Raw genomic sequence first — 57671 nt, forward strand, 5'->3', positions numbered from 1 at the left:
TTTGAACATTGGGGGCGCGATTTGAACGGGGCGTTCCGTCACTATAAAGAACAAGGTTATCTGGAATTGATGACATGTACCGCAACACACGGATTCAGTCCGCACATGTTGTCGGAACAAGCAGCTCGGTCTGAGATCCAAACCGGATTAAACTGTTTCGAACGTCATTACGGATATCGTCCGACAGGTCTTTGGATGCCGGAATGTGCGTATACACCAGGACTTGATAAAATCATGTACGAAGAAGGGATCCGGTATACGTTTGTCGATGAACACTCGATTCTCAATGCCGATCCTGCCCCTAAACATGGAATCGGCGCACCGGTCTATTCACCACACGGCGTCGCTCTATTCCCGCGTGATCAGATCATCTCGGGTCGCATCTGGAGTTCTGTCATCGGGTATCCCGGGCATCCGGACTACCGTGAATTTTATCGGGATCTCGCTTACGATCGGGAATGGGATCAAATTGCTGAATTCATGCATCCGGAAGGACTTCGGTATGATACCGGCTTAAAACTGCACCGGGTTACAGGAGAGTCAGATCAAAAAGAATATTATGTCCGTGACTGGGCCTGGAAACGAACAGATGTCCATGCGACTGATTTTGCAGAAGCACTTGCGAATCATTTGGATGAGCAGAGTGGACAAGATTTCCCACCTTTTATCGTCACAGCACCGTTTGATGCGGAATTGTTCGGACATTGGTGGTTTGAAGGTCCTGACTTCCTCGGTAAAACGATGGAGCGGTTCGAAGACTACGGGATTGAATCGATTTCACCCACAACCTTCCTCGAACGCCATTTCCAAGATATCGAGACGGTTCATGTCGCGATGGGAACATGGGGACGAAAAGGATACGCAGATGTCTGGATCAACGAACGAAATGATTGGATGATTCGTCATTTACATCAACTTGAAAAACGGTTAGCGGGAGTTGTTTCACGTAATCGTCATCAAGATGAGTTGACCGTCAAAGCGAAACGTCAATTGATTCGCGAATATCTTCTTGCCGTCTCAAGTGACTGGCCATTTATTTTAGATGGACAGACAACTGCTCAATATGCAGCCAATCGGTTCCGTGAACATATCAAGCGGTTTGAAGAAACAGAACGTCGTCTGGATGCAAATGACTTGACGTTAGAATGGTTGGAAGCCCGTTATGCGGACTATCCATTCCTCGCAGATACGGATATCGACCCGGATGTCTTCTTGACACCACATGATTATTACGTCGCTGTACAACGGGATGCATCTTGGAACACGAATGCGATTCTGCTTTTGACGACTCAGTATGACGATCCAAATCGTCCGGTTGCTCAGTTCGCAAAACGATTAGCCGCTGCGGGAGAAAATGTCTATGTCATCACGTCAGGCACTCCGGATTACCAGCTTCAAGACGGCGTACATGTCTATCATGTCGAAGTCAACGGATTGCCGCTCATCCAAACGTACAATCAATTGGCGGGATTAAACCTGGCTGTCTTGCGACAGGCACAAGCGCTCAATAAAATCGTCGAATTCCGTTTGGTGCATAACTTCAATATGGAGACAGCTTCAGCTGCTCAATCGTTTGCTGAAATGAATGGGTTACCGCTTGTCAGTAACGTCTACAATCTCGAAAGTGAACGTTCACAGTCTGGAACCGGTGGTTTGGTCGTTGCGATCAAACGCCTCGAAGGAGAAGCGTTACGTCATTCAGAAGTCATCTATCTGGAGCGGGAAGAAGCACGAAACGGGATTGAACACGATTATCATGTAGCAAAAGAACTCCGTAATTTCCAAGTGGACCTTGAAAATCCATACCAGCATGTAACGATTCCGAAAAAGAACGGATGAACAGTTGCAATTCACTTCCTTTCTTGGTACGATACTTGAGTATGCTTAACCTTATGTAAAGCAAAAACACTTGATACACTGAGAGCTAGATAGGAGGGAATCCCATGCGCGTTAAAATTACTTTGGCTTGCACTGAAACTGGTGACCGTACTTATATCACTAAGAAGAACAAGCGTAACAACCCAGAGCGTCTTGAGTTGAAGAAATACAACCCACGTCTCCGTAAGCACACACTTCACCGTGAAGTAAAATAATTGAGATGGAAGCCATCACCTTGTGTGATGGCTTTTTTGTTGAATGAGGGGGAACAGAACAGATGGATAAACAGGAGTTACGCCAATTCATTGCCCATCAACTGGATACGTTAGAGAATCGAAAACAACGGGAACAACAGATTTACGACCAATTGTTTGGAATGCCAGAGTGGCATGCCGCACAATCGGTGGCAATCACATTATCTTTTCGAAATGAGTGTGCGACAGAGGAAATCATCTTAAAAGCATGGGAGCATGGAAAACACGTTGTCATTCCGAAAGTCGTCGAACGACAAATGCGATTTTTTGACTACACGCGAGCTAGTCGTTTAGTCGAAAATAAGATGGGAATCCGTGAACCGGACGAAACGGCTGTCGAACGGACGTTGGATACGATAGATCTCTGTATCGTCCCAGGGCGCGTCTTCATGAGAAACGGATTTCGAATCGGATGGGGCGGTGGATTTTATGACCGGGCCTTAGCGAGTTATCCAGGACACACCCTATCGGTTGCATTTGAGAAACAACTTGTTCCGATCTTTGATATCGAACCATTTGATCAACCGGTCAATCAAATCGTTACGGAATCTGAGGTCATCCGATGCCGTTGATCTATGGAATCTTATTTTGTTTGATACTCGGTTATCTCGGTTACCGGCTACATTTATTGACGATCACCGGTGCCATCTGGACAATTGTTGTCGGTACGGTCGTCATTTACGGATTGGGCTATAGCGGATTAATCGTACTAATGCTGTTTTTTGGAAGTTCTAGCCTCTTATCGAAACTCGGAAAACGAAGAAAACGTTCTGTCAATCAGATTGTTGAAAAAGATGGGGCGCGTGATGGTTGGCAAGTATTAGCAAATGGCGGGGTGGCGTCACTTGCTGCCGTCGGTATTATTTTTACCGATCATCCTAGTTTTTTATTGTTATTCCTGATTGTATTAGCAGCTTCGAATGCGGATACGTGGGCGTCTGAAATCGGACCATTGTCACAAAAAGAACCTTTTTTATTCAGTGGACGGCGCGTCCCTGCTGGAACAAGTGGGGCGATTTCAGTGCTTGGAACGTCAGCGACTGTGATTGGCGCCTTGTTCATCGCGACGGCGGGCGATTTATTGTTTGATTTGACGACGGCAGAATGGTTGCTAGTGACAGTTGGTGGTGTCTTAGGCAGTCTTTTCGATACGCTTTTCGGTGGGACGATCCAGCGGAAGTTCCGGTGCGCAGTGTGCGGTAAAGAAACTGAAAAGAGGATCCATCATGAAAAGCCGACGTTGTATGTCACGGGATGGAAGTGGCTTGGGAACGACGGTGTGAATTTTTTATCAAGCGGAATCGCTGGATTGATTGGTTTTATTGTCTACCGAATGTGGTAAGTGGAAGTTGTAGATGTAATTTTTCCTTATGTTAGGATATTATTGACACAAATTAGACAAGATGTGACCGTTTTCACAAGAAACAAACCTTTGTGAAAGATGTTACAATCTATTTGTGAGATAGTTAACAAACTTTTGAATTACCTTAGAAGGGTGGACATATAGAATGGAATTACATGCGAAAGTTACACGCGTTGCCTTGATTGGTGCGGGAGCTGTAGGGTCAAGTTTTGCGTATCAGATGTCAACTGCCGGATTATGCGAAGAATTAGTCATCATCGATGTCAATAAAGCGAAAGCAGAAGGGGAAGCGATGGATTTAAATCATGGAACGCCATTTAGTTCTTCTCCGATGCGCATCTGGGCTGGAGATTATTCTGATTGTAAAGATTCTGAAGTGATTGTCATCACGGCTGGAGCGCCACAAAAACCGGGTGAAACCCGGTTGGACCTCGTCGCTAAAAATGCTTTAATCATGAAAGAGATGATGCGTCAGATTATGGAGTCGGGTTTTGATGGGATTATCGTCGTCGCCTCGAACCCTGTAGACATCATGGCCCACTTAGCCTGGAAATATTCTGGTCTTCCTAAGTCACGTGTCTTTGGTTCTGGAACAGTTCTCGATACAGCACGGTTACGCCAAATGTTAGGGGAATACTTCCATATCGATTCTCGGAATGCACATGCCTATATTTTAGGGGAACACGGTGATACAGAGTTTGCAGCTTGGAGTAATTCTCGTATTTACGGCAAGACGATTGACGAGTTACTGGCAGAAGACGATCGTTATTCTCAGGCCGATCTAGATCAGATTTATATCAATGTCCGCGACGCTGCTTACCATATCATTGAACGCAAAGGGGCGACGTATTACGCGATTGGTCTTGGACTTGTTCGGATCGTCCGGGCAATCCTTGGGAATGAGAACTGTTTGTTGACGGTCGGGGCACACGTCGACGGACAGTATGGGATTTCCGGAATTCATATCGGTGTACCCGCTGTCATCAATCGTCAAGGAGTCCGCGAGATCATTGAAGTTTCGTTGACAGAAGAAGAACTCAAAAAATTCCATCATTCAGCCGAAGTCTTGCGGCAAACAATGGAACCCGTTCTTCGGTAAGCGTTACGAGATTTCTATAGAGTAAGCCGTTCCTTTCTATCAACTTAGAAGGAAACGGCTTTTTTTGCTTCACAGATTGTCGATCAAACGAGGTTTTATTTTACTAGAAAAAGGTTATGTAAGGGATAGAAGAGTTTTTCGTGCCATCGTGCTTGAGAAGAAAACGTATAAAGGGGAGAACGACAGTCATGTATACATTTCGAAAGTTAACGAAAGAAGATGCAGAACAGTATTGGAGTCTTCGACTCGAAGGGTTAAAAAATCATCCGGACGCATTTGGTCATTCGTTCGATGACGAACAACAAACACCGATTAAGGATGTCCAGGAAGGTCTTGAAGGTGATCCGGAATCGGATGAGATTTGGCTTGGAATGTTTGATGGTGAAAGATTGTTTGGATTCGGTCAAGTCAAACCGTATGAATTGTCACGCGAGTCGCACAAGGCGATGATATCCGGTGTTTATGTCTCACCTGATTATCGTGGCGGGACAGGACGTGCCTTGATGGAAGCCTTGATTGAAGAAGCCAAACAGATTCCGGACGTCGAACAAGTCATCTTAGCTGTTTTATCTGGAAACGAGGCAGCACAAAGTTTATATGAATCGCTTGGTTTTGAAGTATATGGCGAAGATCCGGATTCCGTTAAATTAGAAGATGGCACGTACCGTGATGATATCTGGATGAAAAAATACGTCTAAAGTTGTTTTGAATCCAGTCGTGAAGAAGTCCAAGTTCGATTCATGAAAAGTCGTAGTGTCGATGTGAGTTGACACTACGACTTTTCATGGTGGAGGAGTCATTGACGAATCCGTCGAATGTGTACCCGCTTGTTCCAACTTTTGTTATCATGGAGAAGGAGAAAACATTCGACATCAAGAGGAGTGAAGTATATGCAGGAAGTTGTTCAAACGATTCGCGACTTAGTGGAGATTCCGAGTCCGACTGGTTTTACGGTCCAAGCACTTACATATGTAGAAAATCGATTTAAAGAAGAAGAAATTTCCTATACAAAACTCGAAAAAGGTGCGTTGCTTGGCATGTTACCTGGCAAGTCACCCCGTATTCGTCTACTGACAGCCCATGTGGACACGTTAGGTGCGATGGTGAAGGAAATCCTGCCAACGGGACGTCTTAGCTTGTCGCAACTCGGAGGGTACGCTTGGACGGCGATTGAAGGCGAAAACTGCTTAGTCCACAAGATGGATGGTCAAACGATTTCTGGAACGATTTTATTCCACCATTCGAGTGTGCATACGTCTCGTGTCACGAACACAGAAGAACGGAGCGCAGCAAATATCGAAGTCCGACTTGATATTCGATCGACGACGGCTGAAGAAACACGGGTTGCTGGGATTGAGGTTGGTGATATCGTGACCTTTGATCCACGCTTCGTCCACACGGAAACGGGATTCGTAAAATCACGTCACCTTGATGATAAGGCGTCGGTTGCGTTACTACTGGAGCTCGTCAAGAAATGGAAAACCATCGACCTACCGCATCCTGTCCATATTTTAATCTCGAACTACGAAGAGGTTGGTTTTGGAGGAAACGCCGGTTTTTCGAAGGATGTCGCAGAATATATCGCTGTCGATATGGGGGCACTCGGGGAAGGGCAACATTCGGATGAATATACGGTCTCGATCTGTGCGAAGGATGGTTCAGGTCCATACGATCTAGCGTTACGTCACCAGTTTACGCGTCTCGCACAACAACAGGCGATTCCGTATAAAGTCGATATCTATCCGTATTATAGTTCAGATGCGTCGGCTGCCGTCCATGCCGGTCATGATGTTCGTCACGGACTACTTGGTCCCGGTATTGAATCAAGTCATTCGTACGAGCGGACACATGAAACATCGCTTCAAGCCACATATGATTTACTTGATGCATTCGTGAAGGAGCCGATGAACGATGAAAACACTTTATGATGTCCAACAGTTACTCAAATCCTATGGGACGATTGTGTATCTCGGGGACCGAGAATCGGATATCGCGATGATGATGCTGGAACTCGATGAACTCGATCAAGCAGGTGTGCTCGAGAAAAAACAGTATGATTCAGCAAAAATTATTTTGGCATATGAATTACAGCAATCAAGAAAAGGTTGAAAAGCTTGTGCAACCCTTTGCACTAGCTGACGAATCAGCTAAAATAAGGGGAGCGAAATTTTTTATCATAAGGGAGCAATGACGATGAAGTGGTTACTCGGTGTAGATATTGGTGGTACGACAGTCAAAATGGCGATTTTGGATCTGCAAGGCATCATTGTAGAGAAGTGGGAAATCGAGACGGTCATCTTGAATGATGGAGAACAAATTCCGAAAGACATCGCACGTTCGTTTTTTGAGAAGTGTCAACAAAGTAAGAAACGAGTCGAAGACTTTGTCGGAGCGGGAATCGGGGCACCGGGATTCATCGATTTCAATACGGGTGTCGTCGAAAAAGCGGTCAATATCGGCTGGAACAACTTCGAACTGGTTGGCGAATTCGAACGATTGACGGGCTTGCCGGCCGTCATCGAGAATGATGCCAACGCGGCAGCAATCGGCGAGATGTGGAAAGGTGCGGGCAGTGGTGCGACGGAACTACTTGCAGTGACACTTGGTACGGGCGTCGGGGGTGGATTGATCACCAATGGTCAAATCGTTCATGGGACGGTCGGTATGGCAGGGGAAATCGGACATATCACGATGTTGCCTGAAGGTGGCGTCATGTGCGGATGTGGGCGTAAAGGCTGTCTCGAGACGATCGCTTCTGCCACCGGTGTAGCACGGTTAGGTCTTGAGAAACGAAAAGGGCAAGTCACGCTTTTAAATGAAATTCAAGCGGTGACGGCAAAGGATGTTTTTGATGCCTATTCAAAAGGAGATGCCATTGCGACGGAAGTCGTCGAAGAGGTGGCCTTCCACCTTGGACTCGCGATTTCGAATTTGGCAAACAGTCTTAATCCTGAAATCATCGTCATTGGCGGTGGGGTCTCAAAAGCCGGTGATGCTTTGATGACGCCGTTAAAAGAAACATTTAAACGATTTGCCTTGCCGCGTGTCTTTGCATCAACGACATTTAAAATCGCTGAACTGGGCAATGATGCGGGTGTCATTGGTTGTGCATGGCTCGCAAAACAGATGTTCCTAAAAAAATAATTACACGAAGTTTTAAAAAAAGATTCGATATTTCGAATCTTTTTTTTATTTACAAACGTAATAAAAGTATGTGATTGTTAAGTATCGACCGGATTCCGGTTGCATTTTTGTAAAAGTAGGCGTAAAATTTTCACGTGATACGGGTATAAATAGATAAGGCATGTAAGTCGTGTAAAAGTTCGATATAAAGGACACACGTATATTAGGAGGCAGGTTTTTATGCAGCAAGACTCTGGCATCTGGTCGCGTATGCGACTAAAGGTGGGTCAAGGTGTTCGCAGCACCTATAAAGAGCACAAAGTCTTTTGGATTGCGACACTATTGATTTGGTTAAAGACGTATCTGGCGTATACGCTCTTTTTCAATGTGCCTGTGACGAACTCGGCACAAGCATTCATTTTACTGATTAATCCGATCAGTTCGGCGTTGTTCATGTTTGGATTTAGTTTCTTCTTCCGTGGAAACGTCCAAAAATGGTTTATCTACGGTACACTTGTCGTTGCGACATTGATACTGTATGCGGATATTATTTTCTTCCGTTTCTTCAATGATTATTTGACGTTACCGGTTCTCTTCCAAACATCAAATGCAGAGACGGTATCCGCCTCACTCGGTTCGTTACTGACGTGGGCAGATCTATTGATTGTCGGTGATCTATTGATTCTTCCATTCTTCCTTAGAAAAATGGATCTGTCGAAGAACATCGCGTCACGTGGACGTGCGATCTTAGCGTTCGTAGCGGCAACGGCTGTTTTCTTAGGAAACTTAGCACTTGCTGAAACAGAACGTCCAGAATTACTGACACGTGCATTTGACCGTGAATTGCTCGTCAAAAACATCGGTACTTTTAATTTCCACATGTATGATGCGTTGATCCAGTCGAAAACGTCGGCGCAAAAAGCATTGGCCGACAGCTCGGAACTTTCTGAAGTCCAAAGTTTTGCGGATGCAAAATATGCAAAACCGAATCCAGCGATGTTCGGCAAATACGAAGGGAAAAACGTCATCGTGATTTCGTTTGAGTCGGCTCAATCGTTTGCAGTCGGCTTAAAAGCACCAAACGGTCAAGAAATCACACCGAATCTCAACAAGCTAATCAAAGAATCACATTACTGGGATAACTTCTACCACAATACTGGGCAGGGGAAAACAGCGGATGCAGAATTCATTCTTGAAAACTCGATTTATCCATTAGGTCGAGGAGCGGCATTCTTTACGAACGGAGAAAACGAATTCCGTGCGACGCCGGAGATGTTAAAAGAAGATGGTTATTACTCAGCTGTATTCCATGCGAATAATAAATCCTTCTGGAACCGTGACATTGTCTACAATAGCTTTGGTGTCGATCGTTTCTTCTCGGAAACCGATTATGACCTAGGGGATCCGGACGATTTGACAGAATGGGGTCTACTTGATGATAAGTTCTTCGAGCAATCGTTACCGATGCTCAAAGATCTTCCACGACCATTCTATTCAAAATTCATCACACTTACGAACCATTATCCGTTTGAAATGCCAAAACCTGAAGATGAGCTCGTTCCACCGCTTGAAACGAGTTCAACGACATTAAACCATTATGTACAAGCACTTGCATATCAAGATATGGCGCTTGGTAAGTTCATTGAAGGTTTAAAGAAAGACGGCACATGGGACGATACGATCCTAATGGTGTACGGAGATCATTATGGTATCTCGACGAATCATAATGCTGCGATGGCAGAATTGTTGGAAAAAGATGAATTGACACCGTACGATGTCGCACAACTTCAACGTGTTCCGTTTGTCATCCACTTACCTGGACAAGATAAAGGTGTAAAACACGATGATGTCGCAAGTCAAATCGACATCAAACCGACGTTGCTGAATCTACTAGGCCACGATTTTAAAGATGAAGTCCTGTTCGGAACAGATTTGTTCTCAAAAGAACATAAAGATTATGCGTTGTTCCGTGACGGTTCTGTTATCACCGACAAAACGGTGTACACACAAGAAACGTGTTACGACCGTAAAACAGGTGAAGAAGTCACAGATGAACAAGTTGGCGCAATCTGTAAAGAGTCTGTCAAGCAGTCTGAAAAAGAACTCGGACTGTCTGATAAAGTCATCTATGGAGATCTGTTACGTTTTTTACAGACATCTAAATAATCTTTCTGCAAGGAAAGCGTCGGTAAACTTGATCAGTTTATCGGCGCTTTTTTAGCTGGAAAGTCAAAAAAAAGGTCAGATCCCCGCAAAGGAAAGCTGACCTTTTTTTGAAAAAATGATTATGCCGGAATTCCACCGAAAATCAATGTCGCAATGCCAAACCAACCGAATAAGATTACAGTCAGCGCAGCAAATACGAGTGGAAACATTTGACGTTTCTTAAGTGAACGCAAGACGGCCCAAACACCGACGAGTGCAACGATAAAGAAAAGCCAACCGATTGGTTGATCCAAATGCATGACGTACTCCCCCTTAAAAATCACGTTATGAAGTTCACGAAGATTTCACTTAAATCTCACTTTTTAGTTTAGCTGACTGAGCGGATAAAGTCGAGAGGGGGGAAGGGGAAGTTTCGACAATTTCGTGTATAGTAGAGAAGAATGATTCATAAAGGAGCTTGATGAGATGGAAATTGTAAGTATTACTTCAGGTATCGCCTCAGAAAACGGATATCTTCTTTTTAAAGATGGGAAATGTTTAGTGATTGATCCTGGTACGGAAGATATGCGCTTTTTTGATGAGATTGAACGACGCGACGCAAAAGTCGAAGCAATCCTCCTGACGCATGCCCATTTTGACCACATCGGTGGTTTGGATATGTTGCGGCGTTTTACTTCGGCGCCGGCTTATATCCACCCGAACGAAATGAAATGGTTATCAAACCCGAATCTCAACGGTTCCATTAAATTTGATATGCCTCCCTTAAAAGTGAAGCCGGCGGAACGTACGTTAGAATCAGGGGCGTTGACGATCGGACCGTTTCAGATGCACGTTCTTGAAACACCCGGTCATTCACCGGGCAGTGTGACGTTTTATTTCAAAAAGGAACAACTTGCCTTTGCCGGTGACTTGATCTTTAAGCGAAGTGTCGGCCGGACGGATCTTGAAGGCGGCGATCAAGATGTCTTGATGCGTTCCATTGATCGGGTCATCGCAGAAATCCCGCATGATACTACTTTTTATCCAGGGCATGGGCCAGAAACGACATTACGTCAAGAAATCAAACATAATCCATTTTTTTGATCGATGAAAAATCCCCTCACCTTCAATTGAAGGTGAGGGGATTTTGTTCACATTTGGAAGTTGGACCAATATGTGAAGACGATAAAGAATACTGTTAAGTACGCCGCAAAGATGTAGACATACGTTTTCTCAGTTAGGCGAAGATAGCCTAATGCTGCAAAGAATACTGTTTGTGCTAAGAAGACAAAGCCCATAACTAAAAATGAATCCGTATGCTCACTTGAGCTGGCGTCTCCACCTAGAGCGCCGATAAATGCCATGACTGCAATGATGCCAGTCCAAAATCCGAGTACGCGGTACATTCTCCCCATTCATATAACCCCCTAAATCCAACAGATAGTCAATATACGTACTTATTTTACCAAGCAAACAATCATCCGTCCATCATGTTCTAGTGTTTGTTGAGGAATAACTGTGAACAAAAGATGAAGTTTGAAAAAAACTTGTACAATAGTTGTACAAAAGGTGTACAAAGTAAAAAAGGCATGGTATAGTTTCTGTAATGAGAAGCGTAGATTTTGAGAGGAGGAGCAATAATGGCGAATGAGTTGATATTTTTCACATATCCAAGCTGTACATCTTGTCGTAAAACGAAATCATGGTTAAAAGAGGAACATGTTGATGTAGAGGAACGTCATCTGTTCAGAAATGCTCCAACAGTAGATGAATTGATGGAATTGTTAAAACTTTCAACGGACGGAATCGAAAGTTTACTCGCAACACGAAGTCAAGCATTCAAAGATTTAGGAATTGATGTCGATGACATGAAGTTAAGTGAATTGCTTCGCTTGATGAGTGATAATCCTAAATTGTTGAGACGTCCAATCATTACGGATGGCAAACAACTAGTAATCGGGTATGATAAACCAGGACTCGAGACGCTAGCAAAACGCAAAAACCGTATTATCGCGCAAGTATCTTAAAGAAGCCGATTTGTATCGGCTTCTTTTTTTGTGTATTTTTTTGATTAAGGAGGTGTTGGGTTGAGAGAAGAAATCAGTCAATTGATTCGTCAGTTCGAAGTGGTAGGTGCAACAGATGTTCATTTTATTCCCGGTGATCGATTGGCACAGATCATTTGTCGTACGAGTGAAGGCTTAGCAGAACAGTCCCCGATCGCTGTTGAGCATTACCGAGCGCTTGTCAGTCATATTCGTTATGAATCGAATTTGAAGGAACAAAATGAACGAATCCCACAAAGTGGTCTATATCCCTTTCAAGAAAGTGGGATGCGTGTATCCATCCTACCGAGTCGGTACGGGGATGCGATGTCTTGGCGTTTTTATCGAGCCGTCGTATCAAGTGAGATAGCTGCTCGCTTACTCGATCCGACACTTGATTTAGAATGGATGAAGCAACAAACGCATGGCTGTATCATTATCTCCGGAACGACTGGAGCAGGGAAAACAACGATGCTGTACTCCTTGATGGCATCGATGGAAGGAAAGCGGATCATCTCGGTCGAGGATCCGGTCGAATGTACCGTACCAGGCATTTTACAGCTTGAGTTGAACGATAAGGCAGGTTTTGATGCAACACGTTGTTTCGAAGAAATTTTACGGGCAGATCCGGACTGGATTGCTTTTGGTGAAGTTCGGACGGCAGAAGCGGCGCGATTGACCATCAATGCTGCTTTGAGCGGACATGTCGTCCTGTTTACGTTACATGCAGGATCGATTGAAGAAGCCTTGCTTCGTCTGAAGACACTCGGCATCACAGGTGAAGAATTATCCGTCTGCAAAAAGATCGTTCATCTATATCGAGAGGAGGGGACCGTACGCTGTATCGTCGAAAACTTACAGTCGGCAGTAAATGCCGGTTCTTGAATCGTTTTCATCGTCTATTGTCAAAAGGCATTTCAGCAAAAGAATCGTTGGAGATCTTAGTGCGTTTTGAAGAACCATTACTGACTCCGATCATTCATGAAATTCAAGCGCGTTTACAAGGAGGAAGTCGTTTATCCGTTTCCCTAGAGCCATTGGCACTTCCGTCAGCACTACAACAATTACTCAAAGTAGGTGATCAGACCGAACGTCCGTTGATGATTTTAAAACAAGTCATTCGATTGCTCGAGTTAGAAAGTCAGATGAAAAAGAAGTTTTGGAAGATGGCGCGTTATCCTCTTGTCTTAGCAGCTAGCTTGTTGTTGCTGTTTATGTTTTATTCGCTTTATGTGTTTCCTTCTTTATTGGAAATGTCGAACCCGGACACTCTCCCACGTTTTGTTCTCCCGTTGATCCACCCTTCAGCCAAATATATCTTAGCTTTTTCTCCTTTCGTGAGTGTGATTCTTCTGATTGTCACCTTTCGCCGCATTCCACTGAATCGATTGTTACAGATGAAAATGATTCAAAAAATACTGCGTCTATACTACAGCTACCTGTTCACAATCGAAGTAGGTTCTTTTATCGATGCCGGTTTTTCGTTAGAAGAAGCCTTTCGTTCGTTAGAACAAGGGCAAACTGGAAAAAAGAAACAGATGTATGGCTTATTACATCAACGTCAAAAAAGTGGGCAACCGTTATCGGAAGCGATGCAAGATGAGGACATCATCGACGTGGAAACGGTCGGATTGGTGCATATTGCACGCGAAAGTGGCGATTTAGGTCGATTGTTGCTTGAGCAAGCCTCGTTATTACATGAGTCGATCGAGGAAGAAATCGAAAAGAAACTGTTACTCATCGAACCGGCTTTGTACGGAGAATTAACCGTCATGACCGGGACGTTATTTTTGATCCTCTACTATCCGATCCAGCTTGCCATTCAACAACTTCCATTTTAAAAAGATAAGGAGCCGATAAGATGAAACGTTTTATACAAGATCAACGAGGATTTACATTACTAGAGATGGCAGCCGTCTTACTGATCATCTCCTTGTTATTACTTGTGTTGATCCCGACGATGACAAGCGGGAAGGATCAAGCGAAAGGTGTCAGTTGTGAGGCGAACATCCGTGTCATTCGCTCCGAGGTCAATTTGTATTACGCAAAAGAGAAAAAATATCCGGAATCACTTCAAACGATTAACCGTGGCACAGCAGAAAAACCAAACGAACTCGCTTGTGATCAGGAGACATATACGTATGATGCGAAGACTGGTGAACTTACAAAAGCCAAGTGATGGATTTACATTAATTGAAATGACGATTGTCCTTGTGATGATTGGATGTCTGCTCGTGTTCCTCCTGCCAACGGTCATCGACCGAAGACCAGCCTTGTACACACTTGAACAGGATATCAGCATACTTAAACAAGATATGCAGACACTTCGTCTGCTCCAATATTCCAAGACAAGTGAACAAAACCAGATTCAGTTACGGTGGAAAAATGATGGGAAAGGGTACTTGGTCATGGCGAACGACCGGTTATTATGGCAACGTAACTTTCAAGCTGGCCATTCTTGTTTCGTGCCGACGACAGGACGAATCATCTATTTCAAGAGTTATCATTCCACCTATGCGTCGACGTGGAATTGCCAGTCTGCGACACAAGCGTACGAACTCAAGTTTCTGCTCGGGAATTATCAGATGATCGTTCAAAAGGTGAGGTGAAAATGCTTGAAGCAACAAGGAGAACGGGGATTTACGCTTCTTGAAGTCGTGTTATCGATGGTCGCCATCGCTCTGTTCTTACTGCTTGCGATCGATCCCGTCTTGTCGTTTCAAAAACAAAAAAATCAGTTGATGCTTGAGACGCACCGTTTAGACAAGATGGCTTCAGATCAAGTGGCGGAAAGACGGGACGGTTATCAAATCAGGGAAGGGACGTGGTGTATTGAAGAGCTCTGTTTGGCGAGCTCAATCCGGAACGACACTCCTCGAAATCTCGTTGGTCCTCTGGCTGAGCCCGTTGCTACTGATTAGTCTCATTACGATGACACACATCGTCAGTACCTCTGATTACGAACAGCGGATGGAAGAAGAATTGTTTTTTCATACGATCGAACGCTTGATGTGGCGGAGTATCTCCTGTGAGAAAGTAGGTGAAGAAGTTCGGGGAGTCGATGTGGATCCGGAAGAGGAGCCGGTGAAGTGGCGACTCGTCCGTGTTCAAAATCAGATTCGATTAAAAAAAGAGTTTGGAGGTGAATTGACCTATGCCCACAATGTAGACACCTATCAGGTCAGGCAAGATGGACGAACACTCATCTTCGAACTCAACCAACGTCAAAGAACGGTTCAGTGCCGGAACAAGGATTCATCTTGATTCAAACGTTGTTGCTGTTGCTTGGAATCGGTGCGGCGATTTTGCTGAGTTGTCATTATATGGACGAAGCCGTGACGCAACTTCAGTTAGAACAGGAAGCCTTGCAACTCGAGTCGCTCGTTCGAGCGGCGACAAGTGATTGCCGGCAAGACGAAACGATTCATTACCCGATTGGACAAGTGACCTGTACACAGACGGATAAAGGCTTTAAAATGGAAGCAATACTAGAAAGTGGACAGAGAATCGAGGCGGTCGTTTCGAATGGATAAGGTTTATTTGATTGGTTTTATGGGAACTGGTAAAACAGCGATTGGTCGAAATCTTAAGGCACGTTACAGTGTCGATGAACTGGATGAACGTTTTGTACAAGAACATGGTCCGATTACGAATTTTTTCAAGCAGCATGGTGAAACAGGATTTCGAAAACAAGAAGTCGAATTACTTCGACACAGTCAGGCACAAATTGTCGTTACGGGTGGAGGCATCATAGAACGCCCGGAAAATCGATTGTTCATGAAAGAGACGGGGACCATCTTCTGGATTGATACGCCGTTCCATATCGTCTGGAACCGGATTAAGACGGATCCGTCCCGTCCGCTCGTGAAGTCCCGGTCAACGGTCGAAAAGTTGTTTCGTCGTCGTCGGTCACTTTATGCACGAGCAGCAGATGTTCGTTTGGACGGTACGAAGTCCGTGCGGGAACTGACGAAAGAAATCGAAACACTATTGGAGGAGAACGTATGATTTGGATTAATCTAGGAATTATCGTTTTGGCGATCATCGGTTTGGTGATTTATGGAGCGACTCTTTACAAAAAGAAGATTTCAAAAGATGTGACTGTCATGAAGCAACTACTCGAACGTTTCTCAATCCGTCAACAAACGTTACAAACAGGGATTGATCATACGACGAGTCGGATTGATCAAATCAAAGGAAACATCGATCATTTGGTCGCAGAAGGCAAACGTGTTGAGCAAGGTGGACGCCAACTTTTTACCGAAGGACAGCGTCTTAAAACTGAGGTTGAACATACGGCTGGACTTAAACCATTTTGAAATGGCTTTCATCGGCTGAATATGAAACAATAGGAGGGAAGGGACTTTGTCCTTTCTCTCTTTGCTTGTGTTCAATTTCCGAATAAACCTAGAAAAAAAGATTTTTAATTGGTAGAATGTAATTGAAAGTTGAACAATAAAGAGAAAAGGAAGCAAAAATGTTCGTAATTAGGGGGAAAAGTATGAGTCAGACGACATTGAAGAGAACACCATTGTTCGACATGATTGCGCCAACGGGGAAAATGGTCGATTTTGCAGGTTTTGAAATGCCGGTTCTGTTTTCATCGATTAAGGAAGAACATCTAGCAGTCCGGGAGCAGGTTGGGATGTTCGATGTGTCGCACATGGGCGAGTTATTTGTAACGGGTCCAGATGCGCTTTCGTTTCTTCAACATACACTGTCCAATGATATTTCGAAAATTGTGATTGGCCAAGCGCAGTATAATGTTCTTTGCCAAGAAGACGGGGGGACCGTCGATGATTTATTAGTTTATCGTCTGGCAGAACACGATTACTTGCTTGTTGTCAATGCATCGAATATTGAAAAAGACGAAACCCATTTACGCCAGTACCTGCAGGGTGACGTGACACTAGAAAATCAGTCGGACGCGTATGGTCAAATTGCGGTTCAAGGTCCAAAAGCAATGGAAGTCTTAAATACGTTGACTGAACTGGCGTTAGACGAAATCAAGTTTTTCCGCTTTGTTCAAGGACAATTAGCGGGCGTCGATATGTTGGTGTCACGGAGTGGTTATACGGGAGAAGATGGTTTTGAGCTGTATATGCGGGCTTCGGACGCGGGTGTCGTCTGGCAGGCATTGATTGAAGCAGGCGTCATGCCATGTGGTCTAGGCGCGCGAGATACGTTACGATTCGAGGCATGTTTACCTTTATACGGTCATGAACTGTCGGCGACGATTTCACCGATTGAAGCGGGTATGGGATTTGCAGTCAAACCACAGGTCAAATCGTTTGTTGGGTCCGATGTATTGCTGAAGCAAAAAGAACAAGGACCAGGACGTCGCTTGATCGGTCTTGAACTGTTGGACAAAGGGATTGCCCGTCAGGATGCTCCTGTGTTAGTCAATGGAGAAACGGTTGGGTTCGTCACGACGGGGACATTGCCTCCAACGGTTGGTAAAGCGATCGCTTTGGCATTAGTCCCAACGGAATATGCGACGGGTGATTCGTTTGAAGTCGAAGTGCGTGGAAAAAAACTAGCGGCAAGACGGATCGACACACCGTTTTATCGCCGGAGTAAATAAGGGGGAACTAAAAGATGGATTTTCGTTATTTACCGATGACACAAGAAGACGAACAAGAGATGTTACAGACGATTGGTGCAGATTCGATTGAGGATTTACTAGCTGATATTCCAGCAAGCGTTCGCGATAAAGGAACGTTAGAAGCAGTCGGCATTCCCTTGCCGGAAACGGATTTAATCCGAACACTCTCAAAACTCGCTGATCAAAACATGAATACGAAACAATATCCATCTTTCCTGGGTGCCGGAATTTATGATCATTACGCACCAGCGGTCGTCAACCATATGTTACTTCGGTCCGAGTTCTATACGGCCTATACGCCCTATCAGCCGGAGATTTCGCAAGGGGAGCTTCAAGCCATTTTTGAATATCAGACAATGATTTGTGAATTAACGGGAATGGATGTCGCGAATTCATCGATGTATGACGGAATCACGGCGCTTGCAGAAGCCGCAATGCTCGCTTGTGCCCATAAAAAGAAAAAAACGATTGTTTTGTCTGACGGTGTTCATCCGGAAGCCCATGATGTTGTCCGAACGTATGCAAACGGTCCGGGTCTTCAAGTAGCGACGTTACCACTTGACCGTGGTGAGACGGCAATCGATCAATTAGATGAGCTCGATGATGTTGCTTGTGTCATCGTCCAGTATCCGAACTTCTACGGGCGGGTCGAAAACTTACAGGCGTTAGCAGACGCTACCCATGCGAAGGGTGGTTTGTTCATCGTGTCCGCAAACCCACTTGCACTCGGATTGTTAGAAGCGCCGGGAAAACTTGGGGCGGATATCACGATTGGTGACTGCCAGCCGTTTGGGATCCCGCAGAGCTTTGGTGGACCGACATGCGGTTATTTCACGACGACAAAAGCCTTGATGCGGAAAATTCCAGGGCGTCTAGTCGGTCAAACGGTCGACGAAGACGGGAAACGTGGGTTTGTCTTGACTTTACAAGCACGCGAACAGCACATACGCCGAGATAAAGCCACTTCTAACATCTGTTCGAATCAGGCCTTGAATGCATTGGCGGCTTCGATCGCGATGAGTGCACTCGGGAAAAAAGGAATCCGGGAACTGGCGACACGTAATCTCCAGACAGCCTATGCCTTGAAAAAATCATTGATGGAAGCTGGATTCCGAATCATCGACGATGGTCCAAGCTTCAATGAGTTTGTCGTTGAATTGCCGATCGATGCGACGGAAGCCAGTAAACAGTTGTTAAAATCAGGAATCATCGGCGGGTTGCCACTTGGTACGTTTGATGAGAAACGATCCAATCAGATGCTTGTTTGTGCCACGGAACTACGGACAAAAGAAGAACTTGATCAATTCGTGACAGCACTAGGGGGACTGACTCATGCATAAATCCAGTGAACAGACATTGATTTTTGAAATTTCGAGAGCCGGTCGTGTGGCTTACAGCTTACCGCTTCCAACTGTCGAAGAAGTAGCGGCAGAAGAGTTGTTGCCGGCGCACTTATTACGTCAAGAAGACGTCGAGTTACCGGAAGTCTCGGAACTTGACCTGGTTCGCCACTATACGGCACTCTCCAACCGGAACCACGGTGTTGATTCTGGCTTCTACCCACTCGGTTCGTGTACGATGAAATACAATCCAAAAATTAATGAAGATATGGCACGTCTACCGGGGTTTGCGCATATTCACCCGCTCCAACCCGTTGAGAGTGTCCAAGGCGCTCTTGGTCTGATGTATGATTTGCAAGAAAAACTGGCTGTCATCACGGGAATGGATGAAGTGACGTTACAACCGGCAGCAGGTGCTCACGGCGAATGGACAGGCTTGATGTTGATCAAGGCCTATCATCACGCGCGAGGAGACTTTAAACGGACGAAAGTCCTTGTACCCGATTCAGCGCACGGGACCAACCCAGCTTCGGCGTCGGTCGCCGGTTTTGATACGGTAACCGTCTTGTCTGATGCGCGGGGCCTGGTGGATTTAGCGGACTTGAAGAGTAAGGTCGGCGAGGATACAGCGGCTTTGATGCTGACGAATCCGAATACACTTGGTTTGTTTGAGTCGGACATCGTCGAGATTGCGAAAGCAGTCCACGAAGCAGGTGGGAAGCTGTATTATGATGGAGCGAATTCAAACGCTATCATGGGGATCGCACGTCCCGGAGATATGGGCTTTGATGTCGTTCACTTGAATCTTCATAAGACATTTACAGGTCCTCACGGTGGCGGCGGTCCGGGTTCGGGTCCGGTTGGTGTCAAACAGGATTTGATTCCGTACTTGCCAAAACCAATCGTCGCGAAGACCGACGACGGGTTTGTGCTCGATTATGATCGCCCAGAATCGATCGGACGCGTCAAACCATTTTACGGGAACTTTGGGATCAACGTTCGGGCGTACAGTTACATCCGGACGATGGGAGGAGCAGGTCTTGCCCGTGTCTCGAAAGAAGCCGTCTTGAATGCCAACTATATGCTCGCCCGATTAAAAGGCGCATATGATGCACCGTATGACGTCTACTGCAAACATGAATTTGTTTTATCAGGCCGTCGTCAAAAGGCACTGGGTGTACGGACGCTTGATATCGCCAAACGACTGCTCGATTTTGGTTATCACCCACCTACGATTTATTTCCCGTTAAACGTCGAAGAATGTATCATGATTGAGCCGACGGAAACGGAATCGAAGGAGACGTTGGATGCGTTCTGTGACGCGATGCTACAAATTGCAAAAGAAGTCGAGGAAACACCGGATGTCGTCTTGAATGCACCACATACGACGGTCGTCAAGCGAATGGATGAAACGTTGGCTGCGCGTAAACCAGTCCTACGGTATCAACCGAAACAAGAAGTGCACGTATAATCAAAAAAACCATCCCCGTCAGTACTGACGGGGATGGTTTTTGTGAACAGGAGATTAGCTACGTTTGACTTTTCCTGTCCATTGTTTGAATCCACCTTTGAGTTGGTAGAGGTTTGTATAACCAGCTTTTTTCAACACTTTGGCAGCTTGCGAAGAACGCATGTTGCCTTGGCAATACAAGTAGATCGGCATATCCTTACGTAATTCTTTTGCCCGCATCTTCATTTGGCTGACCGGTATGTTACGCGCGCCAATGATGTGACCACCTTTGAATTCTTGTGTTTCGCGGACATCGACGATTTGTGCTTTTCGATAATTGGCGCGGAATTCTTCTTGTGACAGTTTTGTGATTCCTTTGACCGGCATGAAACGCCATGCGATATAAGCGATCAAGGCTACCCACAAGACGATCGTGATAATTGTACTGGTTTCCATAGCTAACTTCCAACCCCTTCGTTCAGATAACATCCTTATCATTATAGTAAACGAAATCGATTTCGGCAATCGACTCGTCGTTGCGCAGGACAGAAAGGGTCTGATACACTAATACGGAAACGTTTTTGGGGGTGTTTGCTTGATAAGAGAGTGGCAAGTATTGACGACCGAACGATTGGAACCGGCTCTAAACATGGCGATTGACGAAGCCTTGATCGGATTTGTAGGCCGTGGGGAAGTAGCTCCCACACTTCGTTTTTATTCGTGGGAACCTAGAGGGTTGAGTGTTGGTCATTTTCAGCGCGCAGTTAAGGATATTGATCGAGAACGGATTGAGCAACTAGGAATCCCGATCGTCCGTCGGATGACGGGGGGGCGGGCGGTTCTTCATGCTGATGAATTGACGTATAGTATCGTCATTCCAGAAACGTCAGAGGGGTTACCGAAAACCGTCATCGAAAGTTATCGGATGCTGACGGAAGGAGTCCGTAAAGGGTATCATCATTTAGGAATTCCGGTCGAATTTTCAGTTCCGATGACGGAACAAGAAAAAGAAGAGTTACGAAAACCTAAATCGGCCGTCTGTTTTGATGCGGCGTCGTACTATGAACTTGCGGTCGGGAAACGAAAGGTTGCTGGCAGTGCGCAAGTGCGGCATCAAGGTGTCGTCTTACAACATGGATCAGTTCCGCTTTCGGTAGATGAAGGTGAACTGTTCGACTGTTTCGTGTATGAAGATGAGACGATCCGGGAACGGATGAAAGCGCGTTTTGCCGGAAAGGCGGTTGCCTTAAATGAGTTGGCGGGACGGACTGTATCATTCGAAGAAGTCCGTGTCGCCTTTTTAAAGGGGTTCGAAGAGGCCCTTCAGTTGACATTCACACCCCTTGAATTCACAGAACACCAATGGCAGGAAATTGAGCGGTTAGCAGCGAAATACCGTAGTGAAGAATGGAACTGGAAGCGCTAAAGAGATGGATTGGAAGGTGATGTCGTGCCGACTCCGAGCATGGAAGATTATTTGGAACAAATCTATATTTTGATAGAAGAAAAAGGATATGCCCGCGTTTCTGATATCGCGGAACTGTTAGGTGTCCACCCGTCCTCCGTGACGAAGATGGTCCAAAAACTGGATCGTGAAGAATATCTTGTCTACGAGAAGTATCGTGGTCTGATGTTGACGGCAAAAGGTCGGAAAATTGGGAAACGGTTGGTCGAACGCCATGCTTTATTAGAAGATTTTTTACGGCTCGTTGGTGTGGATGAATCCTTGATTTATAAAGATGTAGAAGGAATCGAACACCATATCAGTATCGAAGCTTTAGATAAAATCAATGGGATGATTCAATTTTTTGCAGAACGACCTGAACTACAAGAAGAATTTCAAAAACACCAACAAGTACACCCAGAAGACTGAGTGTACTTGTTTTTTGTGTAGAAATAGATTAAAAGACGAACGATTTCTTGGGAATGAATAATATAGTACGTAAAATTGGAGAGTTATGCTATACTGACGGTGAAAATCATCAGAGGGGGTGACGGGTGGATTCTCACCTGGATATGGAGATTGTCATTAAAGAAAAATTAATTTCAGAGTCGGAGCTTGCGACAAAAGTAAAAGAATTGGCATCTGCGATTGAACACGATGCAGCAGGGCGGCAAATTGTTTTAGTCGTAGTACTGAAAGGCTCAATGGTGTTTGCTGCCGATTTAATGCGTGAAATCAAAGGGAGTGTCCAAATCGATACGGTCGCTTGTTCTTCGTATGGTGCTAAAACGGTTTCGTCAGGACGCGTTCAGCTCAAAAAAGATTTAGATCTTGATGTAGAAGGAAAATATGTCGTCGTCGTGGAGGACATCATCGATACGGGTCATACACTAAGTTTCTTATGTGAGCACATGAAGTTGCATAAACCAGGTGTCCTGAAGATTTGTACATTGCTCGACAAACCTGCTCGGCGTGAAGTACCGTTGGCAGCTGATTATGTTGGGTTTGAGATTCCAGACTATTTTGTGATCGGGTATGGCATTGATTGTGCGGAAGAATACCGTAACCTGCCGTATGTCGGTTGGGTCGAGACCGACTAAAAAACAGCAACCGGATGTCCGCAGTGGACATCCGGTTGCTGTTTGTTTGTTTAAAAAGCACGTTTTTTCTTTTTGCCTTTTTTGCCCTCGATGACGGTCAAGTGTGGTGCTTTTGACCGATCGCGAAGTGGGCGGACTTTATTGGAAGCAGGAGCTTTCGTCGTTTTGACCGGTTTCTTTTTAAATTCGGTCCGACGAGGTGGTTGATCACGTTTGGCATGCATTTTTTTGGACTGAGCCACAGACTTCCGGTATTGAGAGTTCGATCCGCTGCTGACGCTATTTCGTGTTAAAAATTTAAACAGCAAGAAGATGATTCCAGCTGTAATCGCAAAAAACAGTAATTGTGAAAACAGACTACCAGGATCATTAGCAAGCTTATATCCAAAGCCAACAAAAGCAAACAGTAACACGACCAGTGCAAATGTAGAGCCAATCCGTTGTCTAATCATATTATCACCCCTGTTATCAATTAACCAAGTGCGTTCTCATGTAGGTTATCTTCCTGTTTTTCGAGTGCTTCAAACGCATAAATCGCAACCTCGATCTGTGAATCGTCTGGTTCTTTTGTCGTCAAGTACTGTAACCAAAGGCCGGGCAACGCGATGACACGTAATCCTTTGATGTTTTGGGCTTTGTTCGTTAATTGTAAAACTTCAAATGACAGACCGATGACGACAGGAAGTAACGCAATCCGAAAGGCGAGTCGGACCCATAAAGGATCAGTCGGCACGATTAAATAGACGAAAAACCCGACGATGACCGTGAAGATTAAGAAACTTGACCCACATCGGTAATGGAGGCGACTACTCGTTCGAACATTTTCGACGGTCAACGGTCGCCCGCTTTCAACACAGTTGATGACTTTGTGTTCCGCTCCGTGATATTGGAACAGCCGTTTAACGAGTGGGGTCAAGGAAATCAAATACAAGTAAGTGAAGAGAAGTGTCAGCTTAATGGATGCCTCAAGGATATTTTGAATCAAGTGACCGGACAACGCTGGGAAATAACTGAAGAGTGAGGCTAAAAAAGCAGGCAACAACGTGAAGAGTAGCTTACCGAAAAAGAACGACAATACGCCGATGAAGGCGACACCAAGCCACTTCGTTAATTGTCCTTGATGGGCTTCTTCCGGTTCTTCCTCTCCGGGATTGACGCCGTAACGGTCACTTGCGAAGTTCATGTGGCTCGCTCCGTTGGCGGAGGACTCGACTAATGCGAATAAACCACGAAGTAAAGGGATTTTTTTACCCATCGCAATCCGTCGGCGTATCGGTTTTTTTTGTTCGAACGTTTCGATCGTCGCATCGTTTCGCCGGATTGCCGAGACGGCATGGGTCGCATTTTGGAACATGACACCCTCGACGATGGCTTGTCCACCGACGGGTGCTTTAGCAGTTTTCATATAGAAACGCATCCTATCTTCAAGTAAAATATCGTGTACCGTCAGTTTACTTGATTTATGGGAAAAAGACTATGCTCAGCTGTCGAAGTCAGGTGAAAATTTAGGAGCCGGAAAACGACTTATGATACAATGACAGGGACAATCTGGAGGTGATGAGATGCGGATATTGGTCTTGAATGGACCGAACTTGAATTTGCTGGGTACACGAGAACCAACTACATATGGAACCAAGACGTTATCTGATTTAGAAGATCAGCTGAGGGAACGTTTTCAACAGGTTGATTTTCGGTTCATACAATCGAATCATGAAGGGGACTTGGTTGATCGGTTACACGAAGCGCGAGGATATGATGGAATCGTCTTCAATGCCGCTGCCTATACGCATACGAGCATTGCCTTGAGGGATGCGATAGCAGCGATTGAAGCACCGACGATTGAAGTCCACCTGTCGAACGTGCACGCCCGTGAATCATTTCGACACCACTCGATGTTAGCACCGGTTTGTCGTGGGGTCATCAGTGGACTCGGCATGAAGGGGTATCTACTAGCTGTTGAGGCATTGATTCATCCGTCTACATAATAAAAGGGGGAAAACAGACATGAAACATCGTATCGAAGCACTCCAAACGGCTTTACAAGAACGTGACTTACCTGGTCTTCTCGTGACGAAGGCAGAAAACATTCGTTATATTTCCGGATTTACCGGTTCGAGTGGTGCATGTCTTGTGACAGCTGAACAAGCCTATTTCGTAACGGATTTCCGTTATACGGAACAAGCGGCGGATCAAGTCAAAGGAATGGAAATCGTTCAAATCGAACGCTCGATTCCAGAGACGATGGGAGAATTGATGGTGGGTGCACGTGTCCGTGCAGTTGGCGTCGAAAAAGATGCGATGACGCTCAGTTCATTTGAAGCCTTCGATCAAGCTTCTTCGGTTGAGTTGGTACCGACGACGGGAATCGTCGAAAACCTACGCTTGATTAAGGATTCTTCAGAGATTAAGATGATTAAGGAAGCGGTGGAGTTGGCAGATGCTACGTTCCACCACATCTTGACGTATATTCAAGCAGGCAGAACCGAGCTCGAAGTATCGAACGAACTTGAATTCTTCATGCGCAAACAAGGCGCGACGTCTTCTTCTTTCGATACGATTGTTGCTTCCGGTTACCGTTCGGCGTTACCACATGGCGTCGCAAGTTCAAAAGTCATCCAGACGGGCGAACTCGTCACACTGGATTTCGGTGCACTTCTGAACGGATACGTATCGGACATCACACGGACAGTCGCGGTCGGTCCGATCAATCAGGAATTACAAACCATCTATGATACGGTTCTGAAAGCTCAGCTTGCGGGCGTAGATGGACTTCGTCCTGGGATTACCGGAATCGAAGCCGATGCTTTGACGCGCGATATCATCAAAGACGCGGGATACGGGGAATACTTCGGACATTCGACAGGACACGGAATCGGCTTAGAGGTACATGAAGGACCGGGACTATCGTTCCGTTCCGAAACGAAACTTGAGCCGGGGATGATCGTCACCGTCGAACCGGGCATCTACGTTCCGCAGGTCGGTGGATGTCGGATCGAGGACGATGTCTTGATTACCGCATCAGGGCGTGAGATTCTGTCGTCTTCACCAAAAGAACTGATTACACTTTAAAACAGAAAGATCAACATTTAGGAGGAACTTTTTATGGTATCAGTAAACGATTTAAAAACAGGATTAACAATTAAGACATCAGACGGAATGATTTGGCAGGTTCTTGAATTCCAACACGTAAAACCGGGTAAAGGCGCTGCATTCGTCCGGACGAAAATGCGGAACATCCGTAACGGGAACATTCAAGAGATGACGTTCCGTGGCGGGGAACGTGTCGAACGTGCCCACATCGAACGGAATAAGATGCAGTACCTCTACCCAATGGGTGAGACGTATGTCTTCATGGATACAGAATCTTATGAGCAACTGGAATTGACGACAGCACAAGTCGAAGCAGCATTACCGTTCCTGCTTGAAAACATGGAAGTTCAAATTGCGATTTATAACGGTGAAGTTCTTGGAATCGAACTTCCGAATACGATCGTCATGACGATCGTTGAAGCAGAGCCGGGTGTCAAAGGCGATACGGCTTCAAACGTCAAGAAAAATGCGACGGTCGAAACAGGACATATCATTCACGTCCCGCTCTTCATCGAAGCAGGAGAAAAAGTAACAGTTGATACACGTACTGGTGATTTTACAGGGCGTTACAACGGATAATTCAGTTCAAACAACGCCCGTTCATCCTCTGGATTGAATCAACGGGCGTTTTTTCCTTTTGTCTCGACTTGCGTCCTTTGGTATGACCAGTTAATATTAGTATTTGAGTAGGCATTAGCACCTGGTATAATATTAAAGTATAATAATAAAGGTGAATGTTGAGATAGGGGATGAAGAAAAATGAAAATTGATCAGTTGAAGCAAGTGCTCGAAATGTTGGACCAGTCGAGTGTCAATGAACTTTCTCTTGAAACCGATACGTATAAGTTAAAACTTAAAAAACAAAATGATAGCGTCGTCGTTTCGCATCAAACACCGGTAGCGGTAACAGCTCCAACACAATCAGCTGCACCGGTCACAGAGCTGACACCGGAAGAAGAAGTGACGCCTGAAGCAGATACGGTGACCATTAACGCCTTGATGGTCGGAACGTTTTATTCCCGTCCGACCCCGGACAAACCATCGTTTGTTAAGGTCGGCGATCAAATCGAAGTTGGTCAAGTCGTGTGTGTGTTAGAAGCAATGAAACTATTCAATAATCTAAACTCGGAAGTAGCCGGAACAGTCGTCGGAATTCTCGTCGCAGATGGAGATCTTGTTGAATTTGGACAACCCCTCTTCCGGATTCGTCCTTGAGCGAGGTGATGGCAATGGAAAAACTTTTAATAGCGAACCGAGGCGAGATTGCGGTCCGAATCATTCGAGCAGCTAAAGAACTTGGGATTCAGACGGTTGCGGTATATTCGACAGCAGATCGTGATGCCTTACATGTCCGCTTGGCAGACGAAGCGTATTGTATTGGTGATGTGAGTTCGGCCGCCTCGTACTTAAACGTCACGAACATCTTAGCTGTCGCGACCAACCGGAATGTGACGATGATTCACCCCGGATATGGATTTTTGGCCGAAAATGTCGATTTTGCAGAAATGTGTGAGGCATGCGGCATCAAATTCGTCGGACCGACATCGGATGCGATTCGTCAAATGGGGATCAAAGATGTCGCTAAAAAAACAATGATAGCCTGTGGCGTACCGGTCGTACCGGGTTCGGACGGGACGGTCACGGACGACGAAGCGTTGCAGCTGGCAGACGAGATCGGATACCCGGTCATCATCAAGGCTACGGCAGGTGGCGGTGGTAAAGGAATTCGTGTCGCCCGTTCGAAGGCGGAACTCATGACAGGACTAGATGAGACGCGTCGCGAAGCAAAACAGGCCTTCGGTAACAGTGATGTCTATCTCGAACGATTCATTGAAGAGTTTCGTCACGTCGAAGTCCAAGTCTTGGCGGATCGTCATGGTAACGTGATTCATTTAGGGGAACGAGATTGCACGGTCCAGCGACGAATGCAAAAATTAATCGAAGAAGCCCCGTCACCGGCAGTCAGTCCGGCGACACGCTTAAAAATGGGGAAAGCAGCCGTCAAAGCAGCAAAAGCGATTGATTATACAGGAGCGGGAACGATTGAATTCATCTTCGTCGAAGAGACGGAAGAGTTTTTCTTCATGGAGATGAATACCCGGATTCAGGTGGAACATCCCGTGACCGAGATGATCACCGGATTCGATCTTGTGCAGGCACAGCTACAGGTTGCACTGGATCATCCGTTAGCTGTCCAACAGGAAGATATTGAATTCCGAGGTCATTCGATTGAATGCCGCATCAATGCAGAAGATCCGGATCACGACTTCCGTCCGCATGCGGGACGTGTCACACAGTACGTCACACCGGGTGGGATGGGCGTCCGTATCGACAGTGCGGTGTACCCGGGTTACATGATTCCACCGTACTATGATTCGATGGTCGCGAAATTGATCGTGCATGCTGAAACACGAGAAGAGGCGTGCGCGAAGATGGAACGCGCTTTATCGGAATTTTGGATCGAAGGGGTCAAAACGACGATTCCCTTCCATCAAAAAGTCTTGGCGCATCCCGTGTTTCGCCGTGGAACATTTACGACGAAGTTTACGGAACGTGAACTGAAGGCAGAAATCGTGAAATGATGGAGGACGGGAGCTGATGGATTTAACTCCCGTCTTTTTGGCGTTCTCTATGTTTTTTGAAAAAGGAATGTGCTAAACTAATTGATTGAGAACGATAAAAAAAGGAGCACGTAAAATCATGATGAAAAGACATATGGCACGCGAACTCGCAGTACAGTCTTTGTTCCAGATGGAACTCTCGGATCTATCTGCACAAGAAGCCATTTCATTCGCAGTAGAAGGTAAAGAATATGACACGTTTGTAGAACAATTAGTAGTCGGTGTCGAAGCCAACAAACCAGAAATCGATCAAAAGTTACGCGCGGCACTTGTGAACTGGTCATTCGAACGTCTCGGGAACATCGAGCGGACGATTCTCCGTCTTGCTGTCTATGAGTTGTTATTTGAACCAAAGATTCCTGTTCGAGTGACGATCAATGAAGCGATTGAATTGACGAAGGCGTTTGCCGATGAAGAAGCAACTAAAATCGTCAATGGTGTGTTAGGGAAAGTCGCACAAGAAGTCGACAAAGAAGGTTCGAAAGAGAATTCGTAAGCCACTAAAAAGAGAAAGCAAGTCAGGCACAGAGTGAAGTGAATATTTTTGGGGGAGTGGACAAAATCATGGCAGTCGTAATCGATGGGAAACAAGTCGCACAATCGTATCGTTTGAAACTGAAAGAAGAAGTCGCACGTCTAAAAGAACAACGTATTCAACCGAAACTAACCGTCATCTTGATCGGCGAAGATCCAGCCAGTCAATCTTACGTACGCGGTAAAGAAAAAGCGGCGCAAGAGATTGGAATGGATTCCGACCTGATCCGTCTACCGGACGAGACGACGGAATCGGAATTACTTCACTTGATCGAACGATTGAATGTTGATGCGAGTGTCCATGGGATTCTTGTACAATTGCCCTTGCCTGCACATATTGATGAAAGTAAGGTCATCTTCGCAATCGCTCCAGAAAAAGACGTCGACGGTTTCCATCCCGTTTCTGTTGGGAAGATGATGATTGGTGAACCAACCTTCTTGCCGTGTACACCAAACGGAATTCTTCATCTTGTCAAAGAAATGAATGTCCCGATTGCGGGGCGTCATGTCGTCGTCGTCGGTCGAAGTCAAATCGTCGGCAAGCCGGTCGGGATGTTGTTTTTGAATGAATCTGCGACCGTGACCTATTGTCACTCAAAAACAGCTGATTTAGCAGCTATGACACGACAAGCTGACATCCTGATCGTCGCCGTAGGGGTACCGAAACTGATTACCGCTGACATGATTAAACCAGACGCAGTCGTCATCGATGTCGGTGTCAACCGGGTGGATGGAAAATTGGTCGGAGATGTCGAATTCGAGACCGTCAAGGAGGTAGCATCGATGATTACGCCTGTACCTGGTGGTGTCGGACCGATGACGATCACGATGTTGCTCCATAATACGATTGAGGCAGCCAAATGACGAACCCCCTTCAGGTTTCCGAGCTTGTCAGTTATGTGAAACGTGAACTAGAAAACGATTCGTTGCTTCAACAAGTCCAGGTGGTGGGAGAAGTGTCGAACTTTAAACGACACTCTTCCGGTCACCTTTATTTTACGTTGAAAGATGAACAGTCGCGGATGAAGGCAGTCATGTTTGCACGCGACGCGAGTCGTGTCAAAACCGATATCCGAGACGGAGCCCGTGTCATCATCACGGCGAGACTTTCCGTGTATCTGGCATCAGGCGAGATGCAACTGTATGTCGAACGGATGATGGAAGATGGGGTTGGTGCCCTATACGAAGCATATGTCCGATTAAAAGAGGATTTGGAAACCCGAGGCTGGTTTGATGCGGAACATAAACAATCGATTCCCGCATTTCCGCAAAAAATCGGAATCGTCACGTCCCCGAAAGGCGCCGCTCTACATGATATCGCGACGACGTTACGGCGGCGTTATCCTCAAGCGGCAATCGTTTTTGCCCCTGTTCTCGTCCAAGGAAAAGAAGCGGTGCCCCAACTTGTCCGAGCCATTGAATGGATGAATGAACATCAGGCATGTGATGTCATGATCATCGGTCGTGGTGGCGGATCCATCGAGGAACTGTGGGCCTTTAATGAGATGGCCGTTGTGACAGCGATTTATGAATCCGTGATTCCGATTGTTTCCGCTGTTGGTCACGAAACAGACTTTACGATTGCTGATTTCGTCGCAGATGTCCGGGCGGCGACACCAACGGCCGCAGCAGAACTGGTGACGCCGGAAGCCATGGAACTCGAAAAACGTGTGGGCGAGTTGAAGCGTCGTCTGACCCGTAACTACGATCAATACATCAAAGAACGTAAAGACCAAGTGACGCGCCTCGCTGGGAGCTATGGTTTAAAATCACCACGGGTCCTGTTAGGGTTAAAACAAGAACGGTTAGACCGGGCGGAGATGGGACTCAGTCGGATGAGCAGACAGATGGTGCAAGCGAAACGTCAGGCATTAGGAGATGTCTCGAACCGGTTGAAGCGGATTCCGTTACGGGAACGGCTGGCGGATCAAACGCGTGAACTGATTCGGACCCGTAAACAGTTGGAACGAATCCATTACGTCATGCGTTCGAAACAGGAACGACTTCATCAAATGATCGCCCGTCTCGATTCGGTCAGTCCAACACAAGTGCTTCTCCGTGGATATACGTATGTCGAGCAGGACGGACAACTGATCCGTTCAGTCCACCAATTGTCAGATCAGACCTTCCGGGTTCAGTTTCATGACGGAAGTATCCTAGCGAAACGAGAGGATGAAGAAGATGGAAACGGAACAATCATTTGAAGCGGCGCTGGAGCGGCTGGAAGAAATCGTCGAATTGCTTGAAGAAGGGGAAGCGCCACTTGAGCAAGCAATGATTTTGTATGAAGAAGGTGTCAAACTGACGGCGCTCTGCCAGGGGAAGTTGTCGACGGCAGAACAAAAACTTGACCAAATCTTGGAACAAGATGGCACGTTACGAGAAAAAGGGGGATCACAATGATTGTTTTGACCGAGTGGAAAACACAAGTTGAACAGGCGCTGGAAACATTCATGAATCGGCTTGATGCACCAGACCGTCTACGGGAAGCGATGCGTTACTCGTTAGATGCCGGTGGAAAACGTGTTCGTCCGGCACTGATCTATGCTGTCCTCGATGCGTATGGGATCGACCGGAAGAAGGGGGATGCGACGGCAGCTGCACTTGAGATGATTCATACATATTCGCTGATCCATGATGACCTGCCGGCGATGGATGATGATGACATGCGACGTGGACGACCGACCAACCATATTCAATTCGACGAAGCGACGGCTATCCTTGCGGGTGATGCTTTGTTGACCAATGCCTTTACCTGTTTACTGGAGACGGCGGCGACAGCTGACATCAAGGTGAAGTTGATTGAGCGGCTCGCGACGGCTGCCGGAGCTGCCGGTATGGTCGGGGGTCAACTCGACGATATGCTCGGAGAACGTGGTGGCATCAATGATGCGCAGGAGCTTGAATCGATTCATCGCCGGAAAACCGGCGCCTTGCTGATTTTTGCTGTTGAGGCCGGTGGAATTTTAGCGCAAGCGACTGATACAGATATTGAACATCTGAAACGATATGGCCGCCACCTCGGGATTGCTTTTCAAATTCAAGACGATATCCTTGATGTAACGGGAGATGCGGAGAAGATTGGGAAGCCGGTCGGTAGCGACGAAGGAAATGATAAAGCGACCTATCCGAAACTGCTAGGTCTTGACGGAGCGAAACGTGCACTTGCAGCACAAGTGACTGCGGCAAATGAAGCGATCGAAGCGCTATCGGTCGAAGCGACTCCGCTCAAGGAACTACTTGATTTTGTCGTCAAGCGAGACCATTAACAGGGACGGCGTAGCACGCCGTCTTTTTTTTTATGCGCCCGGAATGTGGCGTTCGAAAGATTGTTCTAGTACAATGTAGGGTACAAACCATATAAGAATGTAAGGGAAAGAGGCGGTAAGGTATGAAGTTGACAGAGATACAGGATCCGTCATTTTTAAAGCGTATGTCAGTCTCGGAATTAGAAGTATTCGCAGGCGACATCCGACGCTTTCTGATTGAAGAATTAGCGACGACGGGCGGGCATTTAGCACCGAACTTAGGTGTCGTCGAGCTGACGTTAGCGCTTCACCGGGAATTTGATAGCCCGAACGATAAATTTGTTTGGGACGTCGGGCACCAGGCGTACGTGCATAAAATCTTGACCGGACGTGCAGGACAGTTTGATACGTTGCGTCAACATAAAGGGTTATGTGGATTCCCGAAACGAAATGAAAGTATTCATGACGTCTGGGAGACGGGGCACAGTTCGACGTCACTGTCAGCAGCGATGGGGATTGCCGTATCCAACGAGTTGAAAGGAAACGACGACCGCGCGATTGCGATCATCGGTGACGGGGCATTGACAGGTGGAATGGCACTTGAGGCGCTGAACCATATCGGTGCGGCACAACAAAATGTCATCGTCATCCTCAATGATAATGAAATGTCGATTGCACCGAACGTCGGGGCGATGCATCAGATGTTAGGGCGTATCCGTTCGTCACGGAAAGTCCGTTATGCCCAGGATGAGCTCGAGACGTTGATCAAGAAAATCCCGCTGATTGGTGGGAAACTTGAAAAAGGCGGCGAGAAGCTAAAAGAAGCTGTCAAAGGTGCGCTTGTCCCCGGCATGTTTTTTGAAGAACTTGGATTTAACTATTATGGACCGGTCGATGGTCACGACTTAACGGATTTAATCGAACAATTGAATTATGTGAAAAAAGAAGAAGGACCTGTCCTGCTTCATGTCATCACGAAAAAAGGCAAAGGGTATCGTCCGGCTGAGTATGATGGAGTCGGAACATGGCATGGTCTTGGACCGTATAAGATCGAGTCAGGGGAAGTCATCAAAGGGAAATCAAAAGCACCAAGTTATTCGTTTACAGTAGCCGATACGTTAACGAAGATGGCTCGTGAGGATGAGAAGTTGACGTTGATCACACCAGCGATGAGCGTAGGATCGAAACTGGATTGTTTCGAAAAAGAATTCCCGAACCGGATGTTTGATGTCGGAATCGCCGAACAGCATGCCGTGACCTTTGCTGCTGGTCAAGCGACGCAAGGGATGAAACCGGTCGTCTCGATTTATTCGACCTTCTTCCAACGGGCATACGATCAGCTTGTACACGATGTCGCCCGACAAAACCTGGATGTGACGTTTACGATCGATCGTTCTGGTCTTGTCGGAGCAGATGGGGAGACACACCAAGGCGTCTTTGATATCGCCTTCATGCGTCATGTCCCGAACATCCGGATCGTCATGGCAAAAGATGAAAATGAGTTACAGCATCTTCTTTATTCAGCCGTCAAACATGAAGGTCCGATTGCCGTTCGGTTCCCGCGTGGAGAAGGGATCGGTGTTCAGATGGATGAGACGTTGCATGAGATTTCCCTTGATACGTGGGAAGTGGAACGGGAAGGAACGGACGTCGCCATCATGGCGTTTGGTCCTCAAGTGCAGGATGCCTTAAAAATCGCTGAGTTGCTTGACGGTGACTTGTCGGTTCGTGTCATCAATGCGCGGACAATCAAACCTTTGGATGGGAAAATGTTGAATGCGTTATATGCGGAAGGCATTCCACTCGTGACGATGGAAGAAGCCGTCTTAAAAGGTGGTTTCGGTTCAGCCGTTCTCGAGCATGCAAACGAACAAGAAGCATTCCCACGTGTGAAACGATTTGGTATTCCGGATTGGTATATTGAACACGGTGGTGTCAACGAGTTGTTGGAAGAAATCGGATTATTACCTGGGCAAATCGCGGAAGAAGTACGCGTATTTGTCAATCAAGGAAAGAAACAGAGTGTGTAACGATTCATGGAAACTGTAAAAAAAATCCGCCTCGACGTCTTACTCGTCGAGCGGGGTCTATGTGAAACACGTGAAAAAGCAAAACGGACCATCATGGCAGGACTTGTCTTTAGCGGGACGGAACGTTTAGAAAAGGCCGGTGAAAAGGTCAAATCGGATATTGATTTGACCGTCAAAGGTCAAGTCATGCCGTATGTCGGGCGTGGTGGATTCAAGATGGAGAAAGCGCTTGCTGTGTTCGACATCGATGTTTCGGCAAGAACGGGTCTTGATATCGGGTCTTCCACCGGTGGATTCACGGACTGTGCCTTGCAGAACGGAGCAGCCCATATGTATGCGCTCGATGTGGGATCGAACCAACTCGATTGGAAGTTGCGATCGGATGATCGTGTGACAGCGATGGAAAAAACGAATTTCCGCCATGCGACACCGGACATGTTCCCAGTTGAGCCGAGTTTTGCGACGATTGATGTATCGTTCATTTCCTTACGATTGATTCTTCCGCCGTTAAAAGCCATTCTAGCTCAGGGTGGGGATGTCATTGCGCTCGTCAAACCACAGTTTGAAGCGGGGCGTGACGATGTTGGTAAAAAAGGAATCGTTCGGGATGAACGGATTCATGGTCGGGTGCTCAAAGAGATGGTCGATTTCTTTGTTCGGGAAGGTTTTTACGTCAAACAGCTCGATTTTTCACCGATTACCGGGGGCGAAGGGAACATTGAGTTTCTTTTGCATGCCCAACTCGATACGCCGGGAATGGATACGTCCGTTGATCCCGTCGAAACGGTTCGTTTGGCACATGCTGCGTTATAAGTCGAACTAATTCAAAGCAGACTTCGTCGTGATGATGGAGTCTGCTTTTGATTTTGGAGTGAATGCATAGGGCAAGCATGGACTTTTATCGAATTATTGGATTACAATAGTATCAGTGAAGAAAAACTGTGAGGTGCAAGGATGACAAAGGGGCAACGGTTAATCAAGATTCGGGAAATCATTACGCAGTCGGAAATCGAGACACAGGATGAGTTAGTCGAGGAACTTCGAAATGCAGGGTATAAAGTAACGCAGGCGACCGTCTCGCGAGACATCAAGGAACTACACCTTGTAAAGGTACCGCTAAACGATGGGCGTTATAAATACAGCCTGCCTGCCGATCAGCGATTTAATCCGCTTGGGAAGTTACGGCGGTTACTTGGTGATAGCTTCATCTCGATTGATTCTGCTCAAAATTTGATCGTCATGCATGTCTTGCCGGGTAACGCGAATGCATTAGGAGTCCTTCTGGATCATTTGAACTGGACGGAGCTGCTCGGTACGGTCTGTGGGGATGATACGATACTGATGATTACACGCAATGAAGAAGCAGCAAAAGAAGTGACGGAACGTATCTTAGGGATGCTTTAAGGAGTTGACATGATGTTAGCTGAATTATCGATTAAACAATTTGCGATCATTGACCAGCTACAGATTGATTTCAAAAAAGGGATGACGGTCTTGACCGGAGAGACGGGCGCCGGGAAATCGATTGTCCTGGATGCGATTGGCTTATTGATTGGTGGGCGTGGATCTGCCGAGTTTGTCCGTTATGGCGAAGACAAGGCGGAGCTTGAAGGACTGTTCATGATCGAAGAGGGACATATGGCCTATACGTTAGCGGAAGAATACGGTATTGACATGGAAGATGGCATGATCATCTTGCGTCGTGATTTGTTTGCTTCTGGGAAAAGTGTCTGTCGCGTGAACCATAAATTAGTCACGTTGACGATCCTACGGGAATTCGGACGTGTCCTTGTTGACTTACATGGTCAGCATGAGCATCAACATTTGATGGAGAGTACGTATCATCAAACGATTTTAGATGACTTTGGACATGAGACGATTGCTCCGATTCTTGAGAAATATCAGGCGCGTTTTCAACTGTACGAAGAAAAGCGTAACGCCTTGCAAGCACTCGCGCAGAGTGAACAGGCATTGGCACAGCGAATCGATTTACTATCCTTTCAAACGGAAGAAATTGATAGTGCTAAACTACGTAAGGGAGAGGAAGAAGAGCTTTTAAGCGAACGAAATCGTTTGGCGAACTTCGAAAAACTCCATGCGTCTCTGAGCGCTGCTTATGATGCCTTGCACGAAGAACGACGAGGTATCGATTCCGTAAGTGACGCGATGCGTGAGCTTCAGCAAGCGGCAAGCATCGATGATGAATTCTCCGGGCAAAGCGATACACTTGCCAATGCGTTTTACGCACTGGAAGAGGTTGGATATGCGATTCGTGATCAACTCGAGACGTTAGAGTTTGACTCGAACCGGTTGGATGATATCGAATTACGTTTGTCGGTCTTTCAACAATTAAAACGGAAATACGGAGCGACGATTGAAGAAGTCATCGCATATGGCGAAAAAATCAGCATCGAGCTAGATACGATGACCAATCGAGACGAGCGAATCGAAAACTTGAAAGCGGAAGTCGAACAGTTAGAATCTGAGTTGTTTGAAATCGGCAGCGAGTTATCGCAAGTACGACGACAGTCGTCGCATCTTTTAGGTGAAGCGATTCATCTTGAATTACGTCAGCTCTACATGGAAAAAGCACGATTTGAAATTCGGTTCCTGCAGGATGGGAAAGCACCAGTCCTGCGGAAAAATGGAATTGATTTCGTTGAATTCTACATCATGACCAATGCAGGTGAACCGTTTAAATCGCTCGGAAAAGTAGCATCGGGTGGAGAATTGTCGCGGATCATGCTTGGTCTCAAATCGATTTTCTCCCGTTCGGTTGGCGTCGCTTCGATCATCTTTGATGAAGTCGATACAGGTGTATCGGGACGTGTCGCCCAAGCAATGGCGGAGAAAATCTATCGTCTGTCAATCGATAGCCAGGTGTTATGTATCACCCACCTGCCTCAAGTCGCTTCGATTGCCGATCAACATCTGTATATTCGAAAAATCGAAGAGACGGATCGGACGACGACACAAGTCAATGTCTTGACGGACGCAGAGCGTGGTAATGAACTAGGGCGGATGATTTCCGGGACACACATGACGGATTTGACGTTACGTCACGCAGAAGAATTAATGGAGCAAGCAATGAACACGAAGGAATCGCTTAAAAATGGGGTGTAACGATTGATTAGAGTCGGGATTGCGGATGACAACCAAGAAATGGTCGAATTGATTCGTCAACATCTAGCTGTCCAGGAAGACATGGAAGTGGTATGTGTCGCATACAATGGGGAGAGTTGTCTTGAAAAATTAGAACAGATAGAGACGGATGTCTTGTTATTAGACATCATCATGCCGCATCTAGATGGGCTTGGGGTTCTAGAGGCCTTGGCGAAACATAAAAACAGTCCGGCCGTGATCATGTTGAGTGCGTTTGGTAAGGACGAAGTATCGCAACAGGCCGTCTCACTTGGGGCCGCTTACTTTTTATTAAAGCCGTTCAGTCTGGATCAACTCGTCAATAAAATCCGTCTTGTCGTACATGGCGTCCAGACAAACCAAGTGGAGCCGGTTGAATCGAAAGTCGGGACCACTTTACGAGAAATCGGAATTGCTCCGCATATCAAAGGCTTCACCTATCTAAAAGATGCCGTCCTGATGGTATTGGAACGAGAAGATTTATTGGGATTGATTACAAAGGAATTGTATCCGATGATCGCGAAGAAACATCAAACGACTTCGTCACGCGTGGAGCGGGCCATGCGCCATGCGATCAAATCAGCTTGGAAAGAAGGCATGAGCGAACATGTCTTGTTTACGGGACGGATTGAACAACAAAAAGGTCCTAAAAATTCGGAGTTCATTTCCTATGTATCGAATCATATGAATGGATCTTGAGCAAACAGATGAGAATAAAAAGAAGTGGCTGGACCTGAATTACTTCATCAGGTCCAGCCACTTCTTTTACATTGAAAAATAAAAATAAATATTCATTAAATATATGTTGCAGAAACTAAAATATTTGTTATAATAAAGATACCAAATGATTTGGAAAGACGTTAGATGAACGTCAAGTCGAATTGGTTCCCGGAAAACCATTCAACACACTTCATCTCAGAACGCCACCTGTAAACGGCTCAAGGATGATGGACGACATTCTCTTGGTAGTTTTTTAGACCAAGGCAATTCATATCTTTTTCAGATGAGACATCTCGAAAGGTATGAGACTCCACGATTTCGAAGCAAGGGAAAAGTGGAGGGTAACGTAAATTAAACGTCCAAAGCAACAAGAAGACCAAGCAAGACCAGCAAGACCAGCAAGACCAGCAAGACCAGCAAGACCAGCAAGACCAGCAAGACCAGCAAGACCAGCAAGACCAGCAAGACCAGCAACAAGTACAGTTCGTGAAAAGGAGTGTTGTCTAGCAGTGAATGTTAGCAACCGAATGATCGACTGCTTCAAGCGGATGACATTACGCTTCACCTAGGTCCAAGTAAAGTCAGATAATGGAGTCGTTTTACCGTTCTATCGATCGCTCGATAGCCAGATCTGATTTCTTTCAACCTCTTCATTAAGAGGACAACCTATGGTTTTGAAGTACACGAATAGTTCTACTATGAGAGGAGTTCATCCGTAAGTGAAACCAACTTTATACGAATAAAAGGTCCCGCGCTTGAAATGAGTTCAAGAGATGGGGACCTTTTTGTGTGTTTATTTTTTTCGATACCGCTCGGATACTTTCCCCCGTTTGCGGTCACGGTAAAAGACATAGCCGGCGACAAAACCAATCCCACCGATGGCTAAGACTAATCCAATAACCCCTTGCAACACGTATACATAGGCAGATTCCCCCAGATAATGGAAGGGAAACTGGGCGATTAAGAAAACGCTATCCCGCATGAGTTTGATTCCGATGGCGCCAATGATTCCAGGAATGAGTAAAGATAATAAGCCGATGATTCGCATGAGTGTGACCCCTTTCCAAGCGTATTGTATCAGAAAAGAAGCGAGACTGCGAATGGGATTTGCCCTCCTGTTTTAATACGAGTAGGATAAAGATGTAAGCAGTTTCAAAGGGGGAATCATAATGCATCATCTCTTGATTGTTGGTGCTGGGCATGGTGGGACAGAAGTACTGCATGCTTTTCAACGCTCACCATTGTTGACGGTCATCGGGGTCGTCGATCCGAATGAACACGCAATCGGCGTCCAGCTCGCCAAACGAGGACAAATCCGTGTCGAGACGACATGGACGGCTTTTGAAGGAACAGCGATTGATTTTATCATTGACGCCACGGGAGAACACGGGGTGCTTGAACAATTGATTCATTTTTTCCCGGAGGCCGCGGTTTTACCGGGCGAATTCGTCCGCGTTTTACTTGAGCGCCTGGCAGAAAAAGAACGTATGTTAGAAGCGATCATTCATTGTACAAGTGAAGCGATTTCTGTAGCAGATCAAGCCGGTGAAACGATGTTAATCAATCCAGCGTATACCCGCATGACAGGGTATACCGAACAGGATGTGATCGGTAAACCGGCGAGTGCCGATATCGGGATGCAGGAATCGGTTCATTTACGGGTGCTTGAAACTGGGGAGAGCGTACGCGATGCGCGGATGAAGATTGGACAAGATCGGCGGGACATCATCGTCAATGCGGCTCCGGTCGTCGTTGATGGACAAGTCAGAGGATCGGTCGGAGTCATCCGGGATATCTCTGAAATGAAGGCGCTCACAAAGGAACTCAAGGCCGCGAAACAAAAAATTCGAACGTTAGAAGCGAAGTACACCTTCGATGACATCATTGCGGAAAGCGAACCGATGCGTTTTGTCGTGGACCAAGCCAAACTGGCAGCAACTATGCCTGTTAACGTCTTGATTCGTGGAGAATCGGGGACGGGGAAGGAATTGTTTGCCCATGCGATTCATGCGGCGAGCGACCGGAGATATGAACAATTTGTTCGAGTCAACTGTGCCGCCATTGCACCAAGTTTACTTGAAAGTGAATTATTTGGTTACGAAGAAGGGGCATTTTCAGGAGCACGTCGTGGTGGTAAAAGAGGCTATTTTGAGGAAGCACATGGGGGATCGTTGTTTTTAGATGAAATCGGCGAATTGCCGCTTGACGTCCAAGCCAAATTATTACGGGTATTACAGGAAAATGAAGTCGTCCGGGTCGGAGGGACAAAAGCTGTTCCGGTCGATGTCCGGATTATTGCGGCAACGAATGCCAATCTCGAACAAAAAATCATTACCGGCGAATTCCGGGAAGACTTGTACTATCGGATCAATCGGTTGCCGATCCACATTCCTGCCTTACGCGAACGGCCAGACGATCTGTCACCACTCGCCACCCACTTGCTTCGCAAACTCAATCAAAGTTACGGCCGATCCGTCGAGCGGATTTCGGAAGACGCACTTGAAGCGATTCGAAAACAGACGTGGAAGGGGAATGTCCGTGAATTGGAAAACGTCATTGGACGTGCTTTAATTTTTACGGATAAAACAGAACAAGTCTTACGAAAAGGGCACCTTCAACTGGTTGTCACCGTGACTCCGAAACGTTCCGAACGACCAAAAAAAGAAATTAAACATCTTTCAGATGAGATGTCTTATGTCGAAGAACAATTAATTCGTGAAGCCCTTGATGTCGTCAACGGCAATAAGACGGAAGCAGCCAAACAGTTAGGAATTTCTTTACGTGCGCTCTATTACAAAGTCGAACGGTTTAACATTCAATGTTGAATTGCAAAACTTTGCGTGCAACATATTGCAAAAAATGCAATTCCGTGCAAAATTAAAAGAGAAGAAACCAAGTAGAACGTCGATTTAAGATTGGCATGAAAATTGCTATTAAATAAAGAGAATGACAGGTAAGGGGGTAATGACTTGAGGTTTGATCAAATGGTACGACAAGCAGCACGTCTCGAAGATTCCGTTGTCGCAATCGCGTCAGCGGACGATGAGGAAGTCATGGATGCCGTGTCGCTAGCGATTGAAAATGAATTAGCTCGTTTTCATTTGTTTGGGGATGCGACACGTATCCAAAAAATGATTCATGATCGAAAGTTAAGTGAGTCACAATTCGTCATCACACATACAGCTACTGCACAAGAAGCCGCAGAACGAGCAGCCTATGCCGTTCGTAAAGGGGATGCGGATGTCTTGATGAAGGGTCTTGTACCAACAGCGACGTTCATGAAAGCCGTATTGAACAAGGAAACCGGCTTACGTTCGGGAAACGTATTGTCCCACGTGGCACTATTTGAAGTACCTGGTCGGGAAACGGCTATCGGACTGACGGATGCCGCCATCCATATCGCACCAACGCTTGAAGACAAAGTCCACATCATTGAAAACGGAGTGACGGCACTGCGGGCGATTGGCTATACGTTACCGAAAGTTGCTGTCTTAGCAGCGGTCGAAGTCGTCAACCCGACGATGCAGGCGACCATCGATGCGGCACTGCTCACACAGATGAATCGGCGCGGACAGATCAAGGATTGCCTTGTTGACGGTCCACTTGCCCTTGATAATGCGGTTAATTTAGAAGCGGCGAAACAAAAGGGATTGACGGGAGACGTTGCAGGGGCAGCTGATCTTCTTGTCGTCCCCCAAATCGAGGTCGGAAACGTGATTTACAAATCGTTGATGTACTTTGCGCAGGCATCCGTCGCGGCAATTTTAGTCGGAGCGAAGGCACCTGTCGTTTTAACGAGTCGAGCGGATACAGCAGAAGCAAAACTGTATTCATTAGCCTTTGCCTTACTCAATGCCCAACCTACAAAAAAGCTCACACAGACAATCTAAGGGGGAACTCATAATGGTAGAAACAAACGTAGAAGCACGATTCAGTATCTTTGAAACAATGGCTATGGAAGATTACGAACAGGTCGTCTTTTGTCACGATAAGGTCTCAGGTCTAAAAGCGATCATCGCGATTCATGATACGACACTTGGTCCAGCACTCGGTGGTCTCCGTATGTGGAATTATGCGTCGGATGAAGAAGCATTGATCGATGCCCTCCGTTTAGCAAAAGGGATGACGTATAAAAACGCAGCAGCTGGATTAAACCTCGGTGGCGGAAAAGCTGTCATTATCGGCGATGCAAAAACACAAAAATCAGAAGCGTTGTTCCGGGCGTTTGGACGGTATGTCCAGTCGTTGAACGGACGTTACATCACAGCCGAAGACGTCAATACGACAGTTGCTGATATGGATTACATTCACATGGAAACAGACTTCGTAACAGGTGTCAGTCCGGCATTTGGATCAAGTGGTAACCCTTCACCGGTCACGGCATACGGTGTCTATCGCGGGATGAAGGCAGCAGCAAAAGAAGTGTACGGAACGGATTCGCTTGGTGGTAAAACGATCGCGATTCAAGGAGTCGGTAACGTCGCCTTTAACTTATGCCGTCACCTGCACGAAGAAGGAGCAAAACTGATTGTCACGGATATCAATCAAGATGCGTTACGTCGAGCGGAAGAAGCCTTTGGCGCCTTGGTCGTTGGCCCGGATGAAATCTACGGTGTCGAGGCCGATATTTTTGCACCGTGTGCACTCGGTGCGACACTCAACGATGAGACGATTCCGCAACTCAAAGTGAAAATCATCGCTGGTGCAGCGAACAACCAATTAAAAGAAGATCGTCACGGTGACATGTTACAAGAACGCGGTATTCTCTATGCACCAGACTTCGTCATCAACGCGGGCGGTGTCATCAACGTCGCCGATGAACTCGACGGATACAATCGTGAGCGGGCGATGAAAAAAGTCGAACTCGTCTACGATGCGGTCTCAAAAGTCATCGAAATCGCGAAACGCGATCATCTGCCGACATACCGGGCAGCAGAAAAGATGGCAGAAGAACGGATTGCAACGATGGGCAGTGCCCGGAGCCAATTTTTACGCCGTGATAAAAATATCCTAGGATCACGCGGATAAGAGGAGGATTTCGATGAGCGAACGTATTTTAACGATCAATCCGGGTTCGACGTCAACGAAAATCGGGATTTTTGATGGAACAAAACAAGTGTTGACGAAAACGTTGCGCCATTCAGCTGAAGCGGTCGGAGGACCGCTTTCAGATCAGCTGAACAGCAGACGGCAAATTGTGTTGGATGTTTTGGCACACGAACAGATTGAAATGAAAGCGCTTACGGCAATCGTCGGTCGAGGTGGTTTGCTCCGTCCTCTCGTCAGCGGAACATACCGGGTCAATCAAGAGATGCGTAATGACTTGTTGAACGGGACGTTTGGGGTCCATGCATCGAACCTAGGTGGATTATTGGCAGATGAGATCGGACAAACACTTGGCATTCCGGCTTTTATCGTGGATCCCGTCGTCGTGGATGAACTCGAACCAATCGCGCGACTTACGGGCTTACCTGAACTTGAACGAAAAAGTATTTTCCATGCCTTGAACCAAAAAGCGGTCGCCAAGCGGTATGCAAAGGATCTCAAGACACCGTATGAAGAAATGCGGTTGATCGTGGCGCATATGGGCGGTGGAATTACGGTCGGTGCCCATCTCAAAGGACGTGTGATTGATGTCAACAATGGCTTAGACGGAGAAGGATCATTTTCGCCAGAACGAAGCGGTTCCTTGCCTGTTGGTCAACTAGTAGAACTATGTTATAGTACCAAGTATAAACTTGAAGAAATGAAGCGTCTGATCGTCGGGTCAGGCGGACTTGTCGCGCATTTAGGCACATACGATGCAATTGAAATCGAGCGACGGATTGATGCAGGAGACGAAAAGGCTGCTCTGCTCTATGAGGCGATGGCATATCGTGTCGCAAAAGAAATTGCCGGCCAAAGTGCCGTTTTATATGGTCAAGTCGACGCCATTCTCTTAACGGGTGGTTTGGCGTACAGTGACCGACTAACAGCGGCGATCGAGGAGCGGATTGCCCACCTCGGACCGGTCGTTCGGATACCCGGGGAAGATGAATTACGTGCTCTTGCGGAAGGTGTCTTACGTGTCTTACGCAACGAAGAACAAGTCAAGGAATATGGAGGCGAACCAACATGGCGAGAGAATATGACGTCGTTGTCCTAGGTGGTGGTCCTGGTGGGTACGTGGCAGCGATTCGTGCTGCCCAAGCCGGGAAAACGGTAGCAATCGTCGAACAAGGTAAGTTAGGTGGAACATGTCTGCATCGTGGCTGTATTCCGTCAAAAGCGTTCTTGAAATCGGCAGCGGTCTATCAGACGGTTAAACACGCCGCTACATACGGCGTTGACGTACCAGAATCGTTTTTGCGATTCGAACAGGTCAAACAACGAAAACAAGACATCATCGATGGTCTCGAATCAGGCATCCAGCATCTGATGAAAAAAGGGAAAATCGATGTTTTTCATGGGCGAGGTTCGATTCTTGGACCAAGTATCTTTTCACCGATGCCAGGTACGATCAGTGTCGAACCGGAAGAAGGTGAAGGCGAATTGATTTTACCCCGGCAATTGATTGTGGCGACGGGTTCTCGTCCACGTCCGCTACAGGGGCTGGCCTTTGATTCAGAATACGTCCTCAGTTCAGACGAAGCACTCGACATGAACGCTTTACCCGAGTCGATCGTCATCATTGGTGGTGGGGTCATCGGAATCGAATGGGCATCGATGCTGACTGATTTTGATGTTGCCGTCACGGTCGTCGAATTCAGTGACCGGATTTTGCCGACGGAAGATCAAGCCGTCAGTCGAGAAGTTGCCCGTCAATTGAAAAAACGTGGTGTCAAAATCATAACGAGTGCCGCCGCACAGAGTGACAGCTTCCGACTGAAGGAGTCTGGCGTGACGATTGACGTCGACCGTAATGGAGAGAAGACGACACTTGCAGCCGATAAGCTGTTGGTCGCAATCGGCCGGATGGCGAACGTCGAAGGAATCGGGCTTGAAAATACGAATATCATCGTCGAGAACGGATTCATCCAGGTCGATGATGACTTCCGGACGAAAGACAATCATATCTTTGCCATTGGAGACGTCATCGGTCGTCTGCAACTGGCCCACGTCGCTTCAGCAGAAGGCACAAAAGCCGTCGAGACGATTGTGAATGGTTCGACGACCCCACTGAATTACGCATTTGTTCCGCGTTGTATCTATAGTGTGCCGGAAGCCGCTTCCGTCGGTTTGACAGAAGCCGAAGCAAAAGCGGCAGGACTCGATGTCAAGATAGGGATGTTTTCGTTTAATGGGCTTGGAAAAGCTCGAATCGAAGGGGAAGCAGCAGGATTCATCAAGCTTGTATCGGATGCAAAGACAGATGATTTAGTTGGGGTTCATATCGTCGGACCGAAAGCGACGGAATTGATCAGCGAAGGTGGTCTGGCGCTCGTCTTAAATGCGACAGCATGGGAAGTCGGACAGCTCGTTCATCCGCATCCTGCACTATCAGAAGCATTTGGCGAAGCAGCGTTAGCAGTCGATGGATTAGCGGTTCACGCCTAAGGAGGAAAAACAGATGGAGAAAATAGAATTCAAAGAACTGGTCGAGTTAGGTTTGACGGAACAAGACGCGATTCAGATGTTCGAGACGATGGTCCGGGCGCGGAAGATTGACGAACGGATGTGGAAATTGAACCGGTCGGGTAAGATTCCGTTTCTTGTGTCATGTCAAGGACAAGAAGCCGCCCAAGTCGGAGCGGCGTATGCCCTCGAAAAAGGAACGGACTATATTTTACCGTACTACCGGGATCTTGGCGTCGTCTTACACTTTGGACAGACGTCACGCGACATCATGTTATCAGCTTTTGCGAAAGCGGAAGATCCAAACTCAGGCGGACGCCAGATGCCCGGTCATTATGGGTCACGTGCCTTGAACATCGTGACAGGATCGAGTCCGGTGACGACACAAGTCCCGCATGCTGTCGGGATCGCCCTCGCTGCGAAGATGCGTCAAGAACCACTGGTCGCTTACGTCTCGTTTGGAGAAGGCTCTTCGAACCAAGGGGACTTCCATGAAGGGGCAAACTTTGCCGGGATTCATAAATTACCGGTCATTCTGTTCTGTGAAAACAATAAATATGCGATCTCAACACCACTTTCGAAACAATTGTCAGCCAAACATGTTGCGGACCGGGCGATCGGTTACGGAATGCCGGGTGTGACGATTGACGGAATTGACCCGCTTGCTGTTTATAAAGCCGTCAAAGAAGCGCGTGAACGCGGGCTTCGTGGTGACGGTCCGACCTTGATTGAAGTCGAAGTCGAGCGTCTTGTTCCTCACTCATCAGATGATGATGATAAATCGTATCGCTCAGCAGAAGAACTCGCTGAACTGAAAACACGCGACGGGGTCAAACTGTTCCGTGAAAAGTTGATTCAAATGGGTGTCCTGACGGAAGAGACGGCGCAAGCCATCGAAGCAAAGCTCGAACAGGAAGTGGATGAAGCAACCGCTTATGCGGAAGCGGCTGCTTACGATACACCAGAAAACACACTCCGTTACGTGTACGATGAGGGGGAAACGAAATGACGACGTTGAGTCTAATCGAAGCAATCAATAGTGCGATCAAGGAAGAAATGGAACGAGATGATTCTGTATTTATCTTAGGTGAAGATGTTGGTGTCCGTGGTGGTGTTTTCCGCGCGACACAAGGATTACTCGAACAATTCGGGGAAGCACGTGTCATCGATGCCCCGCTTGCCGAAAGTGCGATTGCCGGAGTCGGAATCGGTGCCGCGATGTACGGCATGCGTCCGATTGCTGAAATGCAGTTTGCTGATTTCATCATGCCTGCCGTCAATCAGATCGTCAGTGAAGCGGCTAAAATCCGCTATCGTTCAAACAACGACTGGTCGTGTCCGATCGTCATCCGGGCGCCGTTTGGTGGCGGGATCCATGGAGCCTTGTATCATTCCCAATCGGTCGAAGCGATGTTCAACTCGACACCCGGCTTAAAGATCGTCATCCCATCGAATCCATATGATGCCAAAGGGTTACTGAAGGCGGCGATCCGCTCAAACGATCCTGTCTTGTTCTTTGAACATAAACGCGGGTACCGTCTGCTTAAGGGAGAAGTACCGGATGGCGATTATACGGTTGAAATCGGAAAAGCGGATGTCAAACGAGAAGGCGAAGATCTGACGGTCATCACCTATGGTCTTTGTGTCCAATTCGCACTTGAAGCGGCAACGCGTCTTGAAAAAGACGGCATCGATGTCCACATTCTGGATTTACGGACCGTCTATCCGATCGACCGGGAAGCAGTCGTCGCAGCAGCACGGAAAACGGGGAAAGTCCTGCTTGTAACGGAAGACAACAAAGAAGGCAGCGTCATGAGTGAAGTGTCGGCCATCATTGCCGAAGAAGCTTTGTTTGATCTCGATGCGCCAATCGAACGGCTCTGTGGTCCGGATGTGCCAGCGATGCCATACGCACCGACGATGGAAAAATTCTTTAATGTCTCCAGCGAAAAAATCGAAGATAAAATCCGGACGCTACACGCGTACTAAGGGGGAAGCATCCATGAAAACCGAAACCTTAACGATGCCACAACTCGGGGAGAGCGTAACCGAAGGAACGATTTCACTTTGGCTCGTCAAACCAGGTGACACTGTCAAAAAATATGATCCGATTGCCGAAGTCATCACGGATAAAGTCACAGCAGAAGTCCCGTCGTCGTTTGACGGTGTGATTGAAAAACTGTTGGCAGAAGAGGGCGACACGCTGCAAGTCGGCGAGGCCATCGTCACGTTACAAGTCAGTGGCGGTTCAACCGAAGTCGCAGCGACAGAAGAAGCGGTTCCGGCTGTCGAAGAAACAGTCGTCTCGAGTGACCAATCGATGAAAAAACGGTATTCACCAGCTGTTCTGAAACTGTCTTCCGAGCATGCGATCAATCTCGAACAGGTGACGGGTACAGGAGCAGGCGGACGGATTACCCGGAAAGATCTCTTAAAAGTCATCGAAACGGGTCAAATTCGTCAACCGGATACGGTCGAAGCACCGACGATTGAGTCTGTTCCGGCAGTAAAACCAGAAACACAACAAGAACGACAAGAACAGCCGCAAGTCGCGCGACCTCAAGCGGCTAAACCGATGACGAGCACGACAGAAGCCGGAGATATCGAAATTCCGACGGCGGGTGTCCGTCAGGCCATTGCGACGAACATGGTCCGCTCGAAGCAGGAAGCGCCGCATGCCTGGTTGATGATTGAAGTCGACGTGACGAACTTGGTCGAAGCCCGGAATCGGCATAAAGATGCATTCTTTAAACAAGAAGGCGTTAAGTTGACGTTCCTTCCGTTCTTCATGAAAGCAACGGTCGAAGGTCTAAAAAAACACCCGATCATGAATTCAACATGGGCCGGCGAAAAGATCATTCAGAAAAAAGCGATCAACTTGTCACTAGCCGTCGCGACGCAAGAAGCGTTGTTCGTACCGGTTGTCAAGAATGCCGATGAACTGAGCATCAAAGGTCTTGCTCGGGCGATCGATGATTTTGGTAAACGGGCACAGGCTGGAAAATTGTCGTCAAGCGAGATGCAAGGTGGTACGTTTACGGTCAATAACACCGGTTCATTTGGTTCGATTCAATCAGCACCAATCCTTAATTTCCCACAAGCGGCGATTTTGTCGGTCGAATCGATCGTCAAACGTCCGGTCTGGGTCAACGGGATGTTTGCGGCGCGTGATATGGTCAATCTCTGTATGTCGATTGATCACCGGGTACTTGACGGACTCGTTGCCGGTCAATTCCTCCAGACGGTCAAACAGTCACTGGAATCGATTGATCCAAATCAATTGTCTTTATATTGATTGGGACAAATGTATTGACAGGAAACCGTTTCCCACGTAACATAAAAAACAATTACACAACAACAGACGCAACGACGAAGAGAAGTAACCTATGAAACGATTGAAGAGAGCTGATGGGTGGTGCGAATCAGTATCGGGAAACAGGTGAATGGACTTCTGAGCATCAGACCGAACTTACAGTAGGCTCTGACGGTTACCTTCCGTTATCGAGGACGACGAATCAGGGCAACCGGTTCGTTCGAGGGGACTAGTAATAGTCAACGAAGGTGGTACCGCGGGTTTTCCCGTCCTTCATGTTTATCATGAATGGGCGAGAAGACCCTTTTCGTATTCAACTGAATAAAAAAATCGATGAATGAGTTAAGTAGTCAGACGAATCATTGTTCCAGAGAGCGGAAGAGAGGTGGGACTTCCGTACAATGATGTCTGATGAATGGTCTCATGAGAGCAGGACTGAACGCTAAGTAGGTCATGACGGAAGCCCCCGTTATCGTAGGCTACGATGTCTCGTCAAGACGCATCGGAATCGAGTGGGAACAGTTATTGTTCCAATTGTGAGGTGGCACCGCGAGTCTATCGTCCTCCATACGGCATATTTTTGCTGTATGGAGGATTTTTTTATACCAGGAGGCGAACAGGATGATTGAGACAGATGAACTGATCATGGAGCAACTAGAGATGAACGGAGATGAGTTGACTCCGATTTCAATCTTTTTAAATATCGAAGGGGAACGGAAATGTTTGCTTGAAAGTTCGACGAACGTCGGGCACGCAAGATATTCGATCATCGGTGTCAATCCGGTTGAATTGCTTCGGGCGGAAGGGAATCACGTGACACGGCAAAATCTTCGGACTGAGGAAATAAGCACGCAGACAGGAAATCCAGTGCAACTGTTGCAACAAGCCGTCACGCGCCCTATCGCGAATACCGAGTTTCCGTTCCTGAGCGGTGCAATCGGCTACGTCGGGTACGATACGATTCGTTCGTATGAAAACATCGGAGCTGTCCCGGACAGCGACCGGCACTTACCAGACGCCTTGTTGGCTGTATATGATGAAGTCATTTTATACGATCACCTGGAGCATCGGGTCCACTTGATCCATACGTCAATCGGTGGACTGACAGACCGGACAGAGATGAGACGTCGGCTCCAAGCACGCAAAAATCAGTTGGAACGGACGGGCGAACAGACACGGATTGAGCGTCCCCTTGAAAATATCGTCTATCAGCCGCAACTTGAAAAAGAAACATTTTTATCGCTTGTCGATCAAGCAAAAGAACATATTCGGAAAGGGGACGTGTTCCAACTGGTCTTGTCACAACGACTGGATGCTACATTTGCCGGTGATCCGTTTCACTTTTACCGAAAACTTCGTCAGGACAATCCGAGTCCTTATCTGTTTTACATCGATCTCGGTGAAGTCATCGTGCTTGGAGCGTCACCGGAAAGTTTGATTCAAGTCAAAGGGCGGCGGGTTACGACGAATCCGATTGCCGGAACACGGCCAAGAGGGAAAACGAAACGGGACGACGAACGGCTTGCCGAGGAGTTGGCGCAAGATGAAAAGGAACAGGCGGAACATAAAATGCTCGTTGATTTAGGACGGAATGATCTGGGACAAGTCTGTCAGGTCGGAACGGTTCGAGTTTCACGGCAGATGGAGATTGAACGCTTCAAAAACGTCATGCACCTTGTTTCCGTGGTCGAAGGGACATTGACGGAAGGAAAGACAGGTGCCGATGCACTGGTCGCCTGTTTACCTGCAGGGACGGTCTCCGGCGCACCGAAGATTCGAGCGATGCAGCTGATCAATCAATATGAGACAAAAAAGCGAGAAGTGTATGCAGGGGCGGTCGGATATTTTGATGTCAGTGGTAATCTCGATTTTGCGCTTGCAATCCGGACGATGGTCATCCAAAACGGAAAAGCATATGTTCAGGCGGGAGCGGGAATAGTCTATGACTCTGATCCGACCCTGGAGTACGAAGAGACTTTGCATAAAGCGAAGTCCTTACTGGAGGTTTGGAAATGATTGTACTGATTGATAATTATGATTCCTTTACCTATAACTTATATCAATATGCGGCTGTATATGATGACATCGAAGTCATCCGAAATGATGCGATAAACGTACAGGCGATCGCCGACTTACGTCCGTCAGGGATTATCTTATCACCGGGACCTGGGAATCCGACCGACGCTGGAATTTGTCTGGATGTTATTCATGCTTACTCCGGTAAGATTCCCATACTAGGTGTCTGTCTCGGGCACCAAGCGATCGGACAGGCGTTTGGTGGTCAAGTCATCGAAGCACCAGAGATTCGGCACGGGAAAACCTCGACGATCCGTCAGTCGGGTCGATTGTTTACAGGTCTACCGGAACAGTTGGATGTGATGCGGTACCACTCGCTGATTGTCGAACGGACGACTTTACCGGATGTCTTGACGATCACGGCTGAAACAGAAGATGGAACGATCATGGCACTCGAACATCGAGAACATCCGACCTATGGGATTCAGTTCCATCCCGAATCGATTGGGACACCAGATGGGCAACAGATGATACAACGATTTATCGAACTGACGAAGGAGTGACAGGAATGAAGGACGTATTGACGAAATTGACGAACGCACATCATCTCCGATATGAAGAAATGCAACAAGCTGCCCGTCAGCTATTTGACACGGATGTGACGGACAGTGAAATCGCAGCGTTTCTGGTCGCATTAAAAGCCAAAGGTGAGACGGCAGAAGAGTTAGCGGGACTGGCCTCGATCATGCGCGAAGTTGCGCTTGCCATTCCGGTCACGAGCAGTGGATTCATCGACAACTGTGGCACGGGGGGAGACGGATCCCAGTCGTTTAACATCAGCACGACGGCAGCATTTGTCTTAGCCGGTGCCGGAGCAAAGGTCGCAAAACATGGCAACCGGAGTGTTTCAAGCAAGACCGGAAGTGCGGATGTGCTCGAGGCGTTAGGGGTTCCGCTTGATGTGACACCGGAAGAAATCGCGGACTTACTCGAAACGAATGGAATTGCCTTCTTGTTCGCCCAACGGATGCATCCCCGTGTCAAACAAATCATGAAGGTGCGACGTGACTTACGGATTCCGACGATTTTCAACTTGATTGGTCCTTTAACCAATCCGGTACCTTTACAAACGCAGTTGCTGGGGATTTACCGGGAAGATTTGCTTGAGACGATGGCCTTGACGTTACATCGGTTAGGACGAAAACGAGCCATCGTTCTCCATGGCGCCTGTGGGATGGATGAAGCGTCGTTAGCGGGTACAAATCAATTGGTTTTACTCGATCGAGGCGAATTGATCCGGTTCAGTTTACATCCGGAAGAAGTCGGTCTGCAGGTCGCACCGATTGAAGCCATCCGCGGTGGGACGGCAGCTGAAAATGCGGATATCTTATTACGGGTCTTACACGGAGAAGCGGGTCCATACCGGGATACCGTCCTGCTCAATGCCGGGATCGCCCTGTTTGCGGAAGGACGGGTCCAAACGATTCGTGAAGGGATTGAACACGCGGCAGACAGTATCGATTCCGGTCGTGCCTTTGAAAAACTACAGTACTTGCAACGCATGAAACGACAGGAGGCAATCGGATGAATATTTTAGACCGAATCATCGACACGAAACGACTTGAAGTGCAACAGTTGAAACTAGAGGGTCTTCCTTTGGTCGAGCGTCCCTCCCTTACGCCAACCATTCATCAATCGCTTGGTGGAACGGATCTATCGGTCATCGCGGAAATCAAACGGGCTTCGCCGTCTAAAGGCGACATCTCACTAAATGTCGATCCGGTGGCACAAGCGAAACGGTATGCGGCGAGTGGAGCGACCGTCATCTCGGTCTTGACGGATGCAACGTATTTTAAAGGGAGCATGCAAGACCTGGCAGCTGTCGCCCAAGCAGTGGATGTCCCTGTTTTGTGTAAGGACTTCATGATTGACCGGATTCAAATCGATGTCGCCAAAGCACATGGTGCACGTTTGATTCTGTTGATCGTCGCTGCGCTCGACGATGAGACGTTACACGATTTGTATGACTATGCGTATGCGAATGGACTCGAAGTGTTGGTTGAAGTCCATGATGCAACTGAACTGGAACGAGCAGAACGGTTACAAGCCAAAATCATCGGCATCAACAATCGTAATTTAAAAAAATTCGAAGTGAACCTGGAAACATCACTCCAGTTGCTCAAGGCAAAATCAGAAAATGTCCGTTATATCAGCGAAAGTGGCATCAAGACGATAGAAGAAGCCAAAATGTTACATGCGGCCGGAGCAGATGGCATTTTGATCGGGGAAACGTTGATGCGGGCAGACGATCCGGCAGAGTTCATTCAAACTGTCAGTGGGGCGCATCATGACACGCATTAAGTTTTGTGGCTTAAAACGGATCGAAGAGGTGAAATATGCGGCTGAACGGGCAGACTATATCGGATTTGTTTTTGCACCAAGCAAACGGCAAGTCACACGTTTAGAAGCCGCGGTTTTACGGAAACACATCCCGGTCGATGTAAAAGTCGTTGGCGTGTTCGTCTCACCGACACGAAAGGAAGTCGATGAAACGATTGAGCAGGTCGGATTGGACTTGATTCAACTGCATGGTCCAGTATCGGACGAGTTGTTCCGCGATCAACACGTCCCGATTATTCAAGCGCTCCCTGCAGATGCGGCCTCATCGATTCATCCCGATGCCGATTATGTCTTGTTCGATGCACCGGAAGCCGGTAGCGGACAGACGTTTGATTGGACGACGGATCTACAAGCGGATCAACCAATCTTTGTCGCAGGGGGGCTTCGGGCGGACAATGTCCAACACGTCATCGAACGGTATCATCCGTTTGCAGTCGATGTCTCAAGTGGGATTGAAACAAATGGTCAAAAAGATCTGAAAAAAATGCAGGCATTCACGGATGCCGTAAAGGAGACTTTCAAATGACACGTTATTCACAACCGGATGCACTGGGACAATACGGAATCTACGGAGGACGTTATATTCCGGAAACCTTGATGCAAGCCGTTCTTGAACTCGAACAAGCCTATGCGGAAGTGAAAGAAGACCCGACTTTTTATGAACGGATGAATGACTTGCTCGAAAACTATGTTGGTCGAAAAACACCACTTTATTATGCCGAGCATTTAACACGAGCCATCGGTGGGGCAAAAATTTATTTGAAACGCGAAGATTTGAATCATACAGGTGCTCATAAAATCAATAATACGATTGGTCAAGCACTGCTCGCTGAACGAATGGGGAAACGAAAAATCGTAGCGGAGACGGGTGCCGGACAACATGGTGTCGCGACGGCGACCGTCTGTGCCCTGCTTGATTTAGAATGTGTCATTTTCATGGGAGAAGAAGATATTCGCCGTCAGGAACTGAACGTTTTCCGGATGGAGTTACTGGGTGCGAAAGTCGTTTCCGTGACACAAGGGAGCCGGACGTTAAAAGATGCCGTCAATGAAGCGTTACGTTACTGGGTCAAACATGTCGATGATACGCATTACTTGATGGGCTCCGTCCTCGGACCACACCCGTTCCCGGAAATCGTCCGTGATTTCCAAGCCATCATCGGTCAAGAGACGCGGGCACAAATCCTTGAAAAAGAGGGGAAATTACCGGAAGCGATCGTCGCTTGTGTCGGCGGAGGAAGTAATGCAATCGGGATGTTCCATCCGTTCATCGAGGATGAAGACGTCGCGTTATACGGCATCGAAGCAGCGGGAAGTGGACTGGATACGGATAAACACGCAGCGACGATGTCAAAAGGGGAAGTCGGGGTCTTACATGGCTCAATGATGTATCTGTTGCAAGATGACCATGGTCAAGTGACGGAAGCCCATTCGATTTCAGCCGGACTGGATTATCCTGGTGTCGGTCCCGAACATAGTCTGTTAAAAGATATTGGCCGTGTCCAGTATGAGGCCGTCACGGATCAACAGGCACTGGATGCCCTGCAATTGTTGTGTCAAAAAGAAGGCATCATTCCAGCGCTTGAAACGGCGCATGCCATCGCTCATGCAACAGAACTTGCCAAAGAGATGCAACCGGAAGAAGTCGTCGTCATCTGTCTGTCAGGACGCGGCGATAAAGATGTCATGACAGTCAGAAATGCTTTGAAGGGGGAAGCCTGATGCGTTTAGAACAAGCAATCCGCACTGTTAATCAACGTGGTGAAAAAGCATTTATTCCCTATGTGATGGGAGGGGATGGAGGAATCGAGCGGTTGCCCGCCATCTTGGCATTTCTTGAAAAATCAGGAGCGACGGCGATTGAGGTGGGTGTCCCGTTTTCTGATCCCGTCGCGGATGGTCCTGTCATTCAAGAAGCCGGATTACGTGCTTTGGCAAAACAGGTCAGTCTAAAAGATGTTTTAGAAGCGATTCGAGTGGCGAGACAGTCGACGACCGTTCCGATTGTCGTCATGACGTATTTAAATCCGATTTTCCGGTATGGGATCGACAGCTTCCTTGCCACGTGTCGTGAAGTTGGAGTCGATGGTTTAATCATTCCGGATTTGCCACTTGAGCAAAGCAATCAGTTTTTTGCCGGACGCAACAAACAAGAGATCGCCCTTGTTCAACTCGTGTCCTTGACGAGTCCGATCGAACGGATTGAGAAACTGGCAACCCATAGTGAAGGATTCCTGTACGCCGTCACGGTCAACGGGACAACAGGGGGGCAAACGCACTTCGGTGATGCATTAGAAGAGCATTTGGCGAAAGTCGCTCAATTGAGCCCGGTTCCTGTCTTAGCTGGTTTTGGGATCAGTACACCGGAACATGTCCGTCAACTCAGCACAAGTGTTGCCGGCGTCATCGTCGGGAGCAAAATCGTCGAGTTATTGCACCAAGGTGATGAAGTGGCCATCGAACAGTTGATGGCTGCCCGGTTACCGGATGTGACGGTGTAAGTTGATTTGAAAAGGGTGGACTGACAAGTCAGTCGTTGAAATTCAAAAAAGGGTGCCCGGATTTCAAATCCGGGCACCCTTTTTGTAGTGAAATCATTTTATTTTTCAGCGTGACTTTTCAAGACATCTGCGACAAGACCAGACACGTATGGACTCCCGCGGTCTTCTTGTTCGACGGACTCAATCATGATGGCGACGAGTAAGTCTTTTTTGTCATCATCATAACCGACGAAAAAGCCGTTCTCTTGCCCGTTTTCTTCGCCTGCCTTTTTCAATTCGGCCGTCCCGGTCTTTCCGGCGACCTTGACTTCTGGAATGTCTGCCGGAAGTGGATACCCGGCATGGACGACGTCATAGAGATCGTCCCGGATCATCGCGGCATCCTTGGCATCGAGGACGTCTTTTTTCCAAACCTGCTTGGTTGTTTCTTCCGTCAATAATGTCGGTCGATAAATGATACCGTCTGTCAGGAAAATTTCGTACATCGAAGCCAGATGGAGGATGTTCGTCAACATTTGGCCTTGCCCATAAGACGTATCCATCAATTGACCATCAGACGCAATCGAACCATCGTTTGAGATTTGTGAAGCACGCATCGGATACGTGAAGGGAATCTTTTCTCCGTATCCTAACGCTTCAAGACCGGACGTAAAGGCTTCCGTTCCAATCTGTTCCAACGTTGATTTCGCAAAATAGATATTGTCCGAGTAGACCAAGGCATTATGCAGATTAACAGGATCCGGTGTCTCGTGAATCCGGGTGACGTTAAAACCATCGATCTTTGTTTTCAACCCGTCAATCGTGTAGTCTTTTTCGGGATCAAGCGTTTTACTCTTGAGGCCGACTGCTGCCGTCAAGGGTTTTTGGGTCGAGCCGGGTGCGAATGCACTCGTAAAACGATTGAGTAAGGGTTGATCCGGATTTTTTGTCAACGCATCAAGGCGCGCTTGGGAAATCCCGGTCGTGAACTCGGCCGGATCGAACCCAGGTGAGCTGAGGAGCACACGGGTCTCACCGGTCCGTGGATCGATTGCGGCTGCTGTTCCTGGATCGTCTTTCATCGTTTTGTACGTCTGTTGTTGTAATGTGCCGTCAATCGTCAGCTGGATGTCCTGTCCATCCTTTGCTTCAGTTTCAGCTACATCAATGGTTGTGTCATCTGGTTTAATGATCTCGATCCGGGCACCGGCCGTGCCGCGTAATGTCTCATCAAGTACCTGTTCGAGTCCTCGTTTTCCGACTTGTTCCCCGGCCTGAATCGTTTGTTTTGATTGTTTGATCTCATCTGCTGTCGCGGAACCAGTATATCCGATCAAATGTGAAGTCGCCTTGCCGAATGGATACGTCCTCACTTCGGTTTCCTTGATACCGACACCATCGACTTGCTCGAGTCGTGTCAGTTGTGATTTGGCGTCAGCAGCATAGGTCTTCAGCGGAACGAATTGTCCGTCTTTGACCCAGCTTGCACCGAGTGCATCTTCGATCGAGGAAACGGGTCGATCGAGTAATTTCGCAAGTGTCGAAACATCTTTGAGTTGTCCTGCGATCGCCCCGACTTGAGCCCCTGTATCCGTCGTCGCGAGTGGTCGTTTTTCGGAATCGAGGAGGTCGCCTCGTTTCGCCTCAAGAGTCGTTAACTGCACACGATCGTCTTTCT

Annotated in this window: 65 protein-coding genes and 2 other annotated features (2 of these 67 running past the window's edge); of the genes, 57 read left to right on the forward strand and 8 right to left on the reverse strand. The window is 47.2% G+C overall.

Translation table 11 applies throughout. The features are described from left to right. The 10 genes from P404_RS0113625 to P404_RS0113670 form a co-directional block, all read left to right on the forward strand. A protein-coding gene (locus P404_RS0113625; protein WP_014969847.1) for a 1,4-alpha-glucan branching protein domain-containing protein crosses the window boundary here: on the forward strand, positions 1-1839 show its 3' portion. Its footprint begins 345 nt before the window's first position; only the last 1839 of its 2184 coding nucleotides appear in the window; its start codon lies off the left edge, out of view; its stop codon occupies positions 1837-1839. 104 nt (positions 1840-1943) lie between these two features. Next, on the forward strand, positions 1944-2093 hold the full coding sequence (gene rpmG, locus P404_RS0113630; protein WP_012369771.1) for a 50S ribosomal protein L33: 150 nt from the start codon (positions 1944-1946) through the stop codon (positions 2091-2093). A gap of 62 nt (positions 2094-2155) precedes the next feature. After that, on the forward strand, positions 2156-2704 hold the full coding sequence (locus tag P404_RS0113635) for a 5-formyltetrahydrofolate cyclo-ligase (RefSeq protein ID WP_014969848.1): 549 nt from the start codon (positions 2156-2158) through the stop codon (positions 2702-2704). Further along, complete coding sequence (locus P404_RS0113640) at positions 2695-3474, forward strand: DUF92 domain-containing protein (protein ID WP_014969849.1); 780 nt, start codon at positions 2695-2697, stop codon at positions 3472-3474. The genes P404_RS0113635 and P404_RS0113640 overlap by 10 nt, the downstream gene beginning before the upstream one ends. A 166-nt stretch (positions 3475-3640) precedes the next feature. After that, positions 3641-4594, forward strand: a complete 954-nt coding sequence (locus P404_RS0113645) for an L-lactate dehydrogenase (RefSeq protein ID WP_014969850.1) — start codon at positions 3641-3643, stop codon at positions 4592-4594. A 188-nt stretch (positions 4595-4782) separates the two neighbouring features. Continuing rightward, a complete protein-coding gene (locus P404_RS0113650; protein ID WP_014969851.1) occupies positions 4783-5292 on the forward strand; it encodes a GNAT family N-acetyltransferase in 510 nt (169 codons plus the stop codon). A gap of 192 nt (positions 5293-5484) precedes the next feature. After that, positions 5485-6522, forward strand: coding sequence for a M42 family metallopeptidase (locus P404_RS0113655; protein WP_026831044.1), 1038 nt, complete (start codon positions 5485-5487; stop codon positions 6520-6522). Further along, entirely contained in the window at positions 6506-6703 is a 198-nt protein-coding gene (locus P404_RS0113660) for a YqgQ family protein (protein WP_014969853.1), read from the forward strand. The genes P404_RS0113655 and P404_RS0113660 overlap by 17 nt, the downstream gene beginning before the upstream one ends. Positions 6704-6781: 78 nt before the next feature. Next, positions 6782-7738, forward strand: a complete 957-nt coding sequence (locus P404_RS0113665) for an ROK family glucokinase (RefSeq protein WP_014969854.1) — start codon at positions 6782-6784, stop codon at positions 7736-7738. Between the two features lie 219 nt (positions 7739-7957). Continuing rightward, the gene (locus P404_RS0113670) at positions 7958-9883 is read left to right on the forward strand and encodes an LTA synthase family protein (RefSeq protein ID WP_026831045.1); all 1926 of its coding nucleotides are present in this window, start codon (positions 7958-7960) and stop codon (positions 9881-9883) included. Between the two features lie 119 nt (positions 9884-10002). On the opposite strand, the gene P404_RS0113675 is transcribed toward P404_RS0113670, so the two are convergent. Then, a complete protein-coding gene (locus P404_RS0113675) occupies positions 10003-10182 on the reverse strand; it encodes a DUF2759 domain-containing protein (RefSeq protein ID WP_014969856.1) in 180 nt (59 codons plus the stop codon). Between the two features lie 166 nt (positions 10183-10348). Between P404_RS0113675 and P404_RS0113680 the strand changes: the two genes are divergently transcribed. Next, complete coding sequence (locus P404_RS0113680) at positions 10349-10966, forward strand: MBL fold metallo-hydrolase (protein WP_026831046.1); 618 nt, start codon at positions 10349-10351, stop codon at positions 10964-10966. A 47-nt stretch (positions 10967-11013) separates the two neighbouring features. Here the strand turns inward: P404_RS0113680 and P404_RS0113685 are convergent, their stop codons facing one another. Continuing rightward, a complete protein-coding gene (locus P404_RS0113685) occupies positions 11014-11277 on the reverse strand; it encodes a DUF2626 family protein (RefSeq protein WP_012369782.1) in 264 nt (87 codons plus the stop codon). 225 nt (positions 11278-11502) lie between these two features. Between P404_RS0113685 and P404_RS0113690 the strand changes: the two genes are divergently transcribed. From P404_RS0113690 to gcvPB, 13 genes are all read left to right on the forward strand, one after another. Further along, entirely contained in the window at positions 11503-11889 is a 387-nt protein-coding gene (locus P404_RS0113690) for a Spx/MgsR family RNA polymerase-binding regulatory protein (protein ID WP_012369783.1), read from the forward strand. 60 nt (positions 11890-11949) lie between these two features. Next, positions 11950-12792, forward strand: coding sequence for an ATPase, T2SS/T4P/T4SS family (locus tag P404_RS0113695; protein WP_026831047.1), 843 nt, complete (start codon positions 11950-11952; stop codon positions 12790-12792). Then, positions 12789-13748 (forward strand): type II secretion system F family protein, encoded by a 960-nt coding sequence (locus tag P404_RS0113700; protein WP_081809602.1) that lies wholly within the window; start codon positions 12789-12791, stop codon positions 13746-13748. The genes P404_RS0113695 and P404_RS0113700 overlap by 4 nt, the downstream gene beginning before the upstream one ends. Before the next feature lie 20 nt (positions 13749-13768). Next, complete coding sequence (locus P404_RS0113705; RefSeq protein WP_014969860.1) at positions 13769-14086, forward strand: competence type IV pilus major pilin ComGC; 318 nt, start codon at positions 13769-13771, stop codon at positions 14084-14086. Further along, positions 14064-14516 carry a type II secretion system protein gene (locus P404_RS0113710; RefSeq protein ID WP_236624413.1) on the forward strand — a complete coding sequence of 151 codons (453 nt, stop codon included), beginning with the start codon at positions 14064-14066 and terminating at the stop codon, positions 14514-14516. The genes P404_RS0113705 and P404_RS0113710 overlap by 23 nt, the downstream gene beginning before the upstream one ends. Positions 14517-14522: 6 nt before the next feature. Next, the gene (locus P404_RS0113715; RefSeq protein WP_014969862.1) at positions 14523-14828 is read left to right on the forward strand and encodes a type II secretion system protein; all 306 of its coding nucleotides are present in this window, start codon (positions 14523-14525) and stop codon (positions 14826-14828) included. Continuing rightward, a complete protein-coding gene (locus tag P404_RS0113720; protein ID WP_236624414.1) occupies positions 14815-15171 on the forward strand; it encodes a hypothetical protein in 357 nt (118 codons plus the stop codon). Before P404_RS0113715 ends, P404_RS0113720 begins: the two co-directional genes overlap by 14 nt. Further along, the gene (locus tag P404_RS0113725; RefSeq protein ID WP_014969864.1) at positions 15147-15440 is read left to right on the forward strand and encodes a hypothetical protein; all 294 of its coding nucleotides are present in this window, start codon (positions 15147-15149) and stop codon (positions 15438-15440) included. Before P404_RS0113720 ends, P404_RS0113725 begins: the two co-directional genes overlap by 25 nt. Continuing rightward, positions 15433-15915 carry a shikimate kinase gene (locus tag P404_RS0113730; protein WP_014969865.1) on the forward strand — a complete coding sequence of 161 codons (483 nt, stop codon included), beginning with the start codon at positions 15433-15435 and terminating at the stop codon, positions 15913-15915. The genes P404_RS0113725 and P404_RS0113730 overlap by 8 nt, the downstream gene beginning before the upstream one ends. Then, positions 15912-16226: a hypothetical protein gene (locus P404_RS0113735; protein ID WP_014969866.1), complete on the forward strand. Its 315-nt coding sequence runs from the start codon at positions 15912-15914 to the stop codon at positions 16224-16226. The genes P404_RS0113730 and P404_RS0113735 overlap by 4 nt, the downstream gene beginning before the upstream one ends. 182 nt (positions 16227-16408) lie before the next feature. Continuing rightward, a complete protein-coding gene (gcvT, locus tag P404_RS0113740) occupies positions 16409-17491 on the forward strand; it encodes a glycine cleavage system aminomethyltransferase GcvT (protein WP_026831050.1) in 1083 nt (360 codons plus the stop codon). A gap of 14 nt (positions 17492-17505) precedes the next feature. After that, positions 17506-18852: an aminomethyl-transferring glycine dehydrogenase subunit GcvPA gene (gene gcvPA, locus P404_RS0113745; RefSeq protein ID WP_026831051.1), complete on the forward strand. Its 1347-nt coding sequence runs from the start codon at positions 17506-17508 to the stop codon at positions 18850-18852. Continuing rightward, entirely contained in the window at positions 18845-20323 is a 1479-nt protein-coding gene (gene gcvPB / locus P404_RS0113750) for an aminomethyl-transferring glycine dehydrogenase subunit GcvPB (RefSeq protein ID WP_014969869.1), read from the forward strand. The genes gcvPA and gcvPB overlap by 8 nt, the downstream gene beginning before the upstream one ends. Before the next feature lie 54 nt (positions 20324-20377). Here the strand turns inward: gcvPB and P404_RS0113755 are convergent, their stop codons facing one another. Beyond that, complete coding sequence (locus P404_RS0113755) at positions 20378-20758, reverse strand: rhodanese-like domain-containing protein (RefSeq protein ID WP_014969870.1); 381 nt, start codon at positions 20756-20758, stop codon at positions 20378-20380. A gap of 139 nt (positions 20759-20897) precedes the next feature. On the opposite strand from P404_RS0113755, the gene P404_RS0113760 reads away from it, so the two are divergent. The 3 genes from P404_RS0113760 to hpt all read left to right on the forward strand — a co-directional run bounded on the left by P404_RS0113760 (position 20898) and on the right by hpt (position 22846). Then, the gene (locus P404_RS0113760; protein ID WP_014969871.1) at positions 20898-21728 is read left to right on the forward strand and encodes a lipoate--protein ligase family protein; all 831 of its coding nucleotides are present in this window, start codon (positions 20898-20900) and stop codon (positions 21726-21728) included. 24 nt (positions 21729-21752) lie between these two features. Continuing rightward, the gene (gene mntR, locus P404_RS0113765; RefSeq protein ID WP_034774625.1) at positions 21753-22175 is read left to right on the forward strand and encodes a transcriptional regulator MntR; all 423 of its coding nucleotides are present in this window, start codon (positions 21753-21755) and stop codon (positions 22173-22175) included. A 143-nt stretch (positions 22176-22318) separates the two neighbouring features. Further along, positions 22319-22846 carry a hypoxanthine phosphoribosyltransferase gene (hpt, locus tag P404_RS0113770; protein WP_026831053.1) on the forward strand — a complete coding sequence of 176 codons (528 nt, stop codon included), beginning with the start codon at positions 22319-22321 and terminating at the stop codon, positions 22844-22846. Between the two features lie 50 nt (positions 22847-22896). Here hpt and P404_RS0113775 read toward each other — a convergent pair whose 3' ends face one another. Both P404_RS0113775 and P404_RS0113780 read right to left on the reverse strand, forming a co-directional pair. Continuing rightward, entirely contained in the window at positions 22897-23298 is a 402-nt protein-coding gene (locus P404_RS0113775; protein WP_014969874.1) for an SA1362 family protein, read from the reverse strand. 20 nt (positions 23299-23318) lie between these two features. Beyond that, positions 23319-24251, reverse strand: coding sequence for a DUF1385 domain-containing protein (locus tag P404_RS0113780; RefSeq protein ID WP_026831054.1), 933 nt, complete (start codon positions 24249-24251; stop codon positions 23319-23321). Positions 24252-24408: 157 nt separating this feature from the next. On the opposite strand from P404_RS0113780, the gene aroQ reads away from it, so the two are divergent. From aroQ to spo0A, 15 genes are all read left to right on the forward strand, one after another. Further along, entirely contained in the window at positions 24409-24831 is a 423-nt protein-coding gene (aroQ, locus tag P404_RS0113785; RefSeq protein WP_014969876.1) for a type II 3-dehydroquinate dehydratase, read from the forward strand. 19 nt (positions 24832-24850) lie between these two features. Next, positions 24851-25915, forward strand: a complete 1065-nt coding sequence (locus P404_RS0113790; RefSeq protein WP_014969877.1) for a M24 family metallopeptidase — start codon at positions 24851-24853, stop codon at positions 25913-25915. Between the two features lie 33 nt (positions 25916-25948). Further along, positions 25949-26515 (forward strand): elongation factor P, encoded by a 567-nt coding sequence (gene efp, locus P404_RS0113795; protein ID WP_012369804.1) that lies wholly within the window; start codon positions 25949-25951, stop codon positions 26513-26515. Between the two features lie 180 nt (positions 26516-26695). Continuing rightward, positions 26696-27151 (forward strand): acetyl-CoA carboxylase biotin carboxyl carrier protein, encoded by a 456-nt coding sequence (gene accB, locus P404_RS0113800; RefSeq protein ID WP_026831055.1) that lies wholly within the window; start codon positions 26696-26698, stop codon positions 27149-27151. A gap of 14 nt (positions 27152-27165) precedes the next feature. Next, complete coding sequence (gene accC / locus P404_RS0113805) at positions 27166-28518, forward strand: acetyl-CoA carboxylase biotin carboxylase subunit (RefSeq protein ID WP_014969880.1); 1353 nt, start codon at positions 27166-27168, stop codon at positions 28516-28518. Positions 28519-28636: 118 nt separating this feature from the next. After that, positions 28637-29053, forward strand: a complete 417-nt coding sequence (nusB, locus tag P404_RS0113810) for a transcription antitermination factor NusB (RefSeq protein ID WP_014969881.1) — start codon at positions 28637-28639, stop codon at positions 29051-29053. Between the two features lie 68 nt (positions 29054-29121). Continuing rightward, complete coding sequence (gene folD / locus P404_RS0113815; protein WP_014969882.1) at positions 29122-29955, forward strand: bifunctional methylenetetrahydrofolate dehydrogenase/methenyltetrahydrofolate cyclohydrolase FolD; 834 nt, start codon at positions 29122-29124, stop codon at positions 29953-29955. After that, positions 29952-31295, forward strand: a complete 1344-nt coding sequence (gene xseA / locus P404_RS0113820; protein WP_026831058.1) for an exodeoxyribonuclease VII large subunit — start codon at positions 29952-29954, stop codon at positions 31293-31295. Before folD ends, xseA begins: the two co-directional genes overlap by 4 nt. Next, entirely contained in the window at positions 31273-31494 is a 222-nt protein-coding gene (xseB, locus tag P404_RS0113825) for an exodeoxyribonuclease VII small subunit (RefSeq protein WP_014969884.1), read from the forward strand. The genes xseA and xseB overlap by 23 nt, the downstream gene beginning before the upstream one ends. Continuing rightward, positions 31491-32360, forward strand: coding sequence for a polyprenyl synthetase family protein (locus P404_RS0113830; RefSeq protein WP_014969885.1), 870 nt, complete (start codon positions 31491-31493; stop codon positions 32358-32360). Before xseB ends, P404_RS0113830 begins: the two co-directional genes overlap by 4 nt. A 122-nt stretch (positions 32361-32482) precedes the next feature. Next, positions 32483-34369, forward strand: a complete 1887-nt coding sequence (gene dxs, locus P404_RS0113835; RefSeq protein WP_026831059.1) for a 1-deoxy-D-xylulose-5-phosphate synthase — start codon at positions 32483-32485, stop codon at positions 34367-34369. A gap of 6 nt (positions 34370-34375) precedes the next feature. Next, positions 34376-35182: a TlyA family RNA methyltransferase gene (locus P404_RS0113840; protein WP_026831060.1), complete on the forward strand. Its 807-nt coding sequence runs from the start codon at positions 34376-34378 to the stop codon at positions 35180-35182. Between the two features lie 141 nt (positions 35183-35323). Then, positions 35324-35773, forward strand: coding sequence for a transcriptional regulator AhrC/ArgR (gene ahrC / locus P404_RS0113845; protein ID WP_026831061.1), 450 nt, complete (start codon positions 35324-35326; stop codon positions 35771-35773). A gap of 12 nt (positions 35774-35785) precedes the next feature. Further along, positions 35786-37492: a DNA repair protein RecN gene (gene recN, locus P404_RS0113850; RefSeq protein WP_034774549.1), complete on the forward strand. Its 1707-nt coding sequence runs from the start codon at positions 35786-35788 to the stop codon at positions 37490-37492. A 3-nt stretch (positions 37493-37495) separates the two neighbouring features. After that, complete coding sequence (gene spo0A, locus P404_RS0113855) at positions 37496-38209, forward strand: sporulation transcription factor Spo0A (RefSeq protein ID WP_081578942.1); 714 nt, start codon at positions 37496-37498, stop codon at positions 38207-38209. 289 nt (positions 38210-38498) lie between these two features. On the opposite strand, the gene P404_RS18410 is transcribed toward spo0A, so the two are convergent. Then, on the reverse strand, positions 38499-38795 hold the full coding sequence (locus P404_RS18410) for a hypothetical protein (protein WP_150111986.1): 297 nt from the start codon (positions 38793-38795) through the stop codon (positions 38499-38501). A 228-nt stretch (positions 38796-39023) separates the two neighbouring features. Continuing rightward, positions 39024-39278 carry a DUF2627 family protein gene (locus P404_RS0113865; RefSeq protein WP_014969892.1) on the reverse strand — a complete coding sequence of 85 codons (255 nt, stop codon included), beginning with the start codon at positions 39276-39278 and terminating at the stop codon, positions 39024-39026. Positions 39279-39399: 121 nt separating this feature from the next. On the opposite strand from P404_RS0113865, the gene P404_RS0113870 reads away from it, so the two are divergent. The 15 genes from P404_RS0113870 to trpA all read left to right on the forward strand — a co-directional run bounded on the left by P404_RS0113870 (position 39400) and on the right by trpA (position 56014). Next, on the forward strand, positions 39400-41055 hold the full coding sequence (locus P404_RS0113870) for a sigma-54-dependent Fis family transcriptional regulator (RefSeq protein WP_014969893.1): 1656 nt from the start codon (positions 39400-39402) through the stop codon (positions 41053-41055). A 144-nt stretch (positions 41056-41199) separates the two neighbouring features. Further along, on the forward strand, positions 41200-42120 hold the full coding sequence (yqiS, locus tag P404_RS0113875) for a phosphate butyryltransferase (protein ID WP_014969894.1): 921 nt from the start codon (positions 41200-41202) through the stop codon (positions 42118-42120). Between the two features lie 13 nt (positions 42121-42133). After that, positions 42134-43258: a Glu/Leu/Phe/Val family dehydrogenase gene (locus P404_RS0113880; protein WP_014969895.1), complete on the forward strand. Its 1125-nt coding sequence runs from the start codon at positions 42134-42136 to the stop codon at positions 43256-43258. Between the two features lie 13 nt (positions 43259-43271). Then, positions 43272-44375, forward strand: coding sequence for a butyrate kinase (gene buk / locus P404_RS0113885; protein ID WP_026831251.1), 1104 nt, complete (start codon positions 43272-43274; stop codon positions 44373-44375). Beyond that, positions 44345-45766, forward strand: coding sequence for a dihydrolipoyl dehydrogenase (lpdA, locus tag P404_RS0113890; protein WP_026831064.1), 1422 nt, complete (start codon positions 44345-44347; stop codon positions 45764-45766). Before buk ends, lpdA begins: the two co-directional genes overlap by 31 nt. Positions 45767-45779: 13 nt before the next feature. Beyond that, positions 45780-46793 carry a thiamine pyrophosphate-dependent dehydrogenase E1 component subunit alpha gene (locus P404_RS0113895; RefSeq protein WP_026831065.1) on the forward strand — a complete coding sequence of 338 codons (1014 nt, stop codon included), beginning with the start codon at positions 45780-45782 and terminating at the stop codon, positions 46791-46793. Next, positions 46790-47773: an alpha-ketoacid dehydrogenase subunit beta gene (locus P404_RS0113900; RefSeq protein WP_014969899.1), complete on the forward strand. Its 984-nt coding sequence runs from the start codon at positions 46790-46792 to the stop codon at positions 47771-47773. Before P404_RS0113895 ends, P404_RS0113900 begins: the two co-directional genes overlap by 4 nt. Positions 47774-47786: 13 nt before the next feature. After that, entirely contained in the window at positions 47787-49079 is a 1293-nt protein-coding gene (locus P404_RS0113905) for a dihydrolipoamide acetyltransferase family protein (protein ID WP_026831066.1), read from the forward strand. A gap of 62 nt (positions 49080-49141) precedes the next feature. Continuing rightward, positions 49142-49374, forward strand: a binding site (T-box leader). Positions 49375-49421: 47 nt separating this feature from the next. Further along, positions 49422-49666: a binding site (T-box leader), on the forward strand. 52 nt (positions 49667-49718) lie between these two features. Next, a complete protein-coding gene (gene trpE / locus P404_RS0113910) occupies positions 49719-51113 on the forward strand; it encodes an anthranilate synthase component I (protein ID WP_026831067.1) in 1395 nt (464 codons plus the stop codon). Next, positions 51110-51676: an anthranilate synthase component II gene (locus P404_RS0113915; RefSeq protein ID WP_014969902.1), complete on the forward strand. Its 567-nt coding sequence runs from the start codon at positions 51110-51112 to the stop codon at positions 51674-51676. Before trpE ends, P404_RS0113915 begins: the two co-directional genes overlap by 4 nt. 5 nt (positions 51677-51681) lie before the next feature. Continuing rightward, complete coding sequence (gene trpD, locus P404_RS0113920) at positions 51682-52701, forward strand: anthranilate phosphoribosyltransferase (protein ID WP_026831068.1); 1020 nt, start codon at positions 51682-51684, stop codon at positions 52699-52701. Next, a complete protein-coding gene (gene trpC / locus P404_RS0113925) occupies positions 52698-53474 on the forward strand; it encodes an indole-3-glycerol phosphate synthase TrpC (RefSeq protein WP_026831069.1) in 777 nt (258 codons plus the stop codon). The genes trpD and trpC overlap by 4 nt, the downstream gene beginning before the upstream one ends. Further along, positions 53461-54039, forward strand: a complete 579-nt coding sequence (locus P404_RS0113930; RefSeq protein WP_026831070.1) for a phosphoribosylanthranilate isomerase — start codon at positions 53461-53463, stop codon at positions 54037-54039. Before trpC ends, P404_RS0113930 begins: the two co-directional genes overlap by 14 nt. After that, positions 54036-55235, forward strand: a complete 1200-nt coding sequence (gene trpB, locus P404_RS0113935) for a tryptophan synthase subunit beta (RefSeq protein WP_026831071.1) — start codon at positions 54036-54038, stop codon at positions 55233-55235. Before P404_RS0113930 ends, trpB begins: the two co-directional genes overlap by 4 nt. Next, entirely contained in the window at positions 55235-56014 is a 780-nt protein-coding gene (gene trpA, locus P404_RS0113940) for a tryptophan synthase subunit alpha (protein ID WP_026831072.1), read from the forward strand. Before trpB ends, trpA begins: the two co-directional genes overlap by 1 nt. A 98-nt stretch (positions 56015-56112) precedes the next feature. Here trpA and P404_RS0113945 read toward each other — a convergent pair whose 3' ends face one another. Further along, positions 56113-57671, reverse strand: the 3' portion of a protein-coding gene (locus tag P404_RS0113945) for a penicillin-binding transpeptidase domain-containing protein (protein ID WP_026831073.1). Its footprint extends 430 nt past the window's final position; the window shows 1559 of its 1989 coding nt (coding positions 431-1989); the start codon falls outside the window, past its right edge; the stop codon is at positions 56113-56115.

The sequence above is a fragment of the Exiguobacterium antarcticum DSM 14480 genome (assembly GCF_000685865.1).
Taxonomy (GTDB): domain Bacteria; phylum Bacillota; class Bacilli; order Exiguobacteriales; family Exiguobacteriaceae; genus Exiguobacterium_A; species Exiguobacterium_A antarcticum.

Excerpts from the sequence above, each read along its gene's own strand:
- rpmG (WP_012369771.1), top strand. The coding sequence starts at position 1,944 with ATGCGCGTTAAAATTACTTTGGCTTGCACTGAAACTGGTGACCGTACT.
- P404_RS0113635 (WP_014969848.1), top strand. The coding sequence starts at position 2,156 with ATGGATAAACAGGAGTTACGCCAATTCATTGCCCATCAACTGGATACG.
- P404_RS0113640 (WP_014969849.1), top strand. The coding sequence starts at position 2,695 with ATGCCGTTGATCTATGGAATCTTATTTTGTTTGATACTCGGTTATCTC.
- P404_RS0113645 (WP_014969850.1), top strand. The coding sequence starts at position 3,641 with ATGGAATTACATGCGAAAGTTACACGCGTTGCCTTGATTGGTGCGGGA.
- P404_RS0113650 (WP_014969851.1), top strand. The coding sequence starts at position 4,783 with ATGTATACATTTCGAAAGTTAACGAAAGAAGATGCAGAACAGTATTGG.
- P404_RS0113655 (WP_026831044.1), top strand. The coding sequence starts at position 5,485 with ATGCAGGAAGTTGTTCAAACGATTCGCGACTTAGTGGAGATTCCGAGT.
- P404_RS0113660 (WP_014969853.1), top strand. The coding sequence starts at position 6,506 with ATGAAAACACTTTATGATGTCCAACAGTTACTCAAATCCTATGGGACG.
- P404_RS0113665 (WP_014969854.1), top strand. The coding sequence starts at position 6,782 with ATGACGATGAAGTGGTTACTCGGTGTAGATATTGGTGGTACGACAGTC.
- P404_RS0113670 (WP_026831045.1), top strand. The coding sequence starts at position 7,958 with ATGCAGCAAGACTCTGGCATCTGGTCGCGTATGCGACTAAAGGTGGGT.
- P404_RS0113675 (WP_014969856.1), bottom strand. The coding sequence starts at position 10,182 with ATGCATTTGGATCAACCAATCGGTTGGCTTTTCTTTATCGTTGCACTC.
- P404_RS0113680 (WP_026831046.1), top strand. The coding sequence starts at position 10,349 with ATGGAAATTGTAAGTATTACTTCAGGTATCGCCTCAGAAAACGGATAT.
- P404_RS0113685 (WP_012369782.1), bottom strand. The coding sequence starts at position 11,277 with ATGGGGAGAATGTACCGCGTACTCGGATTTTGGACTGGCATCATTGCA.
- P404_RS0113690 (WP_012369783.1), top strand. The coding sequence starts at position 11,503 with ATGGCGAATGAGTTGATATTTTTCACATATCCAAGCTGTACATCTTGT.
- P404_RS0113705 (WP_014969860.1), top strand. The coding sequence starts at position 13,769 with ATGAAACGTTTTATACAAGATCAACGAGGATTTACATTACTAGAGATG.
- P404_RS0113730 (WP_014969865.1), top strand. The coding sequence starts at position 15,433 with ATGGATAAGGTTTATTTGATTGGTTTTATGGGAACTGGTAAAACAGCG.
- P404_RS0113735 (WP_014969866.1), top strand. The coding sequence starts at position 15,912 with ATGATTTGGATTAATCTAGGAATTATCGTTTTGGCGATCATCGGTTTG.
- gcvT (WP_026831050.1), top strand. The coding sequence starts at position 16,409 with ATGAGTCAGACGACATTGAAGAGAACACCATTGTTCGACATGATTGCG.
- gcvPA (WP_026831051.1), top strand. The coding sequence starts at position 17,506 with ATGGATTTTCGTTATTTACCGATGACACAAGAAGACGAACAAGAGATG.
- gcvPB (WP_014969869.1), top strand. The coding sequence starts at position 18,845 with ATGCATAAATCCAGTGAACAGACATTGATTTTTGAAATTTCGAGAGCC.
- P404_RS0113755 (WP_014969870.1), bottom strand. The coding sequence starts at position 20,758 with ATGGAAACCAGTACAATTATCACGATCGTCTTGTGGGTAGCCTTGATC.
- hpt (WP_026831053.1), top strand. The coding sequence starts at position 22,319 with ATGGAGATTGTCATTAAAGAAAAATTAATTTCAGAGTCGGAGCTTGCG.
- P404_RS0113775 (WP_014969874.1), bottom strand. The coding sequence starts at position 23,298 with ATGATTAGACAACGGATTGGCTCTACATTTGCACTGGTCGTGTTACTG.
- P404_RS0113780 (WP_026831054.1), bottom strand. The coding sequence starts at position 24,251 with ATGAAAACTGCTAAAGCACCCGTCGGTGGACAAGCCATCGTCGAGGGT.
- aroQ (WP_014969876.1), top strand. The coding sequence starts at position 24,409 with ATGCGGATATTGGTCTTGAATGGACCGAACTTGAATTTGCTGGGTACA.
- P404_RS0113790 (WP_014969877.1), top strand. The coding sequence starts at position 24,851 with ATGAAACATCGTATCGAAGCACTCCAAACGGCTTTACAAGAACGTGAC.
- efp (WP_012369804.1), top strand. The coding sequence starts at position 25,949 with ATGGTATCAGTAAACGATTTAAAAACAGGATTAACAATTAAGACATCA.
- accB (WP_026831055.1), top strand. The coding sequence starts at position 26,696 with ATGAAAATTGATCAGTTGAAGCAAGTGCTCGAAATGTTGGACCAGTCG.
- accC (WP_014969880.1), top strand. The coding sequence starts at position 27,166 with ATGGAAAAACTTTTAATAGCGAACCGAGGCGAGATTGCGGTCCGAATC.
- nusB (WP_014969881.1), top strand. The coding sequence starts at position 28,637 with ATGATGAAAAGACATATGGCACGCGAACTCGCAGTACAGTCTTTGTTC.
- folD (WP_014969882.1), top strand. The coding sequence starts at position 29,122 with ATGGCAGTCGTAATCGATGGGAAACAAGTCGCACAATCGTATCGTTTG.
- xseA (WP_026831058.1), top strand. The coding sequence starts at position 29,952 with ATGACGAACCCCCTTCAGGTTTCCGAGCTTGTCAGTTATGTGAAACGT.
- xseB (WP_014969884.1), top strand. The coding sequence starts at position 31,273 with ATGGAAACGGAACAATCATTTGAAGCGGCGCTGGAGCGGCTGGAAGAA.
- P404_RS0113830 (WP_014969885.1), top strand. The coding sequence starts at position 31,491 with ATGATTGTTTTGACCGAGTGGAAAACACAAGTTGAACAGGCGCTGGAA.
- dxs (WP_026831059.1), top strand. The coding sequence starts at position 32,483 with ATGAAGTTGACAGAGATACAGGATCCGTCATTTTTAAAGCGTATGTCA.
- P404_RS0113840 (WP_026831060.1), top strand. The coding sequence starts at position 34,376 with ATGGAAACTGTAAAAAAAATCCGCCTCGACGTCTTACTCGTCGAGCGG.
- ahrC (WP_026831061.1), top strand. The coding sequence starts at position 35,324 with ATGACAAAGGGGCAACGGTTAATCAAGATTCGGGAAATCATTACGCAG.
- recN (WP_034774549.1), top strand. The coding sequence starts at position 35,786 with ATGTTAGCTGAATTATCGATTAAACAATTTGCGATCATTGACCAGCTA.
- P404_RS0113865 (WP_014969892.1), bottom strand. The coding sequence starts at position 39,278 with ATGCGAATCATCGGCTTATTATCTTTACTCATTCCTGGAATCATTGGC.
- P404_RS0113870 (WP_014969893.1), top strand. The coding sequence starts at position 39,400 with ATGCATCATCTCTTGATTGTTGGTGCTGGGCATGGTGGGACAGAAGTA.
- P404_RS0113880 (WP_014969895.1), top strand. The coding sequence starts at position 42,134 with ATGGTAGAAACAAACGTAGAAGCACGATTCAGTATCTTTGAAACAATG.
- buk (WP_026831251.1), top strand. The coding sequence starts at position 43,272 with ATGAGCGAACGTATTTTAACGATCAATCCGGGTTCGACGTCAACGAAA.
- lpdA (WP_026831064.1), top strand. The coding sequence starts at position 44,345 with ATGGCGAGAGAATATGACGTCGTTGTCCTAGGTGGTGGTCCTGGTGGG.
- P404_RS0113895 (WP_026831065.1), top strand. The coding sequence starts at position 45,780 with ATGGAGAAAATAGAATTCAAAGAACTGGTCGAGTTAGGTTTGACGGAA.
- P404_RS0113900 (WP_014969899.1), top strand. The coding sequence starts at position 46,790 with ATGACGACGTTGAGTCTAATCGAAGCAATCAATAGTGCGATCAAGGAA.
- P404_RS0113905 (WP_026831066.1), top strand. The coding sequence starts at position 47,787 with ATGAAAACCGAAACCTTAACGATGCCACAACTCGGGGAGAGCGTAACC.
- trpE (WP_026831067.1), top strand. The coding sequence starts at position 49,719 with ATGATTGAGACAGATGAACTGATCATGGAGCAACTAGAGATGAACGGA.
- P404_RS0113915 (WP_014969902.1), top strand. The coding sequence starts at position 51,110 with ATGATTGTACTGATTGATAATTATGATTCCTTTACCTATAACTTATAT.
- trpD (WP_026831068.1), top strand. The coding sequence starts at position 51,682 with ATGAAGGACGTATTGACGAAATTGACGAACGCACATCATCTCCGATAT.
- trpC (WP_026831069.1), top strand. The coding sequence starts at position 52,698 with ATGAATATTTTAGACCGAATCATCGACACGAAACGACTTGAAGTGCAA.
- P404_RS0113930 (WP_026831070.1), top strand. The coding sequence starts at position 53,461 with ATGACACGCATTAAGTTTTGTGGCTTAAAACGGATCGAAGAGGTGAAA.
- trpB (WP_026831071.1), top strand. The coding sequence starts at position 54,036 with ATGACACGTTATTCACAACCGGATGCACTGGGACAATACGGAATCTAC.
- trpA (WP_026831072.1), top strand. The coding sequence starts at position 55,235 with ATGCGTTTAGAACAAGCAATCCGCACTGTTAATCAACGTGGTGAAAAA.